Source organism: Actinoplanes sp. NPDC019969 (assembly GCF_055562375.1).
This window is the reverse complement of sequence record NZ_JBVHFK010000009.1, coordinates 341,159-398,829: the sequence shown is the minus strand read 5'-3', so window position 1 is coordinate 398,829 and position 57,671 is coordinate 341,159. Positions and strand designations below refer to the sequence as shown.

The 57,671-nt window shown below is 70.8% G+C and carries 46 protein-coding genes and 4 pseudogenes (2 of these 50 running past the window's edge); 33 read left to right on the top strand and 17 right to left on the bottom strand.

The genetic code is table 11. From position 1 onward, the window contains the following. A protein-coding gene (locus tag ACZ3II_RS27445; RefSeq protein WP_465520616.1) for an aminotransferase class I/II-fold pyridoxal phosphate-dependent enzyme crosses the window boundary here: on the bottom strand, positions 1 to 754 show its 5' portion. It extends 581 nt beyond the left edge of the window; the window shows 754 of its 1,335 coding nt (coding positions 1-754); its start codon is at positions 752 to 754; its stop codon lies off the left edge, out of view. 58 nt (positions 755 to 812) lie between these two features. Here ACZ3II_RS27445 and ACZ3II_RS27440 point away from each other — a divergent pair, with 58 nt between their 5' ends. From ACZ3II_RS27440 to ACZ3II_RS27410, 7 genes are all read left to right on the top strand, one after another. Then, positions 813 to 2,297, top strand: coding sequence for a CoA-acylating methylmalonate-semialdehyde dehydrogenase (locus ACZ3II_RS27440; RefSeq protein ID WP_465520615.1), 1,485 nt, complete (start codon positions 813 to 815; stop codon positions 2,295 to 2,297). Positions 2,298 to 2,299: 2 nt separating this feature from the next. Further along, positions 2,300 to 3,646 (top strand): aminotransferase class III-fold pyridoxal phosphate-dependent enzyme, encoded by a 1,347-nt coding sequence (locus ACZ3II_RS27435; protein ID WP_465520614.1) that lies wholly within the window; start codon positions 2,300 to 2,302, stop codon positions 3,644 to 3,646. 169 nt (positions 3,647 to 3,815) lie between these two features. Continuing rightward, on the top strand, positions 3,816 to 4,832 hold the full coding sequence (locus ACZ3II_RS27430; RefSeq protein ID WP_465520613.1) for an aldehyde dehydrogenase family protein: 1,017 nt from the start codon (positions 3,816 to 3,818) through the stop codon (positions 4,830 to 4,832). A 44-nt stretch (positions 4,833 to 4,876) separates the two neighbouring features. Next, positions 4,877 to 6,001 carry an ABC transporter ATP-binding protein gene (locus ACZ3II_RS27425; RefSeq protein ID WP_465520612.1) on the top strand — a complete coding sequence of 375 codons (1,125 nt, stop codon included), beginning with the start codon at positions 4,877 to 4,879 and terminating at the stop codon, positions 5,999 to 6,001. A 41-nt stretch (positions 6,002 to 6,042) separates the two neighbouring features. Beyond that, positions 6,043 to 7,251 carry a polyamine ABC transporter substrate-binding protein gene (locus tag ACZ3II_RS27420; protein WP_465520611.1) on the top strand — a complete coding sequence of 403 codons (1,209 nt, stop codon included), beginning with the start codon at positions 6,043 to 6,045 and terminating at the stop codon, positions 7,249 to 7,251. Between the two features lie 5 nt (positions 7,252 to 7,256). After that, a complete protein-coding gene (locus ACZ3II_RS27415) occupies positions 7,257 to 8,120 on the top strand; it encodes an ABC transporter permease (RefSeq protein WP_465520610.1) in 864 nt (287 codons plus the stop codon). Further along, complete coding sequence (locus tag ACZ3II_RS27410; protein ID WP_465520609.1) at positions 8,117 to 8,908, top strand: ABC transporter permease; 792 nt, start codon at positions 8,117 to 8,119, stop codon at positions 8,906 to 8,908. Before ACZ3II_RS27415 ends, ACZ3II_RS27410 begins: the two co-directional genes overlap by 4 nt. 50 nt (positions 8,909 to 8,958) lie before the next feature. Here ACZ3II_RS27410 and ACZ3II_RS27405 read toward each other — a convergent pair. Next, positions 8,959 to 10,836, bottom strand: a pseudogene (locus ACZ3II_RS27405) (glycoside hydrolase family 3 protein); the annotation flags it as partial. A 179-nt stretch (positions 10,837 to 11,015) separates the two neighbouring features. On the opposite strand from ACZ3II_RS27405, the gene ACZ3II_RS27400 reads away from it, so the two are divergent. Both ACZ3II_RS27400 and ACZ3II_RS27395 read left to right on the top strand, forming a co-directional pair. Next, positions 11,016 to 11,444: a response regulator gene (locus ACZ3II_RS27400; protein ID WP_465520608.1), complete on the top strand. Its 429-nt coding sequence runs from the start codon at positions 11,016 to 11,018 to the stop codon at positions 11,442 to 11,444. A gap of 71 nt (positions 11,445 to 11,515) precedes the next feature. Beyond that, positions 11,516 to 13,150 carry a sensor histidine kinase gene (locus ACZ3II_RS27395; protein ID WP_465520607.1) on the top strand — a complete coding sequence of 545 codons (1,635 nt, stop codon included), beginning with the start codon at positions 11,516 to 11,518 and terminating at the stop codon, positions 13,148 to 13,150. A 52-nt stretch (positions 13,151 to 13,202) separates the two neighbouring features. Here ACZ3II_RS27395 and ACZ3II_RS27390 read toward each other — a convergent pair whose 3' ends face one another. The 5 genes from ACZ3II_RS27390 to ACZ3II_RS27370 form a co-directional block, all read right to left on the bottom strand. Then, positions 13,203 to 13,658 carry an Lrp/AsnC family transcriptional regulator gene (locus ACZ3II_RS27390; protein WP_465520606.1) on the bottom strand — a complete coding sequence of 152 codons (456 nt, stop codon included), beginning with the start codon at positions 13,656 to 13,658 and terminating at the stop codon, positions 13,203 to 13,205. A gap of 48 nt (positions 13,659 to 13,706) precedes the next feature. Further along, positions 13,707 to 14,969 (bottom strand): 4-aminobutyrate--2-oxoglutarate transaminase, encoded by a 1,263-nt coding sequence (gabT, locus tag ACZ3II_RS27385; protein ID WP_465520655.1) that lies wholly within the window; start codon positions 14,967 to 14,969, stop codon positions 13,707 to 13,709. Continuing rightward, entirely contained in the window at positions 14,966 to 16,402 is a 1,437-nt protein-coding gene (locus tag ACZ3II_RS27380) for a gamma-aminobutyraldehyde dehydrogenase (protein WP_465520605.1), read from the bottom strand. The genes gabT and ACZ3II_RS27380 overlap by 4 nt, the downstream gene beginning before the upstream one ends. Before the next feature lie 102 nt (positions 16,403 to 16,504). After that, a complete protein-coding gene (locus ACZ3II_RS27375; protein WP_465520604.1) occupies positions 16,505 to 17,710 on the bottom strand; it encodes a PP2C family protein-serine/threonine phosphatase in 1,206 nt (401 codons plus the stop codon). Between the two features lie 27 nt (positions 17,711 to 17,737). Next, positions 17,738 to 20,092, bottom strand: a complete 2,355-nt coding sequence (locus ACZ3II_RS27370; RefSeq protein WP_465520603.1) for a glycoside hydrolase family 3 N-terminal domain-containing protein — start codon at positions 20,090 to 20,092, stop codon at positions 17,738 to 17,740. Between the two features lie 234 nt (positions 20,093 to 20,326). Here ACZ3II_RS27370 and ACZ3II_RS27365 point away from each other — a divergent pair, with 234 nt between their 5' ends. The 3 genes from ACZ3II_RS27365 (at position 20,327) to ACZ3II_RS27355 (ending at position 23,473) form a co-directional block, all read left to right on the top strand. Further along, complete coding sequence (locus ACZ3II_RS27365; protein WP_465520602.1) at positions 20,327 to 21,643, top strand: extracellular solute-binding protein; 1,317 nt, start codon at positions 20,327 to 20,329, stop codon at positions 21,641 to 21,643. Between the two features lie 74 nt (positions 21,644 to 21,717). Then, the gene (locus ACZ3II_RS27360; protein ID WP_465520601.1) at positions 21,718 to 22,566 is read left to right on the top strand and encodes a carbohydrate ABC transporter permease; all 849 of its coding nucleotides are present in this window, start codon (positions 21,718 to 21,720) and stop codon (positions 22,564 to 22,566) included. A 10-nt stretch (positions 22,567 to 22,576) separates the two neighbouring features. Continuing rightward, positions 22,577 to 23,473 carry a carbohydrate ABC transporter permease gene (locus ACZ3II_RS27355; protein ID WP_465520654.1) on the top strand — a complete coding sequence of 299 codons (897 nt, stop codon included), beginning with the start codon at positions 22,577 to 22,579 and terminating at the stop codon, positions 23,471 to 23,473. Between the two features lie 307 nt (positions 23,474 to 23,780). On the opposite strand, the gene ACZ3II_RS27350 is transcribed toward ACZ3II_RS27355, so the two are convergent. Further along, the gene (locus ACZ3II_RS27350) at positions 23,781 to 24,824 is read right to left on the bottom strand and encodes a LacI family DNA-binding transcriptional regulator (RefSeq protein ID WP_465520600.1); all 1,044 of its coding nucleotides are present in this window, start codon (positions 24,822 to 24,824) and stop codon (positions 23,781 to 23,783) included. A 294-nt stretch (positions 24,825 to 25,118) separates the two neighbouring features. Beyond that, positions 25,119 to 26,000, bottom strand: coding sequence for an LLM class F420-dependent oxidoreductase (locus tag ACZ3II_RS27345; protein WP_465520599.1), 882 nt, complete (start codon positions 25,998 to 26,000; stop codon positions 25,119 to 25,121). Between the two features lie 598 nt (positions 26,001 to 26,598). Here ACZ3II_RS27345 and ACZ3II_RS27340 point away from each other — a divergent pair. The 3 genes and pseudogenes from ACZ3II_RS27340 (at position 26,599) to ACZ3II_RS27330 (ending at position 28,815) form a co-directional block, all read left to right on the top strand. Next, a pseudogene (locus ACZ3II_RS27340) lies at positions 26,599 to 27,395 on the top strand (formylglycine-generating enzyme family protein). A 424-nt stretch (positions 27,396 to 27,819) separates the two neighbouring features. Beyond that, on the top strand, positions 27,820 to 28,305 hold the full coding sequence (locus ACZ3II_RS27335) for an Hsp20/alpha crystallin family protein (RefSeq protein WP_465520598.1): 486 nt from the start codon (positions 27,820 to 27,822) through the stop codon (positions 28,303 to 28,305). Between the two features lie 321 nt (positions 28,306 to 28,626). Beyond that, the gene (locus ACZ3II_RS27330) at positions 28,627 to 28,815 is read left to right on the top strand and encodes a hypothetical protein (protein ID WP_465520597.1); all 189 of its coding nucleotides are present in this window, start codon (positions 28,627 to 28,629) and stop codon (positions 28,813 to 28,815) included. A gap of 352 nt (positions 28,816 to 29,167) precedes the next feature. Here the strand turns inward: ACZ3II_RS27330 and ACZ3II_RS27325 are convergent, their stop codons facing one another. After that, positions 29,168 to 31,216, bottom strand: coding sequence for a catalase (locus ACZ3II_RS27325; RefSeq protein ID WP_465520596.1), 2,049 nt, complete (start codon positions 31,214 to 31,216; stop codon positions 29,168 to 29,170). A gap of 94 nt (positions 31,217 to 31,310) precedes the next feature. Between ACZ3II_RS27325 and ACZ3II_RS27320 the strand changes: the two genes are divergently transcribed. After that, positions 31,311 to 32,147, top strand: coding sequence for a P1 family peptidase (locus ACZ3II_RS27320; RefSeq protein ID WP_465520595.1), 837 nt, complete (start codon positions 31,311 to 31,313; stop codon positions 32,145 to 32,147). Here the strand turns inward: ACZ3II_RS27320 and ACZ3II_RS27315 are convergent. Both ACZ3II_RS27315 and ACZ3II_RS27310 read right to left on the bottom strand, forming a co-directional pair. Next, complete coding sequence (locus ACZ3II_RS27315) at positions 32,134 to 32,949, bottom strand: MerR family transcriptional regulator (protein WP_465520594.1); 816 nt, start codon at positions 32,947 to 32,949, stop codon at positions 32,134 to 32,136. The two genes, ACZ3II_RS27320 and ACZ3II_RS27315, sit on opposite strands and share 14 nt — an antisense overlap. An 87-nt stretch (positions 32,950 to 33,036) precedes the next feature. Next, positions 33,037 to 33,396, bottom strand: a complete 360-nt coding sequence (locus ACZ3II_RS27310; RefSeq protein ID WP_465520593.1) for a DUF427 domain-containing protein — start codon at positions 33,394 to 33,396, stop codon at positions 33,037 to 33,039. 15 nt (positions 33,397 to 33,411) lie between these two features. Here ACZ3II_RS27310 and ACZ3II_RS27305 point away from each other — a divergent pair, with 15 nt between their 5' ends. Next, positions 33,412 to 33,876: an aminoacyl-tRNA deacylase gene (locus tag ACZ3II_RS27305; RefSeq protein ID WP_465520592.1), complete on the top strand. Its 465-nt coding sequence runs from the start codon at positions 33,412 to 33,414 to the stop codon at positions 33,874 to 33,876. Here the strand turns inward: ACZ3II_RS27305 and ACZ3II_RS27300 are convergent. Continuing rightward, on the bottom strand, positions 33,866 to 34,720 hold the full coding sequence (locus ACZ3II_RS27300) for an SDR family oxidoreductase (RefSeq protein WP_465520591.1): 855 nt from the start codon (positions 34,718 to 34,720) through the stop codon (positions 33,866 to 33,868). The genes ACZ3II_RS27305 and ACZ3II_RS27300 overlap by 11 nt on opposite strands. Positions 34,721 to 34,812: 92 nt before the next feature. Here ACZ3II_RS27300 and ACZ3II_RS27295 point away from each other — a divergent pair, with 92 nt between their 5' ends. The 5 genes and pseudogenes from ACZ3II_RS27295 to ACZ3II_RS27275 all read left to right on the top strand — a co-directional run bounded on the left by ACZ3II_RS27295 (position 34,813) and on the right by ACZ3II_RS27275 (position 39,241). Then, positions 34,813 to 35,190 carry a winged helix-turn-helix transcriptional regulator gene (locus ACZ3II_RS27295; RefSeq protein WP_465520590.1) on the top strand — a complete coding sequence of 126 codons (378 nt, stop codon included), beginning with the start codon at positions 34,813 to 34,815 and terminating at the stop codon, positions 35,188 to 35,190. A gap of 13 nt (positions 35,191 to 35,203) precedes the next feature. Beyond that, positions 35,204 to 35,557, top strand: a complete 354-nt coding sequence (locus ACZ3II_RS27290; protein WP_465520589.1) for a UBP-type zinc finger domain-containing protein — start codon at positions 35,204 to 35,206, stop codon at positions 35,555 to 35,557. A gap of 86 nt (positions 35,558 to 35,643) precedes the next feature. Then, positions 35,644 to 37,203, top strand: coding sequence for a methyl-accepting chemotaxis protein (locus ACZ3II_RS27285; protein WP_465520588.1), 1,560 nt, complete (start codon positions 35,644 to 35,646; stop codon positions 37,201 to 37,203). Positions 37,204 to 37,347: 144 nt separating this feature from the next. Then, positions 37,348 to 37,776, top strand: a pseudogene (locus tag ACZ3II_RS27280) (GGDEF domain-containing protein); the annotation flags it as partial. Positions 37,777 to 37,897: 121 nt separating this feature from the next. Next, positions 37,898 to 39,241 (top strand): cellulase family glycosylhydrolase, encoded by a 1,344-nt coding sequence (locus ACZ3II_RS27275; protein ID WP_465520587.1) that lies wholly within the window; start codon positions 37,898 to 37,900, stop codon positions 39,239 to 39,241. A gap of 412 nt (positions 39,242 to 39,653) precedes the next feature. Here the strand turns inward: ACZ3II_RS27275 and ACZ3II_RS27270 are convergent, their stop codons facing one another. Then, positions 39,654 to 40,736, bottom strand: a complete 1,083-nt coding sequence (locus tag ACZ3II_RS27270; protein ID WP_465520586.1) for a CaiB/BaiF CoA transferase family protein — start codon at positions 40,734 to 40,736, stop codon at positions 39,654 to 39,656. Then, positions 40,726 to 41,898: an acyl-CoA dehydrogenase family protein gene (locus ACZ3II_RS27265; RefSeq protein WP_465520585.1), complete on the bottom strand. Its 1,173-nt coding sequence runs from the start codon at positions 41,896 to 41,898 to the stop codon at positions 40,726 to 40,728. The genes ACZ3II_RS27270 and ACZ3II_RS27265 overlap by 11 nt, the downstream gene beginning before the upstream one ends. A 140-nt stretch (positions 41,899 to 42,038) precedes the next feature. Here ACZ3II_RS27265 and ACZ3II_RS27260 point away from each other — a divergent pair, with 140 nt between their 5' ends. Together ACZ3II_RS27260 and ACZ3II_RS27255 are read left to right on the top strand one after the other, a co-directional pair. Continuing rightward, positions 42,039 to 42,641 (top strand): TetR/AcrR family transcriptional regulator, encoded by a 603-nt coding sequence (locus tag ACZ3II_RS27260; protein WP_465520584.1) that lies wholly within the window; start codon positions 42,039 to 42,041, stop codon positions 42,639 to 42,641. Positions 42,642 to 42,725: 84 nt separating this feature from the next. Next, entirely contained in the window at positions 42,726 to 44,609 is a 1,884-nt protein-coding gene (locus ACZ3II_RS27255; protein ID WP_465520583.1) for a propionyl-CoA synthetase, read from the top strand. A gap of 53 nt (positions 44,610 to 44,662) precedes the next feature. Here the strand turns inward: ACZ3II_RS27255 and ACZ3II_RS27250 are convergent. Beyond that, positions 44,663 to 45,304: pseudogene (locus tag ACZ3II_RS27250) on the bottom strand (RNA-guided endonuclease TnpB family protein); the annotation flags it as partial. On the opposite strand from ACZ3II_RS27250, the gene ACZ3II_RS27245 reads away from it, so the two are divergent. After that, a complete protein-coding gene (locus ACZ3II_RS27245; protein ID WP_465520582.1) occupies positions 45,195 to 47,483 on the top strand; it encodes a hypothetical protein in 2,289 nt (762 codons plus the stop codon). The pseudogene ACZ3II_RS27250 and the gene ACZ3II_RS27245 sit on opposite strands and share 110 nt — an antisense overlap. Before the next feature lie 40 nt (positions 47,484 to 47,523). On the opposite strand, the gene ACZ3II_RS27240 is transcribed toward ACZ3II_RS27245, so the two are convergent. Next, on the bottom strand, positions 47,524 to 49,269 hold the full coding sequence (locus tag ACZ3II_RS27240) for a sulfatase-like hydrolase/transferase (RefSeq protein ID WP_465520581.1): 1,746 nt from the start codon (positions 49,267 to 49,269) through the stop codon (positions 47,524 to 47,526). 127 nt (positions 49,270 to 49,396) lie between these two features. Between ACZ3II_RS27240 and ACZ3II_RS27235 the strand changes: the two genes are divergently transcribed. The 8 genes in view from ACZ3II_RS27235 to ACZ3II_RS27200 are tightly spaced (at most 52 nt apart) and all read left to right on the top strand, a layout consistent with a single transcriptional unit that may run on beyond the window. After that, positions 49,397 to 51,031: an ABC transporter substrate-binding protein gene (locus tag ACZ3II_RS27235; RefSeq protein ID WP_465520580.1), complete on the top strand. Its 1,635-nt coding sequence runs from the start codon at positions 49,397 to 49,399 to the stop codon at positions 51,029 to 51,031. Then, positions 51,028 to 51,942, top strand: coding sequence for an ABC transporter permease (locus tag ACZ3II_RS27230; RefSeq protein WP_465520579.1), 915 nt, complete (start codon positions 51,028 to 51,030; stop codon positions 51,940 to 51,942). The genes ACZ3II_RS27235 and ACZ3II_RS27230 overlap by 4 nt, the downstream gene beginning before the upstream one ends. Before the next feature lie 7 nt (positions 51,943 to 51,949). Continuing rightward, positions 51,950 to 52,798 carry an ABC transporter permease gene (locus ACZ3II_RS27225; RefSeq protein WP_465520578.1) on the top strand — a complete coding sequence of 283 codons (849 nt, stop codon included), beginning with the start codon at positions 51,950 to 51,952 and terminating at the stop codon, positions 52,796 to 52,798. 52 nt (positions 52,799 to 52,850) lie between these two features. Continuing rightward, entirely contained in the window at positions 52,851 to 54,383 is a 1,533-nt protein-coding gene (nikE, locus tag ACZ3II_RS27220) for a nickel ABC transporter ATP-binding protein NikE (protein WP_465520577.1), read from the top strand. Next, the gene (locus ACZ3II_RS27215) at positions 54,380 to 55,291 is read left to right on the top strand and encodes an LLM class flavin-dependent oxidoreductase (RefSeq protein ID WP_465520576.1); all 912 of its coding nucleotides are present in this window, start codon (positions 54,380 to 54,382) and stop codon (positions 55,289 to 55,291) included. The genes nikE and ACZ3II_RS27215 overlap by 4 nt, the downstream gene beginning before the upstream one ends. Beyond that, positions 55,284 to 56,558 (top strand): LLM class flavin-dependent oxidoreductase, encoded by a 1,275-nt coding sequence (locus ACZ3II_RS27210; RefSeq protein WP_465520575.1) that lies wholly within the window; start codon positions 55,284 to 55,286, stop codon positions 56,556 to 56,558. Before ACZ3II_RS27215 ends, ACZ3II_RS27210 begins: the two co-directional genes overlap by 8 nt. After that, positions 56,555 to 56,749 carry a hypothetical protein gene (locus ACZ3II_RS27205; RefSeq protein WP_465520574.1) on the top strand — a complete coding sequence of 65 codons (195 nt, stop codon included), beginning with the start codon at positions 56,555 to 56,557 and terminating at the stop codon, positions 56,747 to 56,749. The genes ACZ3II_RS27210 and ACZ3II_RS27205 overlap by 4 nt, the downstream gene beginning before the upstream one ends. A 2-nt stretch (positions 56,750 to 56,751) precedes the next feature. After that, a protein-coding gene (locus ACZ3II_RS27200) for an LLM class flavin-dependent oxidoreductase (RefSeq protein WP_465520573.1) crosses the window boundary here: on the top strand, positions 56,752 to 57,671 show its 5' portion. The gene runs 199 nt beyond the window's last position; the window shows 920 of its 1,119 coding nt (coding positions 1-920); its start codon is at positions 56,752 to 56,754; its stop codon lies beyond the right edge, outside the window.

Below are 57,671 nucleotides of genomic sequence, written 5' to 3'. Positions count from 1 at the left end.
GTTGCGCAAGCACCGCGGACAGCGCGGCGGCCCGCTGCGGTGACCACGACGCGCCGGTGGGGTTGAGCGCGCGCGGCTGGAGGAAGACCGCCGCGGGACGCCGGGACAGCGCGGCGGCGAGCTGGTCCGGGAGCATGCCCTCGGCGTCGGTGCCGACACCCGTGACCGGTACGCCGAGCGCGTCGAGCAGGTCCAGCAGCGGCGGGAAGCACGGGTTCTCCACCAGCGCGAGATCGCCGAGCCGCAGCAGCGCCGTCGCCACGTGGTCGATCGCGTCCATCGCCCCGTCGAAGACCGCGAGACGCTCGGCGGGGTACGGCCACCGCTCCCGCAGCAGCGCCCCGAGCGCCGGCAGCACCGGCTCGTCGAGGTAGCTGCCGGGCGCCGTCGACAGGCCGTGCAGCCCCGGCATCGGCGGGAGGAGCCGCGGGTCCGGCACCCCGGTCGACAGGTCCAGCCCGAACCCGGACGTCCGCCGCAGGGCCGCCCGGTAGCGCCCCGGCCCACCGGTCCCGGGGGTGGCGACGACGGTGCCGCGCCTGCCGTCCGTGCGGATGGCGCCCGCCCGGCGCAGCAGCTGCCACGCCGCGTTGACGGTGCTGGGGGAGAGGTGCAGCTCGGCCGCGACGGCCCGGACCGGCGGCAGTCTGGTCCCGCCGGGCAGGGCGCCGTCGCCGACCGCGCGGCTCACCGCCCCGGCCAGCCCGCGGGCGGTGGGTTCGGTGAGGCGGTCCATGACGGCCGGGTAGAACATTATGTGACAGTACAATTCAAGCATTGTTCGGTCCATAGGTGTCACATAATCTCGCCGCATGACTCACATCGCGCACTGGATCGGCGGGGTCGAGACCGCCGGCACGTCCGGCCGGGTCGCCCCGGTCTTCAACCCCGCCACCGGCGAGGAGATCGCCGAGGTCGACCTCGCCTCGGCCGCCGAGGTCGCCGCCGCGGTCGCCGCCGCCACGGAGGCCGCGCGATCGTGGCGCGAGGCGAGCCTGTCGAAGCGGTCCGCGGTCCTGTTCACGTTCCGGGAGCTGCTCGCCTCGCGCGCCGGCGAACTGGCCGCGATCGTCACCCGCGAGCACGGCAAGGTGCTCGCCGACGCGGCCGGGGAGGTCGCCCGCGGCCTGGAGAACGTGGAGTTCGCCACCGGCATCCCGCACCTGATGAAGGGCGGCTTCTCCGAGCAGGCCGCCACCGGCGTCGACGTCTACTCGATCCGCCAGCCGCTCGGTGTGGTCGCCGGCATCACCCCGTTCAACTTCCCGGCGATGGTGCCGCTGTGGATGTGCGCCACCGCGATCGCCGCAGGCAACGCGTTCGTGCTCAAGCCCAGCGAGAAGGACCCGTCGGCGGCGATCTGGCTGGCGCGGCTGTGGCGGGAGGCGGGCCTGCCGGACGGCGTGTTCACCGTGGTCAACGGCGACAAGGAGGCGGTCGACGCGCTGCTGGTGCACCCGGACGTCGCGGCGGTCAGCTTCGTCGGTTCGACCCCGATCGCGAAGTACATCTACGAGACCGGCACCGCGCACGGCAAGCGGGTGCAGGCCCTCGGCGGGGCGAAGAACCACATGATCGTGCTGCCGGACGCCGAGCTGGACGCGGCGGCCGACGCGGCGATCTCGGCCGGTTACGGCGCGGCGGGGGAGCGCTGCATGGCGATCTCCGTGGTGGTGGCGGTCGGTGAGATCGCGGATCCGCTGGTCGAGGCGATCGCCGCGCGCATTCCCCAGATCAAGATCGGCGACGGTACGGATCCCGAGTCCGAGATGGGCCCGCTGATCTCCGCCCAGCACCGGGACAGGGTGGCGGGCTACATCGCTGCCGGGGCTGACGCCGGCGCCACGGTGATCACGGATGGCCGTGACATTTCGGAGAAGTCAGGATTCTTCCTCGGGGCCACCCTGCTCGACAACGTCACGCCCGACATGACCGTCTACACCGACGAGATCTTCGGCCCGGTGCTCAGCGTCGTCCGCGTCGACACCTACGCCGAGGCCGTGCGGCTGGTCAACGACAGCGAGTACGGCAACGGCACCGCCATCTTCACCCGCGACGGCGGCGCGGCCCGGCAGTTCCAGTTCGACGTGAACGCCGGCATGGTCGGCGTGAACGTGCCGATCCCGGTCCCGGTCGCCTACTACTCGTTCGGCGGCTGGAAGGCGTCGCTGTTCGGCGACACCCACATGTACGGCCCGGACGGCATCCACTTCTTCACCCGCGGCAAGGTCGTCACGTCCCGCTGGCCCGACCCCGGCACGTCGTCGATCGACCTCGGCTTCCCGCAGACCCGGTAAGGATGATCGTCGTGAGCGATTCCGTTGTCCGCGCTGATGACCGCGCGCATGTCTTCCATTCCTGGTCGGCGCAGGGCCTGATCGACCCGTTGCCGATCGCCGGCGCCCAGGGCAGCCGTTTCTGGGACTACACCGGCCGGAAATACCTGGATTTCTCCTCGCAATTGGTCAACATCAACATCGGGCATCAGCACCCGCGGATGATCGAGGCGATCAAGGAACAGGCCGAGAGGCTCTGCACCATCCAGCCCGCCTTCGCCAACGACAAGCGCGGCGAGGCGGCCCGGATGATCGCCGAGATCGCCCCCGGCGATTTGAACAAGGTTTTCTTCACCAACGGCGGCGCCGAGGCCAACGAGAACGCGATCCGGATGGCCCGGCTGCACACCGGCCGGCACAAGGTCCTCTCCGCCTACCGCAGCTACCACGGCTCGACGGCCACGGCGATCACCGCCACCGGCGACCCGCGGCGCTGGCCGAACGAGCCGGTCGCCATCGGGGTCGTGCACTTCTGGGGCCCGTACCCCTATCGCTCGCCCTTCCACTCCGCGAGCCCGGAGCAGGAGGCCGAGCGGGCGCTGCGGCACCTGCGCGACACCATCGTCTTCGAGGGCCCGGCCACGATCGCCGCGATCCTGATCGAGACGGTGGTCGGCACGAACGGCATCCTGGTCCCGCCGCCCGGCTACCTGGCCGGCGTGCGGGAGATCTGCGACGAGTTCGGCATCGTGTTCATCGCCGACGAGGTGATGGCCGGGTTCGGCCGCTGCGGCGAGTGGTTCGCTGTCGACCACTGGGGTGTCGTCCCCGACCTGATCACCTTCGCCAAGGGCGTGAACTCCGGGTACCTGCCGCTGGGCGGGGTGGTGATCTCCGACGAGATCGCCGAGACGTTCCGGGAGCGGCCGTTCCCGGGCGGCCTGACCTACTCCGGGCATCCGCTGGCCTGCGCGTCGGCGGTGGCGAGCATGCAGATCTTCAAGGAGGAGGGCATCGTCGAGCACGCCCGCATGCTGGGCGAGCAGATCATCGGCCCGGAGCTGGAGGCGTTCCGGGAGAGGCATCCCAGTGTCGGCGAGGTCCGGGGGCTGGGTGTCTTCTGGGCCGTCGAGCTGGTGCGTGATGGAACGACCAAGGAGCCTTTGGTACCGTTCAACGCCGCCGGCGCCGCCGCCGCGCCGATGAACGCGGTGGCCGCGGCCTGCAAGGAGCGCGGTCTCTGGCCGTTCGTCCACTTCAACCGGCTGCACGTGGTGCCGCCGTGCACGATCACCGAGGCCGAGCTTCGCGAGGGCCTCGCGATCCTCGACGAGGCACTGACCGTCGCCGACGGCTTTTACGCCGCCTAAAACCCCGGAATGCGTCGCTGGAATGGGTCGGATCTTCTGATTCCGTTTCGGTTTTGGAAACTACTTCGGATTCCCTTGCTGATGCACTCGGTGGTGTGACAAGGTCCCTCCAGTCCGGGTGAGAAGCCCCTGACCGGAAGGCCGCATTCCCTTGAGCACAACCCTTCCCGTGCTGCGCAATTTCGGCGCCGGGTCCTACCGCGACACCGAGGACGGCCTCACGTCCCCGGTGATCGACCCCAGCACCGGGGAGGCGTACGCGCACGCGCCGGTCTCCTCGGCGCGGGACGTCGGCGTCGCGGTCGAGGCCGCCGCGCAGGGCTTCGAGATCTGGCGGGACAGCACCCCGGCCGAACGCCAGCGGGCGCTGCTGCGGATCGCCGACGCCATCGAGGCCCGGGCCGACGAGATCATCGCCGCCGAGGTCCGCGACACCGGCAAGCCGGTCGCGGCCACCCGCGCCGAGGAGATGGGCTCGATCCTGGACGAGCTGCGCTTCTTCGCCGGCGCGGCCCGGGTCCTGGAGGGCAAGTCGGCGGGGGAGTACCTGCGGGACCACACCTCTTTCGTACGCCGTGAGCCGACCGGCGTCTGCGCCCAGATCACCCCGTGGAACCATCCGATGGTGATGGGTGTGTGGAAGTTCGCCCCCGCGATTGCGGCCGGCAACGCGGCGAAGGCCACCCGGGTCGGCCCGCCGTCGGACACCGGGGCGTTCTCCGGCCCGGTCAACGACAGCGTTCAGCTCGAGCGGATCACCGGCTTCCTGGACCGTACCCCGGCGCACGCCGAGGTGGTGGCCGGCGGCAACCGCGTCGGTGATCGTGGTTACTTCTTCGAGCCGACCGTGGTCACCGGCCTGCGCCAGCCGGACGAGATGATTCAGGACGAGGTGTTCGGGCCGGTCGTGACGGTGCAGACCTTCGACGGCGAGGCGCAGGCCGTGCGCGGGGCCAACGACGTGCGGTACGGGCTGAGCGCCAGCGTCTGGACCGAGAACCACGGCCGGGCGATGCGGGTCTCCCGCCGTCTCGACTTCGGCGCGGTCTGGATCAACACGCACCTACCCTTCGTCTCCGAGATGCCGCACGGCGGTTACGGTCACTCCGGCTACGGCAAGGACCTTTCCCTGTACGGATTCGAGGAGTACACCCGGATCAAGCACGTGATGAGCTACACGGGCTGATCCGCGCCACCCCCGATGCCGCAACGCCCTGTTCGAGGTGATAGATGACCACTGCTCCCCCTACGCCGCCGACCCAGGCGGCGATCGAGTTCGTCGGCGTGCGCAAGGACTACGTGTCGCACGGCGAGGCGGTTCCCGCCGTCAGGAGTCTGGATCTGGCGATCGGACAGGGGGAGTTCTTCTCGCTGCTCGGGCCGTCCGGCTGTGGCAAGACCACCACGATGCGGATGATCGCCGGCTTCGAGGAGCCGACCGCCGGCAAGGTGTTCCTCGACGGCCGGGACGTCACCGGCGTCGCGCCGAACAAGCGCGACGTCAACATGGTCTTCCAGTCGTACGCCCTCTTCCCGCACCTGACCGTGGCGCAGAACGTGGCCTTCGGCCTGGAGCGCCGCAAGGTCGCCAAGGCGGAGATCCGCAAGCGGGTCGGCGAGATGCTCGAGATCGTCTCGCTGACCGGCATGGAGAAGCGGCAGCCCCGGGAGATGTCCGGCGGCCAGCAGCAGCGGGTCGCGCTGGCCCGGGCCCTGGTCAACCACCCGCGGGCGCTGCTGCTGGACGAGCCGCTCGGCGCCCTGGACCTGAAGCTGCGCCAGCAGATGCAGATCGAGCTCAAGCGGATCCAGCGTGAGGTCGGCATCACCTTCGTCTACGTCACCCACGACCAGGGCGAGGCGCTCACCATGAGCGACCGGATCGCGGTGATGAACAACGGCAGGATCGAGCAGCTCGGTACGCCGCGCGACATCTACGAGCGCCCGGCGACCCGGTTCGTGGCCGGCTTCATCGGCACCTCGAACCTGGTCGACGGCCACGTCAGCTGGTCCGACCAGGGGTACGCGGTCCTCGACAAGGGCCCCGGCGAGCGGGTCGTGGTGCCCGTGCCGGGCGGCGTCGAGGTGGGCCGGCAGATCGAGATCTCGGTCCGGCCGGAGAAGATCGACCTGCACCGGGCGATGCCGTCCGAGGTCACCGGGAGCCTGCTCGCCGGCGTCGTCACCGAGGTCGTCTACCACGGCACGTCGACGAACTACACAGTGGCGACCACCGCTGGAACGGATTTCGTGGTGTTCGATCAGAATGCTCACGACGCAGAGGACGTCGCGTCTCGTGGCGAGCGCGTCTTCCTCACTTGGGCCCCTCAGCATTCGTACCCGATCGGAGTCTGATGTTCCAGACCAGCAAGCCGAACCCCTCCCTCCTGCGGGGCATGACGCAGTCGCGGCTCGGCCGCCGTGACGCGCTGCGCCTCGGCGGGTTGTCGGCGATGGGCGCGTTCCTCGCCGCGTGCGGCGTGGAGGGCAAGGGCAAGCCGCAGGCCAGCGTGGCGCCCGACGCCGTGGCGAAGTACTGGGCCGGCAAGGCGCAGAACGGCACGCTGAACTTCGCCAACTGGCCGGTGTACATGGACCCGAAGAAGCCGGAGATCGCGGCCTTCACCAAGAAGACCGGCATCAAGGTGACCTACGACGAGGTCATCGCGGAGATGGGTCCCTGGTTCGCCAAGGTGCAGCCGCAGCTGTCGGCCGGGCAGTCGATCGGTTACGACCTGATGGTCATCACCAACTCGGTCCAGTTCGGCCAGTTCCGTGACTCCGGCTTCCTGGCGCCGCTGGACCACTCGAAGCTGCCGAACTACGCGGCCAACGCGGCCAAGTCGTACGCCACTTCCGCGTACGACCCGGGCAACGTCTTCAGCATCCCGTACACCTCCGGCATCACCGGTATCGCGTACGACCCCACGAAGATCAAAGAGCCGATCACCAAGATCTCCGACCTGTGGAACCCGAAGTACAAGGGCAAGGTCGGCATGATGCGTGACCCGCAGGAACTCGCCAACTTCGGCATGCTGGCGCTCGGCCTGGACCCCGCCAAGTCGGACGAGACGGCGTGGAAGCAGGCGGCGGCCAAGCTCAAGGAGCAGAAGGACGCCGGCATCGTCCGCAACTACTACGAGCAGAACTATCTCGACGCGCTCGGCAAGGGCGAGATCTGGATCACCATGGCGTGGTCCGGTGACATCTTCCAGAAGAACGTCTCCGACGGCACGAACTTCAAGTTCGTGATCCCTGAGGACGGCGGCACGATCTGGACCGACAACATGGCGATCCCGGTCACCGCGGAGAACCCGGTCGACGCGATCATGATGATGGACTTCCTGTACGAGCTGGAGAACGCCACCACGCTCGCCGAGTACATCAACTACGTGTGCCCGGTGCCCGCCGCGCAGGCCTTGATGAAGAAGCACGCGGCCGCGGCCACCGGCGAGGACCGGGACTTCCTGAACGCGGTGGCCACCAGCCCGCTGGTCTTCCCGGGCGAGGCCGAGTACAAGCGGCTGCACTACTACGTCAACTTCAACACCGCCGAGGAGAAGAACGACTTCGAGCGGGTGTTCCAACCGATCGTGCTGGGGTAAAACGGATGGACCGGGTGAAACGTGCACTCGCGCCCTACCTGCTGGTGCTCCCCGGCGGGCTGTGGCTGCTGCTGTTCTTCGCGGTGCCGATGGCCACCATGTTGTCGCTGTCGCTGCAGGAGGGCGACATCGTCAACGGCTTCGTCTTCACCGGGCACTGGCAGAACTACACGGAGTCGCTCGCCGACTACCAGACCCAGTTGGTCCGTTCGCTGGTGTACGGCGCCGTCACGTCGATCGTCCTGATCGTGCTGGCGTTCCCGGTCGCGTACTGGATCGCCTTCTACGGGGGCAGGCGGAAGGCGACCTACCTGTTCCTGATCATGCTGCCGTTCTTCGTGTCGTTCGTCCTGCGCACCATCTCGTGGCGGATGCTGCTCACCGACGACGGCGTGCTGCTGCACCCGCTGAAGGAGGCCGGCCTGCTCCCGGACGGCTTCCAGGTGCTCGGCACCTCCACCGCGGTCGTCGCCGGGCTGGTGTACAGCTTCCTGCCGTTCATGGTGCTGCCGATCTACGTGGCCCTGGAGCGCATCGACCCGCGGGTCGTCGAAGCGGCCCGGGACCTGTACGCCTCCCCGATGACCGCGTTCCGCAGGATCGTCTTCCCGCTGGCGCTGCCCGGCGTCTTCGCGGGCGTGCTGATGACCTTCGTGCCGGCCAGCTCCGACTACGTCAACTCGGAGCTGCTCGGCAGCTCCGAGACGACCATGATCGGCCAGGTCATCCAGGCGAAGTTCCTGCAGAGCTCCGACTACCCGTCCGCGTCGGCGCTGTCCTTCACGCTGATGGCGGTGCTGCTGATCGGCGTCTTCGCGTACGCCCGCGCGCTGGGCACCGAGGACGTCATGAAGGTGGCCGCCCGGTGAGCGCGCTGCGGATCAACGGGGCCCGGGTCCTGCACGCCTACACCTGGCTGCTGATCGCCTGGCTCATCCTCCCGATCGGGGTGATGATCCTGTTCGGGTTCAACGACCCGAGCGGGCGGTACAACCAGACCTGGCAGGGCTTCACGCTCCAGTGGTACAGGGACGTGTTCGCCCTGGACGCGCTCACCGACGCCCTGGTGGTGTCGCTGATCGTCGCGGTGCTCACCGCGCTGATCGCCGGGGCGCTGGGCACCGGCATCGGGTACGCCCTGGGCCGTTTCCGGTTCCGCGGGGCCGGCGGCCTCAACCTGCTGATGTTCGCCGCGATCTCCTCGCCCGAGCTGGTGATGGGCTCGTCGCTGCTGAGCATGTTCGTGTCGCTCGGGGTCAGCCCCGGCATCACCACCATCACGATCGCCCACGTGATGTTCTCGGTGTCGTTCGTGGCGATCGTGGTCCGGGCCCGGGTGATGACCCTGGACCGGTCCCTGGAGGAGGCGGCGGCCGACCTCGGCGCGACCGGCTGGACCACCTTCTGGAAGGTGATCTTCCCGATCATCCTGCCGGCGGTCCTGTCCGGGGTGATGCTCGCGTTCGCGCTCTCCATCGACGACTTCGTGATCACCAACTTCACGGCGGGCACGACGCAGACGTTCCCGCTGTGGATCTGGGGCGCCACCCGGGTCGGCCTGCCGCCGCAGGTCAACGTGATGGGCACGATGATCTTCGCGGTCGGCGTGCTGTTCGCGGTGATCGCCAACGTGCGGTCCCGGTCCCGGAAGCGGTAAGGAGTCCCTGGGGAAGGCCCGGCATCGGTTGCCGGGCCGGTCCTCGGCGATCAGGGGGCGGTGCGCAGGCCCCACCCGTACGGATAGAGCGGGTCGTAGTTCTCGTCGCCCACGTTGACCGGAACCTGTGCGACGGTGCGCGGCCACGAGAACGACAGCCTGCCGGTGAAGGGCCGCTTGCCGAACAGCACGTCGGCGACCCCGGCGCCCTCGCTGCCGGGCAGCCACGAGGCGACCAGCGCGTCGATCTTGCCGAGCTGGCCGGTGATCACCTGTGGGCGCCCGGAGACGATCAGCACCACGCACTTGTCCACCGCGTCGCAGACCTTGTCGACGACCGCCCGGTCGCCGGGCTGCAGGGTGAGCGACTTGGGCTCCTTCTGCTGCTCGGTGCCCCGTGACCAGACCGGGCCGCCGACGTCGCCGAAACCTTCGGTGTACGGGGTCTCGCCGACCACGACCACGCCGACGTCCGTCCGGGCGATCGGCGCGGAGGCGTCCGCGCTGTACGTGACGTCGGGCGCCGCTGCCCGGATGCCGTCGAGGATCGTGGCGCCGGCGGTGATGTCACCGTCGCGGCCCTGCCAGTCCATGGTCCAGCCGCCGGACTGGTTGCCGATGTCGCCGGCGTTGCGCCCGGCCACGTAGAGCCTGGCGCCGGCGCGCAGCGGCAGCAGCCGGTCACTGTTCTTCAGCAGCACCTGCGACTTCGCGACGGCCTCCCGGGCGAGCGCGCGGTGGGCGGGAGTGCCGACCTCGCCGGGCGTGGCGTACGGGTTCTCGAAGAGCCCCTGCTCGAACTTGACCCGCAGGATCCGCCGGACCGCGTCGTCGATCCGGGCGACCGGCACCCGCCCCGCGGTGACCTCGGCCTTGAGGTGCTCCTGGAAGCGCCGCGACGTGGCCGGCTCCATGAACATGTCGATGCCGGCGTTGACCCCGGTCCGCACCTGCGAGGCGGTCGGCTCGGGGGTGCCGGCCGGCTCCTCGGAGGGGATCTGGTGGATGCCTCCCCAGTCGCTGATCACGAAGCCGTCGAAGCCCAGGGTCCCCTTCAGCGTGCCGGTGAGCAGCTCCTGGTGGGCGTGCATCTTGACCGGGCCGCCGGCGCCGTCGTCGGTCCAGTCGACGCTGGAGAACGACGGCATCACGCTGCGGACGCCGTGCCGGTCGACGGCGGCGACGTACGGCGTGAGGTCGAGCCGGTCGAAGTCGCGGCGGCTGGTGACGGTCACGCCCTGGTCGATGCGGTAACCGTTGTCGCCGGTGCCGTACTCGGTGTCGCCGTCACCGGCGAAGTGCTTGACCGTGGCGACCACCCCGTTGCGCTGGAGCCCCTCGACGGCGGCGCCGCCGAGCACGGTGACCAGCGCGGGATCCTCGCTGAAGCTCTCGTAGGCCCGGCCCCACCGTTCGTCGCGGGACACGCACACGCACGGCGCGAAGTCCCAGGTGATGCCGGTGGCGCGCATCTCCTCGGCGGTGGCCCGGTAGACCTGCTCGACCAGGGCCGGGTCGCGGGTGGCGCCGAGGCCGACGTTGTGCGGGAAGACCGTCGCGCCGGACACGTTGCCGTGGCCGTGCACCGCGTCGATGCCGTAGATCAGCGGGATCCCCAGCGGGGTGGCGAGAGCCGCCCGCTGCAGCGAGTTGACCAGGTCGACCCACGCCTGCGGGGTGTTCGGGGTGGGCGCCGAGCCGCCGCCGGACAGCACCGAGCCGAGCCGCCACCGGGTGATCAGGGTGGGGTCGGCGGCGACGTCGGCCCGCTCGGCCTGGGTCATCTGCCCGATCTTGTCGTCCAGGGTCATCCGGGCGAGCAGGTCGGTGACCCGGTGTTCGACCGGCTGGCGGGCGTCGCGGTAGAGCGGCGCCGTCCTCGTCCCGGCCGCGGTCCCGGGCAGCAGGGACGCGACGAGCACGGCGGCGGCGCCGGCCGCGACGCGGCGAACGGGTGATCGCATACGGTTCCCCTCCGTGGCGGCGGAAGTCGCACGATACCGGCTGCGGCGAGCGGCATATCGGCGGCGTTGGTTGTTCCGGTATTCGCCCCGCCTCGTGCCGGGCTGGCGCATGCTGGGAAGACGGACCTTCCGACGGAGCTGATATGGCCGTTTTGCTGATCGCTGAGGACGACGAGGACATCGCGCTGGTGCTGGCCCGGGTGTTCAAACGGGCCGGGATGACGGTGCTGCGGGCCCCGGACGGCAAGGCGGCGTTCCAGGCGGTCGTCGAGCACCGGCCGGACGTCGTGCTCACCGATCTCGGGATGCCGATCATGGACGGCTGGGAGCTGATCGAGGCGATCCGCAGTCATCCCGACGACGGCATCCGGCGGCTGCCGGTGGCCATCCTCAGCGGTCATCTGCGCCCGGGTGATCCGCGCGCCGGAACCAGCCGGGTCTGCGCCATCCTGCTCAAGCCGTGTCCCAACGATCAGCTGCTCGCGACCATGGGCGAGCTGGTGACGATCGGCCCGCACGACCACGACGCGGCCGACAACCGATGCCCCGCCGACATGCCGGTTTCAGTATGAATAATACTTAATTGGGTATGTGCCCAGGAAGCCCGTGACCACGGGCCTCAGCCGGGAGAAGCGGGCGGTTCATGGTGGTGCTGGGAGAGGCGGCGACCGCTCTGGACAACGGCGCCTTTCTCGGCGCGCTGCTGGAGAGCATGGACGCGGGCGTCCTCGCGTGCGACGCGGGCGGCCGGGTGGTGTTCGCCAACCGGGCGATGCGCGAGTTCTCCGGCGCCGGGCTGGACGGGCCGCTCCCGCCGGACTTCGAGCACCAGACGTTCCAGCACCTCGCCACCCCCGACATGCGGCCGATGACCCGGGCCGAGAGCCCGCTGCTGCGCGCCCTGCACGGCGAGCACGTGGACTCCGAGGACGTGCTGCTGCGCCGGCCCGGCCACCGGCTGCGGGTCTTCGACACCAGCGCGCAGCCGATCCTCGGGCCGGACGGGACGGTCCTCGGCGCGGTCGCCGTCGCCCACGAGGTCACCGCGCTGCGCCGGGTCGAGCGGTTCCGCAACTGCCACATCGGCGTCGAGCACGTGCTGAAGCGTTCCACCACCATCGCCGAGGCCACCCCGGAGGTGCTGCGCGCGGTCACCGCCACGCTCGGCTGGCCGTCCGCGGAGCTGTACCTGATCGACGACGCCTCCGGGCTGCTGCTGCCGGCCGGGCACTGGGACTCGTCAGGGCTCGAGCCGGACGAGTTCTTCGGGCACCTCCCGGTGCGCGGGCAGGGCATCACCGGGCGGGTGTGGGAGAGCGGCCGGCCGATCTGGGTGCCCGACCTGGGCCGCAGCGCCGACCTGCGGACCGCCCACGAGCGGGAGCGGGTGGAGATCTGCCTGCGGCGCGGGGTACGCACCGCCCTCGCCGTCCCGGTTCGCGACGGCGGCACCCTGCTCGGGGTGATGACCTGTTACGCCGGCACCCAGGAGTACGAGCCCGACCTGCTCACCGTCCTGCTCAACGGGGTCGCCGCGCAGGTCGGGATCTTCGTGGCCCAGCGCCGCGCCGAGGAGCTGTCCCGGCAGCTCGCCCGGGCCCAGGGGGACTTCGTGGACCTGGTCGGGCACGAGTTGCGTACCCCGCTGACCGCCATCACCGCGAACGCCACCCTGCTCGCCGAGGAGTGCGCCGGCCACGACGCGGACTGCGCGCAGATGGCACAGGTGATCGCCCGCAACGCGGCGGCCCTGCAACGCATCGCCGACACCCTGCTCGACCTGGCCGGCCTGGACTCCGGGCACCTGGCCCTGAACGTCGCCGACGTCGACCTCGCCGCGCTCGTCAGCGACGCGGTGACCTGCCTGCGGCACGGCGGCGGCCGGCTCACCCTGGTCACCGAGCTGCCGGCCCGGCTGCACCTGCCCGGCGACGACTCCCGGCTGCGCCAGGTCGTCGACGATCTGCTGTCCAATGCGGTCCGGTACAGCCCGCCGGGCGCGCCCGTGCACGTCACGCTGCGTGCCGACGACACCATGGCGGACCTGTGCATCGCCGACTGCGGCATCGGCACCCCCGACGGCGAGCAGGACCGTGTCTTCGACCGGTTCTTCCGCGGCAGCAACGTACGCCACCAGGGCACTCCCGGCAGCGGGCTGGGCCTGAGCCTGGCCCGGGCGATCGTGCTGCTGCACGGCGGCACGATCACCCTCGCCGACAACCGGCCGTCCGGCACGATCGTCCGCGTCCGCCTGCCCCTGGCCGGCCCGCCCTCCTGACTCGCGTGTCGACTTCAGGCGCGTATGACGGCCGAACTCAACACGCGGGGTTTCACCGGGTTCCCCAGGCGTAGGTCTGTTTGGCCAGCTTGAGGTACATGAAGGTGTCGGTCTCGCTGACGCCCTCGATGGCCCGCAGCTTCTCGTTCAGGATGTCGAGCAGGTGCTCGTCGTCGGTGCAGACCAGCTCGACCAGCAGGTCGTACCGGCCCGCGCAGATCACCACGTAATCCACCTCGGGGATCTCGGCGATCCTGTCGGCGATCGCCCGCAGGTCCCCGTTGACCCGCAGCCCGACCATCGCCTGCCGGGCGAAGCCCAGGGTGAGCGGGTCGGTGACCGCGACGATCTGCATCAAGCCGTTGTCCAGCAGCCGTTGCACGCGCTGCCGGACGGCGGCCTCGGACAGGCCGATGGTCTTGGCGAGCGTGGCGTACGACATCCGCCCGTCACGCTGCAGGTGCTCGATGATCAACTTGTTGGTGTCGTCCAGGGTCACGTCCGTCACGGCGCGATTCTTCCCTGTCACGATTGTCGTAGGCAAAGGGGTCGCCCGTCAGGTGCGCAGGGCGCGCAGAAGGATGTCCAGCCCGCGATCCAGGTCCTCGTCGGAGATCACCAAGGGCGGCAGGAACCGCAGCACGTTGCCGTAGGTGCCGCAGGTCAGCGTGAGCAGGTCGGCCTCGTGGCAGGCCTGGGACACCGCGGCGGTCCGGGTCGGGTCCGGCTCGCCGTTCGGCAGCACCAGTTCGACGGCGATCATCGCGCCGCGGCCACGTACCTCGGCGACACCGGGCAGGTCATCGCCCAGAGCTTTCCTGATCTTCTCCTCGATCCGCCGGGCGGCGGAACAGAGATCCAGTTCGCGCATCGTCGCGATGGCGGCCAGGGCGGCCGCGCACGCGATCGGATTGCCGCCGTACGTGCCACCCAGCCCGCCGGCGTGCACCGCGTCCATCAGTTCGGCCCGCCCGGTGACCGCGGCGATCGGCAGGCCCCCGCCCATCCCCTTGGCCGTGGTGATCAGATCCGGTTCCAGGCCCTCGTCCTCGGACGCGAACCACCGGCCGGTCCGGGCGAAACCGGTCTGGATCTCGTCGGCGACGAACACCGCCCCGTTGGCCTTCGCCCACGCCGCGAGCGCCGGGAGAAAACCTTGCGCGGGTACGACGAAACCGCCCTCGCCCTGGATCGGCTCGATCAGAACAGCGGCCACGTTGGACCCGCCGACCTGCTTCTCGATCACGTCGATGGCCCGGCGGGCCGCCTCCGCGCCGGACAGGCCGCCGTCGCGCAGCGGGTACGACATCGGCGCCCTATACACCTCCGGGGCGAACGGGCCGAACCGGTGCTTGTACGGCATGTTCTTCGCCGTCAGCGCCATCGTCAGGTTGGTCCGGCCGTGGTAGGCGTGGTCGAACACCACGACGGCCGGGCGCCCGGTCGCGTGCCGGGCGATCTTGACGGCGTTCTCCACCGCCTCGGCGCCGGAGTTGAACAGCGCGGCCCGCTTCTCGAACGTGCCGGGCGTCAGATCGATCAACTGCTCACAGACCGCGACGTACGACTCGTAGGGCGCGACCATGAAGCAGGTGTGGGTGAACCGCTCCACCTGCGCCCGGACCGCCTCGACCACCTTCGGCGCGCTGTTGCCGACGTTGGTGACGGCTATACCGGACGCGAAGTCGATCCACTCCCGGCCGTCGACGTCGGTGAGGGTGCCACCGGCGGCGTGGTCGACATAGGAGTCGATCACCGAGCCGACCCCCTTGGCGACGGCCGCGAGACGCCGCTTGTGCAGTTCACCCGAGCTCATCAGGCCCCCACGTGGTGCATGACGTGCTTGATCCGGGTGTAGTCCTCGAACCCGTACACCGAAAGGTCCTTGCCGTGCCCGGAATGTTTGAAGCCGCCGTGCGGCATCTCCGCGACCAGCGGGATGTGGCAGTTGACCCACACGCAGCCGAAGTCGAGGCGCTGCGTCATCCGCATCGCCCGGCCGTGATCCTTCGTCCACACGCTGGAGGCGAGGGCGTACTCGACGCCGTTGGCGTACCGCACCGCCTCCTCCTCGTCGCCGAACCGCTGCACGGTGATCACCGGGCCGAACACCTCGTTCTGGATGATCTCGTCGTCCTGCCGCAGCCCGGAGACGACGGTGGGGGCGTAGAAGAAGCCCCTGTCACCGACCCGGGCGCCGCCGGCCCGCACGGTCGCGTGATCGGGCAGCCGGTCGACGAACCCGGCGACCCGGGCCAGCTGGTCCGCGTTGTTGACCGGGCCGTAGAGCACGTCCTCCTGGTCGGGCGCGCCCGTCTTGATGCCACGGGCCTGCTCGGCGAGCGCGGCCACGAAGTCGTCGTAGGCGCCGGCGGCCACCAGCACCCGGGTCGCGGCGGTGCAGTCCTGGCCGGCGTTGAAGTAGCCGGCCTCGGCGATCGCCGCGGCGGCCGCCGGGATGTCGGCGTCGTCGAAGACCACCACCGGGGCCTTGCCGCCCAGCTCCAGGTGCGTGCGCTTGAGATCGGCGGCGGCGCTGCCGGCCACCTCCATGCCGGCCCGCACCGAACCGGTGATCGACACCATCCGCGGGGTCCGGTGCGTGACCAGGGCCCGGCCGGTGTCCCGGTCGCCGAGGACCACGTTGAACAGGCCGTCAGGCAGGAACTCGGCGGCGATCTCGGCCAGCAGCACGCTGGTGACCGGGGTGGTGTCGGACGGCTTGAGAACCACGGCGTTGCCGGCGGCCAGCGCCGGCGCGATCTTCCACATCGCCATCAGCAGCGGGTAGTTCCACGGGGTGACCTGGGCGCAGACGCCGATCGGCTCGCGCCGCACGTAGCTCTCGAACCCGTTCATGTACTGCCCGGCGGAGCGGCCCTCCAGGACCCGGGCGGCGCCGGCGAAGAACCGCAGGTGATCGATGGCCGGCGGCAGCTCCTCGCTGGCGGTCAGGCCGAGCGGCTTGCCGGTGTTGCGGCTCTCGGCGGCGACCAGCTCCTCCGCGCGGGCCTCGATCGCGTCGGCGAACCTCAGCAGCGCCCGCTGCCGCTCGCCGGGGGTGGTGTCGCGCCACTGCCCGAACGCGGTGGAGGCGGCCCGCATGGCCCGGTCGACGTCCTCGGGGCCGGACACCGGGGCGGACGCGAACACCTCGCCGGTGGACGGGTCGATGAGGTCCTCGTACCGCCCCTCGACGGGAGCGGCGGCCTCGCCCCCGATGAGGTTGTGCAGTACCGTCTTCGCGCTCATCCGGCCTCCAGCAGTGGTATCAGCGAATCCGGCCCCATCTTTTCCGCTGAATCCGTGGTGAACAAGGGGTTTGAGGAATATTTCCGCACGGCCGAGGGCCTCTCATCCGCGTCGCCGGACGGCGAGAACCGCGACGTCGTCGGTGGGGGACTCGTCGGCCGCGCCGGTGATGACCGTGGCGCAGACCGCCTCCGCCGGCTCGGCCCGGACCAGGCCGACCAGGCGCTCCAGACCGGTGTCGATCACCTCGCCGCGCCGCTCCACCAGGCCGTCGGTGTAGCAGAACAGCACCGCGCCGGGCGCCAGGGCGACGGTGGCGGTACGCCGGCCGCGACCCGGGTGGACCACCCCGAGCGGCGGATCCACCGGCACCTCGGCGAGCGCCGCCGGGCGGCCCGGCTCGGCCAGCACCGGGCACAGGTGCCCGGCCGACGACACCACCGCCCGGTCCCGCTCCGGGCTGATCATCGCGTACAGGGCGGTGGTCAGGCTGCCCGCCTCGAAATGCTGCACCTTGCGGTCCAGCAGGCTGAGCGCGTCGGCCGGATCGTCGCAGATCAGTGCGTACGCCCGGAGCGCGCTGCGGATCCGGCCCATCACCACGGCCGAGGCCAGCCCGTGCCCGGAGACGTCGCCGATCACCACGCCGATCCAGCCGGACGGCAGCTGGAAGACGTCGTACCAGTCGCCGCCGACGCCGGAGGAGTGACCGGGCACGTAGCGGGCGGCCAGGTCCAGCCCGGCGACCCCGGGCAGCCGGGCCGGCAGCAGGCTGCGCTGCAGGGCCAGCGCGGCCGCCTGGTCCAGCTTCGCCGACCGGATCCGCCCGGCCACCGCGGCCCGGTCGGCGACCAGCTGCAGCAGCCGGATGTCGTCGTCGCCGAACTCGCGGCGGGTCAGCGAGCCCACGTGCAGCACGCCGACCACGTCCCGGCCGGCCACGATCGGCACCCCGAGCAGCGACCGCAGGTTCTTCTCCAGCAGCAGCGGGTTCACCACGTCGGCCGGTGTCACGTCGGTGATCCGCACCGGCCGGCGGGTGGCCGCGATCCGCCCGGCGAAACCGCGGCCCACCGTCACCCGGAACCCGTCGCGTACCTCCTCCTCGAGCCCCTTCGCCGCGGTCGCCACCAGTTGCCGCGCGTGCACGTCGAGCAGCAGGATCGCCGCGGTGTCCACCTCGAGGAGGTCACGCACCCGGTCCAGCAGCTCGTCCAGCAGGTCGGACGCGCCGAGCCGGGACAACGTCTCGTCGGAGATCGCTTCAAGACGGCGGAGCCGCTCGTCGTCGTTGATGCGTGGGGGCACGTCGTCAGCCTAGTGCCCGGCGGGTGATCACGACCCGGCGTGACGCACCTCCACGGGCGTCGACAGGACCCGGTCGGCTCCGGCGTGCCGGACCGGCCCGGTCAGCTCGACGACCCCCGCGCAGGGCAGGTCGGCGGCCGACGTGCCGACGAGAATCCGCAGCTCACCAGGCTCGACGATGCGCCGCAGGTCGCGCCCGGTGAACGCCGTCCGGTCGGTGTGCACCCGGAACGTGACGTCCGCGGCGGCGCCGGCGGCCAGCGCGACCCGCTGGAACCCGGCGAGCTGGATCACCGGACGGGTGACCGTGGCGACCGGGTCGGACAGATACAGCTGGACCACCTCGGACCCGTCCCGGCCGCCGGTGTTGCGGACCCGCACCGAGACGGTGAACTCGCCGTCGGTCGGCACCCGGGTCTCCGGGATCCGCAGATCGTCCACGGCGAACGTGGTGTACGCCAGGCCGTGACCGAAGGCGAACAGCGGCGTCGGGTCGAGGCTGCTGGTGCCCAGGTGCTCGGCGCCGAGCCGCGGCTGCAGGTAGGTGCCGGGCTGCCCGCCCGGGTGCCGGGGGATCTGCACCGGCAGCCTGCCGCTCGGCTGGACCCGGCCGGACAGCACGCCGGCGATCGCCGGTCCGCCCTCCTCGCCGGGCATGAAAGCCTGGACCATGGCGGCGGCCCGGCCGGCGAACTCGCCCAGGGCGTACGGCCGGCCGGAGACGACCACCACGACCACCGGCTTCCCCGTCGATAGAAGCGCTTCGACAAGATCAGCCTGGACGCCGGGCAGGCGCAGGCCGGCGGCGTCGCAGCCCTCGCCGGAGGTGCCCCTGCCGAACAGGCCGGCCAGGTCGCCGACGAAGGCCAGCGTCACGTCGGCGGACGCGGCGGCGGCCACCGCGGCGGCGATGCCGGAGCGGTCGTCGCCGTCGACGGCGCAGCCGGGCTCGTACACGATCTCGGCGCCCTCGAACTCGGCCCGCAGCGCCTCGACCGCCGTCGGCAGCTCGATCTCCGGCTTCATCCCGGGGTAGCGGGGCAGCACGTGGTTGGGGAAGGCGTAGCAGCCCAGGAACGTGCTCGCGTCGTCGGCGCACGGCCCGGTCACCGCGATCCGGCCGGTCCCGGCCAGCGGCAGGGCGGTGCCCGGGTCGAGCAGCACGATCGAGCGTTCGGCCAGCTCGCGGGCCAGATCCCGGTTGGCGGGGGAGTCCAGCACGACGGCGTCGGCGCCGGCCACCGAGGCCTCCGGGGTCCAGTCCGCGTCGAGCAGGCCCAGCTCGGCCTTCTGGGTGAGCAGGCGGCGGGCCGCGCGGTCCACCAGGTCCTCGGCGACCGCGCCGCGCCGGACCCGGTCGACCAGCTCGTCGCCGTAGCCGACGGTGTCCGGCAGCTCCACGTCGATGCCGGTGGCCAGGGCGAGGGCCCCGGCGTCGCCGTTGTCCGCCGCGATCCGGTGGTTGCCGGCCAGGAACGGGATCGCCCAGTAGTCGGAGACGACGGTGCCGGTGAAGCCCCACTCGTCGCGCAGCAGCTCGGTGAACAGCCACTCGTCGGCGCCGGCCGGCACCCCGTCGATCTCCGAGTACGAGTTCATCACCGACCGGGCGCCGCCCTCGCGCAGCGCGGCCTCGAACGGCGGCAGGATCACGTCGAGCAGCTCCCGGCGGCCCATCGAGACCGGGCCGTGGTTGCGGGCGGCGCGGGACGCGGAGTATCCCGCGAAGTGCTTGAGGGTGGCGATCACCCCGGCGCTCTGCAATCCCCGGACGTACGCCGCGCCGACCGCGCCGACCAGGTACGGGTCCTCGCCGATGGACTCCTCGACCCGGCCCCACCGGTAATCGCGGACCACGTCGAGCACCGGCGACAGTCCCTGGTGCACGCCCAGGGCGGCCATGTCGCGGCCGATCGCGGCGGCCATCCGCTCGATCAGCTCCGGGTCGAAGGTGGCGCCCCAGTTGATCGCGGCCGGGTAGACGGTGGCGCCGTGCGCGGTGAAACCGGTCAGGCACTCCTCGTGCACGATCGCCGGGAGGCCGAGCCGGGACGACGCCATCACGATCCGCTGCTGGCGGACCACCTCGGCGGCGCCCTCGGCGACGGAGAGGGGGTAGCTCCCGTAGACCCGGGTGAGGTGGCCGAGACCGTGCCGGCTGGCGTCCTCCAGGGCCGGCCCGGCGGCGAAGTCGCTCTCCATCGGGGCGACCTGGTGGCCGTCCTCCGGTTCCGGTCCGGCCGGGCCGGTGGCACCCTTGTCCTTGCCGAGCCAGCGGCTGCCGAGCTGGCCCACCTTCTCCTCGAGGGTCATCGCGGCGAGCAGAGCCTCGACCCGCTCGGCGAGGGGCAGGGTGGTGTCCTGCCAGGGTTGTCCAGTCAACGAAAACCTCCGGAAGTTTCGGTGCCCCCTGATCGGGGGCCGGTGGACCGCGCCGGACGGTGACGCGGCCACCGGCGGTACCAACTCTTGCGCTACTGGAACGGTTCAGGCAAGAGTCTTGACACTCGTCACGGCGAAACCATACGTTAACGAAACCTCGCGTTAATTTGCAGCTGTAACTCGAAACTTTCGGTTCGCTCTCGACGGCTTTCTGCTTCGAAAACGGAGATCAGTGTGAAGCGCAGGAACTTTCTGACCCTTACCGCGGGCACCGCTGCCGGTGCCGCGCTCGCCGCGTGCGGCAGTTCCGGCCCGTCCGACCCCGGCAAGACCGCCGCGGGCGAGGCCTCCTACTGGTTCCTCAGCGGCCCGCCCGGTGAGAAGCCCCGGACCGGCGCGGTCGAGCGGTTCAACGCCGCCAACGCCAACGGCAAGATCAAGATCACCACCTTCCAGAACGACGCCTACAAGGACAAGCTCAAGACGGCGATGGGCGCCGGCCAGGGCCCGTCGATCATCTGGGGCTGGGGCGGCGGCGGCCTGAAGCAGTACGTGGACGCCGGCCAGGTCGAGGACCTGACCGACTTCTTCACGCAGAACGCCGCGGTCAAGGACCGGCTGTTCCCGGCCTCCTTCGGCCCGGCCACCATCAACGGCAAGATCTACGCGATGCCCTCCGAGACGGTGCAGCCGATCATCCTGCTGTACAACAAGGAGGTCTTCGAGAAGACCGGCCTGAAGCCGCCGACCTCGTGGAACGAGATCATGGCGCTGGTGCCGCAGCTCAACGCCAAGGGCGTCGCGCCGTTCTCGCTCGGCGGCCAGTCCCGCTGGACGAACATGATGTGGCTCGAGCTGCTCTTCGACCGCATCGGCGGCACCGAGGTCTTCAACACCATCTACGAGGGCAAGGACCCGAAGGCCTGGAACAACCCGGCCGCCATCGACGCGCTCACCAAGACCCAGGAGCTGGTCAAGGCGAACGGTTTCGTCAAGGGCTTCTCCTCGATCACCGCGGACTCCAACGCCGACCAGGCGCTGCTCTACCGCGGCAAGGCCGCCATGATGCTGCACGGCAGCTGGTCCTACGGCATCATCCAGGCCGAGGGCGGCAACTTCATCAAGGACGGCAAGCTCGGATACATGAACTTCCCCCCGGTGGAAGGTGGGAAGGGCAACCCCGAGGACACGTACGGCAACGCCGGCCAGTTCCTGTCGATCTCCTCCAAGGCCTCGGCCGAGCAGAAGGACATCGCGAAGAACTTCTTCAAGAGCCTCTTCGACGAGACCGAGCAGAAGGACTGGATCGGCACCGGTGGCGTGCCGATCGTCAAGGACGCCGAGTCCAAGCTCAGCGCCTCGCCGGACGCCGACTTCCTGAAGTTCATCTACGACGTGTCGAGCAAGGCCAAGAACTTCGGCCAGTCCTGGGACCAGGCGCTCAGCCCGACCGCCGCCGAGGCCCTGCTGAGCAACATCGCCAAGCTGTTCACGCTGGACGTCACGCCGCAGCAGTTCGCCGACAACATGAACGCGGTCATCGGGAAATGACCATCGCTCCGCCCGTAGTGCGGACCGCTCCCCCCAGCGCCTCGAGCGCCGGGGGGAGCGGGTCCGTCTCCTGGATGGCCTGGCCGGCGCTGATCTCCTTCACGCTGTTCGGCGTGGTGCCGCTGGTCGGCGTCCTGGTGCTCAGCTTCACCTCGTGGAGCGGCCAGACCGAGGACATCCCGTTCACCGGCCTGGACAGCTGGCGCTCGGTGCTCTCCGATCCGGGCCTGCCGCACGCGCTCTGGGTCACGTTCCTGATCATGGCGGTCTCCTGGCTGGTGCAGACGCCGATCTCGATCCTGCTCGGCGTGTTCCTCGCCGCCCAGCACCGCTACCGCGCCGTCCTCGCGGTGCTGTACTTCATCCCGCTGCTGCTCAGCCAGGCCGCCATCTCGATCACCTACAAGGCGCTGCTGGACCCCAACTTCGGTCTCGGCGCCGGCCTCGGTCTCGAGTTCCTGCAGCAGGACTGGCTCGGCAACGGCACCCTCGCGCTCGGCGTGGTGGTGTTCGTGGTGTCCTGGCAGTTCATCCCGTTCCACTCGCTGATCTACCAGGGCGGGGTGCGGCAGATCCCGGCCAGCATGTACGAGGCCGCCCAGATCGACGGCGCCGGCAAGATCCGCCAGTTCTTCAGCATCACGCTGCCGCAGCTCAAATACACCATCATCACGTCGTCGACGCTGATGGTGGTCGGGTCGCTGACCTTCTTCGACCTGATCTGGGTGCTCACCGCCGGCGGACCGGGCGACGCCACCCGCGCGCTCGCCGTCGACATGTACTCGCGCGGTTTCCGGTCCAACCTGATGGGTCCGGCCAGCGCCATCGCGGTGATCCTGGTGCTGTGCGGTCTGGCCCTCGCCCTGGGGCTGCGCCGGCTCGGCGGCCGCGACCAGGCCGACAGCCAGATGGAAGGAGCCTGAGGTGACGACGATGCTGGACAACAGCCGGACCTCACCGCCGACCCGGAAACACGCCGCGCCCCCGAAGGCGAAGCGCCGGCTCAACCTGCGGGAGTGGAACATCCTCGGCGGGCTCGCCGGCTGGCTCTGGCTGGGTGTGGTGGTGGTCCCGCTCTACTGGATCATCATCACCAGCCTGAAGATGCAGGCCGACTACTACGCCACCAACCCGCTGGCCCCGCCGACCGATCCCACGCTGGAGAACTACCGGTTCGTACTGGAGAGCGACTTCGTCCAGTACTTCATCAACAGCGTGATCGTCACCGTCGGCTCGGTCGGCCCGGCGGTGCTGTTCTCGTTCATGGCGGCGTACGCGTTCGTCCGCGGTGGCGCCAACAGCCGGTTCCTGCGCGGCGTGAACGGCCTGTTCCTGATGGGCCTGGCGATCCCCCTCCAGGCCGTGATCATCCCGATCTACCTGATCATCATCAAGATCCAGATGTACGACACCCTCGGCGCGATCATCATGCCCTCGCTGGCGTTCGCCATCCCGCTGTCGGTGCTGGTGCTCGGCAACTTCATCCGGGACGTGCCGAAGGAACTCTTCGAGTCGATGCGGATGGACGGCGCGACCGAGTGGGGCACGCTGTGGCGGCTCGCCTTCCCGCTCACCCGGCCCGCGCTGGTGACGGTCACCATCTACCAGGGCCTGACCGTGTGGAACGGTTTCGTCCTGCCGCTGATCCTCACCCAGAGCCCGGAGCAGAGGACCCTGCCGCTCGCCCTGTGGGAGTTCCAGGGGCAGTACAGCGTCAACATCCCCGCCGTGCTGGCCTCGGTCGTGCTGACCGCGCTGCCGATCCTCACCCTGTACGTGATCGGCCGCCGCCAGCTCCTCAGCGGCCTGACGGCCGGCTTCAGCAAGTGAGGTGACCGGTTCCGGGCGGCGCCCGGCCTTCGGGCCGGACGCCGCCCGAACCGTCTGCGCGGGTTGCGGCTACCCCCGGCTGGTTCTCATGGCTGTCTCAACGCAGTTGAGACAGCCATGAGAACCAGCCCGTTCTGACCAGGGCTTGTGGGGGCCGGCCCGTTGTGGCTTCGGCTTGTGGGGACCAGAACGTTCTGGTCTGGGCTTGTGGGATCAGCGCGTTCTGACCTGGGTTTGTGGGGACCGGCTCGTTCTGGCTGGTGCAGTGGGGCCAGCCGGGGTCGGGTGGGGCCGTGAGAACCGGCGGTCAGGCGTCGGCCGGAGGGCTGTCGGGGTCCGCCGGGCGGGGGCGGGTGCTCTCCCGCACCATCAGCTTGGTGACCAGCTCGACCCGCGGGTTCTCGATGGTCTCGCCGCGGGACAACCGCAGGATGGTACGGGCGGCGAGCGCCCCCATCTCGGCGAGCGGCTGGCGGACCGTGGTCAGCGGCGGCGATGCCCACCGCGACTCCGGCAGGTCGTCGAACCCGACGACGCTGAGCTGGTCGGGGACCCGCAGACCGCGCCGCCGGGCCGCCTCGCACACGCCGAGCGCCATCAGGTCGCTGGAGGCGAAGATCGCGGTCGGCGGGTCGGGCAGGTCGAGGAGGCGGGAACCGGTCTCGAAGCCGGACTCGTATTTGAAGTCGCCGACGGTCACCAGGTCCTCGTCGACCCGGACCCCGGCGGCCTCCATCGCCGACCGGTAACCGTCCAGCCGGGCCCGGCTGCACAGCAGATTGCGCGGGCCGCCGACGAACCCGATCCGCCGGTGGCCCAGCTCGAGGAGGTGATCGGTGGCGGTGCGGCCACCCGACCAGTTCGTCGCGCCGATCGTCGGCACGTCCGCCGCCACCCCGCCGGCCGGATCGATGATCACCACCGGAACCTTGAGCCGGTGCAACTCGCTGTGCACCGGCTCGGCCACGTCGGAGGTCACGAAGACGACGCCGTCGGAAGCGCGGGCCCGCAGGTTCTGCAGCCACTGGCGGGTCGCGCTGCTGCGACGGTGCACCTGCGAGACCACGGTGCCGACACCGGCGGCATGGGTCACGTCCTCGACGCCGCGGACCAGCTCCAGGGCCCACGGGCTGTCCAGGTCGTCGAAGACCAGGTCGACCAGCCGGGCCCGTCCGGTATGCCGAGAGTTGCGGGGCCGGTAGTCGTGCTCCCGCAGCAGCCGCTCGATCAGCTCACGGGTGGCGGGGGAGACATCGGTCCGTCCGTTGAGCACTCGGGACACGGTCGGAACGGACACGCCAGCGGCTTCCGCGATGGCCGCGATGGTCACTCTGCCCCTGCCAACGGCCACGGGGGTGCTCCTTACCGCCGACCTGACTCGGCTGCAACTTTCGGAAACCGGCACCGAAATTCTGCCACGCCGTACTCTGTGGAGAAACGCCTGGTGAACGTGGGATCGCTCCCACTTCAGTTTCTTGCAGCGAAACAGACATTTCCAACACCTTTTCCGGGGGTACGGGGCCGGCGCGCGGGAAACCGGCGGCCCGGGTGTGGGAAACGGGTGAGCCCTCGTCGACCCCGGGGGATCGGCGAGGGCTCATGTGTGCCGGGTGGCGGCTTACGCCGTACCCCGCGAAGGGGTTGATCAGGAGAACTGGGGGATGATCTCCTCGGCGAAGCGCAGCAGCGGCTCGTGGTCGTAGGCGACGCGCGGGATGTACACGATCACGTAGTCGGCGCCGGCCTCGACGAGCTGCTCCAGCTTGGCGATGTTGTCCGCGGTGGACGTCTCGAGGTCCAGGTGGAAGCTCGTCGACTTCTTGATGCGGTCGTAGTCGCGGCCCAGGTTGTCGCAGTGTTCGCGCAGGATCGCGGCCTTCTGGCGGAAGATCTCCGGGTCGCCGTTGCCGAAGTTGGAGCCGTCGGCGTACTGCGCGACCAGCTTGAGGGTCACCTTCTCGCCGCCGCCGCCGAGCCAGAACGACGGGTGCGGCTTGCGGACGCCCTTCGGCTCGTTGATCGGCTGGTCGATGTGGTAGTGCTTGCCCTCGAAGACCGGGCGTTCCTCGGTCCACATCTTGTGCACGATCTGGACGGCCTCCTTGAAGGCGCGCATCCGCTCCGGCACCTCGGCCCACTCGTAGCCGTACGCCTTCCACTCGTGCTCGTACCATCCGGCGCCCAGGCCCGCGTAGAGCCGGCCGTGGCTGGCCACGTCCACCGTCGACGCGATCTTGGCGTAGAGCGCCGGGTGCCGGTACCCGTTGCAGCCGACCATCTGGCCGATGTTCACCCGGCTGGTGTCACGGGCCAGGGTGGAGCTGACCGTCCAGGCCTCGAAGGTCGTGTTGATGGTGGGCTCCGGAACGGTGTGGAAGTGGTCGTACACCCACACCGAGTCCCACGGGCCCGCGTCGGCGAGCTTCGCGACCGCCGTCATCGCCTCGTACTGCTCGACCGGGTCGGCGATCTCGACCAGGTCCATGCGCCATCCCTGCGGCACGAAAACCCCGAAACCAATGCTCATCGAAATCCTTCCGTCGAAGTCCCCAGGCTTCAGCCGGGGGAGATGGAACCCCGTTTGTTGTCAGATTGCTGCAGCGGTGTACGACGTTGTTGTCCTCGAACCCGAACGAGAGTGGCAAGCGGTTGAAGGGCTCGCTGCCGAGCCTCGAGTGCACCACCCGGGGTTTCTCGATCAAGGGTGACCGCCTGTGTCACGCGGGCGGGCCGGAAGGTGGTGCTGTGCGCGGCCTGCGGTTACACCGCCGACCGTGGCCTCAACGCCGCGAGGACGATCCTCGCCACGGCTGAACGCGATCGTGTCAGTGCTGACGACGTGAGACATCAGATCGCCTCCTTCCGGGAGCGTGGATCGGGTGCGGTCGGAGCTGGGAATCCCCCGAGGTCATCCAGGGGGAGTCGTTAAGAGATCAACTTACCCATTGTTGAGAGTTGTGATCCGCCCCAGGGTGAGAACCTTGATCAAATCCTACCTATCCTATCGATGATGAGTTGCTGCACGCCGTCGTCCGACCGGCCGCCCGCCCCGTCCGTACCGGTCTCCGGCACGGGTGCGCACACCGTCGAACAGGTGGCGGTGCCCGCCCAGGCCTACGTACGCGATGGGCGACGCCCACGGCGACGGCGCGGCGGGCGACGGGGAGCGGCCCGTTCATGAGGTACGCGTCCCGGCGTTCACCATCGACGCCACCGCGGTGACCGTCGCCGACTTCCGGGCGTTCGCCGATGCCACCGGCTTCCGCACCGACGCCGAACGGTACGGCTGGTCCGCCGTCTTCCACCTGGCCCTCACCGACCCGGACCGGGCCGCCGGCCGGATGCACGGCACCCCGTGGTGGCTCGGCGTCGAGGGCGCCGACTGGGCGCACCCCGGCGGCCCGTCCGACACCGCGGCCGACGACCACCCGGTCGTTCACGTGAGCTGGAACGACGCGGAGGCGTACTGCGCGTGGGCGGGCCGCCGCCTGCCGTCGGAGGCCGAATGGGAGGCCGCCGCCCGCGGGGGCCTGCCGTCGCGGCGATACCCCTGGGCGACGAACTGCCGGCCGAGGGGCACGCGCTGAACATCTGGCAGGGCGAGTTCCCGCTGGCCGACACCGGCGGCGACGGCTGGATGACCACGGCGCCGGTCCGCTCGTTCCAGCCCAACGCGTACGGCCTGTGGCAGCCGGTCGGCAACGTGTGGGAGTGGGTCGCCGACTGGTTCTCGCCCACGTACTACGCCGAGTCGCCGGCCGAGGATCCGCGCGGCCCGGCCGTGGGGGCGGCCCGGGTGATCCGCGGTGGCTCGTACCTCTGCCACGACTCGTACTGCAACCGCTACCGCAATGCCGCCCGCTCATCGAACACGCCGGATTCCTCGACCGGGAACATGGGGTTCCGTACAGTGGCCGCATGAGCGATTGGGTGTCGGTGTACTCCTCGAACGGCGGCGGCCGGTTCTCCCTGTCCGATTGACTGGCCCACCGCGGGATCGACTGGGATCCCTTCCGCGACGGTGAGGTCCGCGGCGGCGTCGCGTGTGGCCGCAACGACGAGACCGGCCGCTGGTGGTGCCACTACTACATCGACATCGACGCGGGCGCGCTACGGCGTCTCGGGCTGCATCCCGACCAGCCGCTGTCCCGGATCGTCAGCCCTCCGTTGCAGCCGTCACACGTCAAGAAAATCTTGGCGGAACGGTTGGCACTCGAGGCGTGGCAGTGCTAAAAAATGTCTTGTCGGACCTGGTCAGAGAGATCCAGGGATGACCTCGGCGAGTGTTGTCAGCCGAGCGCCACGCGCCGCCGGAGAGCCCGGCGGCCGCTTCGAGGAGGTTGATCGTGGTGCTGACTTTCGATCCTTTCCGCGAGTTCGACCGCCTGGCCGGCCAGATGCTGGGCACCCCCGGCGTCAGCGGCGCCGCCGCCGTGGCGATGCCGATGGACCTGTACCGGTCCGGTGACCACTTCGTGCTGCACTGCGACCTCGCCGGCATCGACCCGGGCTCGGTCTCCGTGGACGTCGACGGACGGGTCCTCACCATCAAGGCCGAGCGCACCGCCCGTACCGACGCGGACGTCCAGTGGGTCCGCCGCGAGCGGCTGACCGGCACCTTCGAACGCCGGATCACCCTCGGCGACGGCCTGGACCTGGCGAAGATCGACGCTACCTGGCAGGACGGGGTGCTGACCGTGACCATTCCGGTCGCCGAGGCCGCCAAGCCGCGCCGCATCGAGATCGCCACGAACCGCGCCCCGGCGCTGGCGAAGCCCGAGCCGGCCACCATCGAGGGCGACACCACGTCGTCGAAGTCTCTCGCCAGCTGAGTAACCCCAGGTCCGGGCCGGCGGTGCGCCGGCCCGGACCCCGTCCGCTTGCGGAATCCCGCCTGTTCCAGGCGCTGCCCGTTACCCGGACTCTGTCCGTTGCCGGGACGCGTTCGACGGGTGGATGCCGTTCGCCGGCGACGGGTGGATGCCGTTCGACGGCCGGACGGTGGAGATCATCGGCCGATGCGGCGTTGCCGGGGATCGCGATGCTGCGGCATTGTTGCGGCTCCCGCCGACTACCTCCGGCTGGTTCTCATGGCTGTCTCAACGGCGTTGAGACAGCCATGAGAACCAGCCACTCTCCCCCCGGAGCCTGCCTTGTCCAGCCGCACCTTCCGCCAGGTCGCCGCCGTCGCCGCGCTCGTCTTCATCGGCGCGGCCCTGCTCGCTCTTAACGTTTCGGCGGCCGGAATTATCGGCATCGCCCTCTTCGCCGTGCTGCCGCTGGCCTGGCTCACCGTGTTCTGCAGCCTGGCCGGACTGGCCCTGGCTCGCATCCGGTACTGACAGCCCTCGGACGGAACCGCCAGGGCCGCCGCTCGGAACGGCGGCGGATCACTGGAAACGATCGCGGATCGCTCGGGAACGGCGGCGGATCGCTCGGAAAAACAGCGGACCGCTCGGAAAAACAGCGGATCGCTCGGAAACGGCGGCGGATCGCTCGGAAACGGCGGCGGATCGCTCGGGAACACAGCGGATCGCTCGGGAACACCGCGGACCAGTCGGAACGGCGGCGGATCGCGAGGGAAGGCGGCAGCCCGCTTCCAGGGCGTGGCCCGCTCGTGGAAAGACCGCGGCGGAGTTCAGCCGGACGACCGGCCGAACTCCGCCGCGGTCAGCGGATCCTGTCAGGGACGGTTCAGGAGCCGGCCGACGAGGCAGCCGGCTTGAGCAGCGGTACCCGCTCCCACACCCGGTGCTTGCCGAGCGCGGCGGCCAAGGTCTCCGCGTCCGGGTCGAGCAGGATGCCCGGGGCCTTCGCGTCGATGCCGGCGTTGGCCAGCAGCTGCTCGCCCTTGCCCCACACGCCGATCGGCTTGAGGTGCCGGAACGCCTCCTGCAGCAGCACCGTCATCTGCAGGTCGGTGGTGGCCGTCGCGGCGATCACCGCGTCGAACTCCACGGACCGCGCGGTCTGGAACGTTCGTTCCACTCCGGGGCCGCCGACCGGGGCGATCACCCGTACCACCACGCCCTGGGCCTTCAGCGCCTTCTGCAGCGCCTCCGCCTGCTTGTCCGGCGTGCCGATGATCCCGACGACCCGGCCGGCGATCGGCCAGACGCGATCGGTGATCTGAGCCAGCGCCGGCGACGGGGTCACCTGGACCGGCGGCTTCCCCTCGGGGGCCGGGAGACCCAGGCCCGCCGCGACCTTGGCGGTCAGCTCGGTGTTCACGTTCGCGAGAACGGTCAGCATGCGTACCCGGATCGCCTGCTCGTAGCACTTGCTCAACTCGAACGTGAACGCCTCCACGATGTGGTCCTGCTCGATCGGGCTGAGGCTGGCGTAGAAGAGCGCCGCCTGCGTGTAGTGGTCCGCGAACGAGACCGGGTTGGCCCGTACCTTCTCACCCACGACGGGCGTGGGCAGGTTGACGTACCCGCCCTTCTCCGGGCCGGCCGGGACCGGGCCCTCCTCGCCGGCGAGGCTGTTCGGCAGGTACGCCACGATGCCCCGGTGCACGACGCTCTGGTGCAGGCCGTCCCGGTGGTTGTCGTTCACCGGAGCGTGCGCCCGGTTGATCGGCAGCTGCGTGAAGTTCGGCCCGCCCAGGCGGCTGAGCTGGGTGTCCAGGTAGGAGAAGAGCCGGCCCTGCAGCAGCGGGTCGTTGGTGACCTCGATGCCCGGCACCAGGTGTCCCAGGTGGAACGCGATCTGCTCGGTCTCGGCGTGGAAGTTGTCCGGGTTCCGGTTCAGCACCAGCTTGCCGATCGGCTGCACCGGCGCCAGCTCCTCCGGCACGATCTTCGTCGGGTCGAGCAGGTCGATGCCCTCGAACGTCTCGTCGGCGTTGTCCGGCATCACCTGGATGCCGAGCTCGTACTCGTAGAACAGCCCGGCGTCGATCGAGTCGGCCAGGTCCCGGCGGTGGAAGTCCGGGTCGACACCACCGGTGATCTGGGTCTCCTCCCAGGCCTGGGAGTGCACCCCGGCGACCGGCTTCCAGTGGAACTTCACCAGGACCGACTCGTTGGCCTCGTTGACCAGCCGGAACGTGTGGACGCCGAAGCCCTCCATGGTCCGGTACGACCGGGGGATGGCCCGGTCGGACATCGCCCACATCACGTGGTGGGTGGCCTCGGTGTGCAGCGACACGAAGTCCCAGAACGTGTCGTGTGCGGTCTGCGCCTGCGGGATCTCCCGGTCCGGGTGCCACTTCGCGGCATGGATGATGTCCGGGAACTTGATCGCGTCCTGGATGAAGAACACCGGCATGTTGTTGCCGACCAGGTCGAACGTGCCCTCCGGGGTGTAGAACTTGGTCGCGAAACCACGCGTGTCACGCACCGTGTCGGCGGATCCGCGGGAGCCCAGCACGGTGGAGAACCGGACGAAGACCTCGGTCTCCCGGTCCTTCTCGGCCAGGAACGGCGCCTTGGTCACGGACGCGGCGGTCCCGTACGAGGTGAACGTCCCGTACGCGCCGGACCCGCGGGCGTGGACCACCCGTTCCGGGATCCGCTCGTGGTCGAAGTGGGTGATCTTCTCGCGCAGGTGGAAGTCCTCGAGCAGCGCCGGCCCGCGCGGCCCCGCCTTCAGGGAGTGATCGGTGTCCGGCAGGCGCAGGCCCTGGGCCGTGGTCAGATGGTCGCCGGTCTGCAGTCCCCGCACCGGCGCCAGCGACTCCTTCACCGGGCTGGTCGCGGCGTCCTGCTTCACCTTCGGGCTGGGAACGGTCGGCTCCATATCGGTTTTCCGTTCTGTGTGACATCTGGGATCGAGCCGACTGCTTACCCAGACAATTCCCGGCAGAACGTCGGACACGGGTACGGTTTTCCGGATGAGCGCCCCGCAACTGCTGTCGGCCTGGGCCGGCCACTGGACCGGCGACGGCACGGGCGTCACCGTGATCCTCCCGCCGCCCGGCACCGTCGGGTCCGGTGAGGTCCGCGGCGGCGCCCCGGCCACCCGCGAGTTCGCCCTGCTGGAGCCGGGGCGCCTGGTCGACCGGGTGGACGCGGTGGTGCTGTCCGGCGGGTCGGCGTTCGGGCTGGCCGCCGGTGACGGGGTGATGCGGCTGCTGCGTGAGCGCGGCCAGGGTTTTCCGACCGATCGGGGGCCGGTGCCGATCGTCGTCGGCATGTCGATCTTCGACGGGTCGGTGGCCGGCGAGCCGCCGGGCGCGGCGGAGGGCCGTGCCGCCGCGATCACGGCCCTGAGCGGGGAGCCGCTGCACACCGGCACGGTCGGCGCGGGCACCGGCGCCACCGTCGGCAAGTGGCGCGGCGCGGTGTCCCCGGGCGGGGTGGGCCGGGCCGCCGGGCGGGCCGGCGCCGCGACCGTCGAGGCGATCGCCGTGGTCAACGCGTGGGGCGACGTGCTGACCGGCGACAGCGTCCCGGTGGAGACGGTGCACACGCCGTTCCCGGTGCAGAACACCACGATCGCCGTGGTGCTCACCGACGCGCGGCTCAGCAAGCTCGACTGTCACCTGCTCGCCCAGAGCGGCCACACCGGGTTCGCCCGGGCGCTGCACCCGGCACATTCCCGCTACGACGGCGACGCCGTGGTGGCCCTCGCGACCGGCGAGGTGGACGGCGCCGACCTGGACCTGCTCCGTGCGGTCACGGCCGAGGTCATGGCCGGCGCCATCCGGGCCGCGGTCAAGCCTTCGTGACCGGCAGTTGCAGCTCGGTCACCCAGTCCGCGCGGTCGGGCGGGCATTCCAGGTTGACCTCGCGGGCGTACCCGAGGGCGGCGTACCCGTTCGCCTCGATCCAGCGGGCCAGACCCTGTTCCACCGGCACGATCGCCTCCATCGGGCCGTGGTGCACGATCGTCGCGGCCTCCTCGATCGGCGGCAGATCCCGTACCTCGAGATCGCCCGCACCCGGGCCCACGGCGACCTGGACCGCGGCATGGATGGTGATGCCGCCCTCCGCCGCGTCCTCGTAGAGGGCGATCCCCGGGCCGCTCGGCGTGACCCCGGCCGCCGCCAGCCGCCGGAACAGCTCGTCGTAGAGCGGCCCGATCACCGGGCCGACGTCCTCCGGCTCGTAGCTGGCGGCCGGTCCGGACACCTGCGCGACCCGTACCGCCGGAATCCGTTTGATGACGACCTCGTTCTTCGGCATGTGACCCTCACTCTCGATGGCCCGGAGCCGCGCCTCGACCTGCGTCAGCCGGGCCTCCGACGCGGTCACCGCCGCCGCCAGCTCGGCCCGGCGCAACCGCAGCATGCCGCGCAGCTCCTCGGTGCTCAGCGTGCCGGCGACGATGTCGTGCACCTGCTGCAGCGTGAACCCGAGGTTCTTCAGCGCGATGATCCGGTTGAGCGGGGCCAGCTGAGCGGCCGTGTAGTGGCGGTAGCCGGTGGCCGGGTCGACATGGGCGGGCCGCAGCAGCCCGATGGCGTCGTAGTGACGCAGCATGCGGACCGACACGCGACCGTGACGGGCGAAGTCTCCGATGGCGAACATGATGGCTCCGACTTCACCGTCTGACACGGTGTGAGGGTCAAGGTCCGATGTCGCGGCGCGATTGATCGGGGCGCGATATGACCGGCCTCAGGCCGCGATCGTCAGTTCCACCTTGTTCGGGTAGAAGGCGACATGTCCGCGGATCTCCGAGACGGCGTCGTACGGGTCCGCGTACTCCCACATCGCGTCTTCGATCTCCGGCAGCGAGTAATAACCGGCCTCGCCCTTGTAAGGGCAGTAGGTGTGACTGTCGCTGCGGGTGAGCAGGGTCTGGTCGACGTCGGCGAGCGGGATGTACTGCACTCCCGGGTAGCTCGCCTCCTGGAGGGTGAGCGCGTTCGCCGTGTCGGCCACCACCTTCCCGCCGGCGGTGACCGTCACCCTTCCGCCGGTCGGGGTGATCGTGATCGGATGGTCCGGGCCGGGCTGCAATCGAGGCTTGGGCATATCAGGGAGCCTACTGTGACCACCGCCGTCGCCGCCGTCGAAGCCAGCGGGATCGACCACGACGTGATCCGGCACGGCCCGGTGAGCAGCGTGGCCGAGGCCGCCGCCGCCCGCCGGGTCGAGATTCGCGATCTGGTGAAGACCTTGGTGGTACGCCGTGCCGACGACGACTACCTGTTCGTGCTGGTTCCCGGTGACCGGGCGATCTCCTGGCCCAAGCTGCGGGCCCTGCTCGGGGTGAACCGGCTGTCGATGCCGGACGCGGCGACCGCCCGGGACGCCACCGGTTACGAGCGCGGGACCATCACGCCGTTCGGGTCGCGCCGGCCGTGGCCGGTGATCGCCGACGCGACGCTGCGCGGCCGGACGGTCAGCCTCGGCGCCGGCGAGCACGGGGTGGCCCTGCGGGTCGGCGCCGACGCCGCGGTCGCCGCCCTGGACGGGTCCTTCGCCGATGTGACCGAGCCGGTCAGTTCTTGAGCGCTGCGGCCACCGCGTCCTTGAGGGGGGTGGTCGGGCGGCCGATCAGGCGGGTCAGGGTGCCGGTCTCGTCGTCCAGGTGGCCGTCGCGGATCTTGACGTCGGTGTCGGCCAGGAGCGCCGCGAAGCCCTCCGGGACCCCGGCGCCGGCCAGCGCCGCCTGGTAGTCGGCGGCCGGCAGGTCCTGGTAGACGACCGGGCTGCCGGACTGCCGGGCCACCTCGGCGGCCAGCTCGGCCAGGGTGAACCGCTCGTCGCCGGCCAGCTCGTACACCCCGGTCTCGCCGCTGATCAGCACGGCGGCTGCCGCCTCGGCGAAGTCGGCGCGGGTCGCCGCGGCGATCCGGCCCTCGCCGGCGGCGCCGTAGAGCGTGCCGCCGCTGATCGCCGGGCCGAACGAGCCGGCGTAGTTCTCGACGTACCACCCGTTGCGGAGCAGCGCGAACGGGATGCCGGACTTCTGAATCAGCTCCTCGGTGGCGAGGTGCTCGGGCGCGAGCCCGATCGGTGAGGTGTCGGCGCGCAGGATGCTGGTGTAGGCCAGGAAGCCCACGCCCGCCGCCGTGGCCGCCTCGATCACGGCGGTGTGCTGCGGGATGCGCTGGCCGACGGCGTTGCCGGAGATCAGCAGCAGCCGGTCCACCCCGGCGAACGCGGCGGCCAGGGTCTCCGGGCGGTCGTAGTCGGCCTCGCGCACCTGTACGCCTTGGGCGATCAGGCCGGCGGCCTTGGCGGTGTCCCGGACGGTGGCGATGATCTCGCCGGGCGCGGTGCCGCGGGCGATCAGCGCGTCCACGACGAGACGGCCCAGGTGTCCGGTGGCTCCGGTGACGGCGATGGTCATGGTGACTCCTTGGTGGTCGAGCCCGGTGAGGCGGTGTCGAAAGGATGGCACTAACTTTTCGAAAGTGCAAACCGTCCCGCAGCGCTGATAGGATGCGCAGCGTGGACGACGACCTCATCGCCAGCGTCTTCGCGCGGGACTGCGCCTCCCGCGGCGTGCTCGCCGACATCACCGGCCGCTGGGGCACCCTGGCGCTGGCCGCCCTCCACGAGGGATCGTTCCGGTTCAACGCGCTGCGCCGCCGGGTCGACGGGGTGAGCGAGAAGATGCTGGCCCAGACGCTGCAGGCGCTCGAGCGCGACGGCCTGGTCCGCCGGGAGGTGCAGGCCACCATCCCGCCCCGGGTGGAATACAGCCTGACCGACCTCGGCGCCCGCGTCGCCGCCAAGCTGGTCGAGCTGATCGAGCTGGTCGAGGGCGAGATCGGCGTCGCCCGCAAGGCGCAGGACGCCTACGATCGCGCCCATTGATAGGTTCTCCGGCGTGACGACCAGCGAAGACCCGATTCAGACCGACGTCCCGCCGTCCGGCCCCGGCTGCCAGGAGTGCACCGGCAACGGCGGCTGGTGGTTCCACCTGCGCCGGTGCGCCCAGTGCGGCCACGTCGGCTGCTGCGACAGCTCACCCGCCCAGCACGCCACCGCGCACTGGAAGGCGACCGGCCACCCGGTGATCCAGTCGTTCGAGCCCGGTGAGGACTGGTTCTGGGATTACCGTAGTGAGCAGGCCGGATCCGGCCCGGTGCTGACCCCGCCGTCCAGTCACCCCGCCGACCAGCCCGCGCCCGGCCCGGCCGGCGCCGTCCCGGCCGATTGGACCCGACGTTTGAACCGCTAAAAGTCGGACATGAGGGCTTCTTCCCGGGTCCTCAGGTGAGCCGCGCCACGCCCGATGGTCCGTACGTCGGATGCTAAGGAGGGCAGATGCGCGGGTTACAGAACATAGGCACCGCCAAACGGCTGGGCGCCATCGTCGCGGCCGGAGCGGTCGCACTCGGTGGCATGGCAACGATCACCCTGATCGGCCAGTCGAGCATCACCACCCAGGCCGAGGAGATGCGGGCCCTGGAGGCGTGCCGCGCCGCCATCAACCACCTGAACAACCGGCAGAGCGAACTCAAGGTGGACGCGTACCGGTCGGCGCTTGGCCACGACGTCAGCGGCGACGCCGACGAGGACGTGGCGTCGTCGGTCGAGGCCGCCGGCGCGGTCACCGCCTGCGGGCTGCCGACCGAACTGCTGAGCGAGTTCCAGGCCTCCGCACCCGACTTCGACGCCTTCAACGACTTCATCAAATCGTTCGTCGCGGCCGGGGTAGCCAACCCCGAGTCGGTGATCAACCGGACCGACGAGATCGCCGAGCGCAACAACAAGACCGACGACGCCCTCGACGCCCTCACCGAGAAGGTCGACGCCGCGGTCGCCGAGCAGAAGGAGCACCTGGCGAGCACGGTCAGCTCGACCCGCAACACGGCGATCGCCGTCGGTGTCCTCGGGCTGGTGCTGCTGATCGGCATGGCGGTGCCGATGGTCCGCTCGATCCTCGGCCCGATCCGCAAGCTCGGCGCCGTCATCGACGCGCTCGCCAAGGGGGACCTGACCGTGCGCAGCGGCATCACCAGCAAGGACGAGCTCGGCGTCATGGCCGCCGGCCTGGACGGCTCGCTGGACAAGCTCCGCGAGTCGATGCAGACCATCGCCCACGACGCCGACAGCCTGGCCGCCGCCTCCACCGAGCTCGCCGCCGTCTCCGGCGAGATCGCCTCGGCCGTCGACAACACCGACCGGCAGAGCAGCTCCGCCTCGATCGAGGCCGACGAGATCTCCCGCAACGTGCAGACCGTCGCCGCCGGCAGCGAGGAGATGGGCCTGTCCATCCGGGAGATCTCCCGCAACACCAGTGAGGCCGCCCACATCGCCTCGATCGCCGTCTCCGAGGCCGCCCGCGCCACCGACACCATCCGCCAGCTCGGCGAGTCGTCCGCCGAGATCGGCAACGTCATCAAGCTGATCACGTCCATCGCCGAGCAGACCAACCTGCTCGCCCTCAACGCCACCATCGAGGCCGCGCGCGCCGGGGACGCCGGCAAGGGCTTCGCCGTCGTCGCCAGCGAGGTCAAGGACCTCGCCCAGGAGACCGCCCGCGCCACTGAGGACATCCACAGCCGGGTCAACGCCATCCAGCAGGACACCGGCGGCGCGGTCGAGGTCATCAACCGCATCTCCGAGGTCATCGCCCAGATCAACGACTTCCAGACCACCATCGCCAGCGCGGTGGAGGAGCAGACCGCGACCACCGGCGAGATGAGCCGCAGCATCGCCGAGGTCGCCGCCGGTTCGCAGCGGATCGCCGCCAACATCAGCGACGTCTCGTCGGCCAGCGCCGCCACCGTCGGCGGGGTCAACCAGACCCGCGAGGCCAGCACCGAGGTGTCGCGTACCGCCGAGGAGCTGCGCAGCCTGGTCGGCGCGTTCAAGTTCTGAGTCAGCGAGCGTACGGGGCCGGTCGAGTTTCTCGACCGGCCCCGTCGCCGTGTTCGCTCATGCTCCGCGCCGGGCTGCCGATGGACCGTTCATGCGTACGCTGCTGACCCGCCGCGTGGCCGTAGCGGTCGACGACGACGCGCTGTTCAAGCGGCCCGGCTCGCCGCCTACGCCGGCCAGCGGGCCGGCCGCCCGCTCGGGGTGCTACTGCTCGACCTCAACGGATTCAAGCAGGTCAACGACACGTACGGGCACGCCGCCGGTGACCTGCTGCTGCACGAGGTCGGCAGCCGGATCACCGCCGTCCTCGGCGACGGCGGGCTGGCCGGGCGGATCGGCGGCGACGAGTTCCTGGTGCTGCTGCCGGAGGCCGCGGCGGACGGGCTCGTACCCGTCGCCGACCGGATCCGCGCCGCCGTCCGCCGGCCGATCGACATCGGCGGCCGCGAGGTGACCGTCGGCGTCAGCATCGGCACGGCGCACCGTGCCGCCGGGGGAGAGGCCACCCTCGACACGCTCAGCGCGGAGGCCGACGCGGGCATGTACCGCGACAAGCGCCGCATCGCCGCCTGACGTCGACGGATCGACACATTGCAATGAACTTCGAGGGCGGGTAGGTTCTCCGCCAAGGGCTGCCCGGGCGGGGTGGAACGCGTCGACGCACGCTGTCCGACTCCCCCTCACGAGGCAGGTCATGAAGAGAAGACTGGCCACGATCGCCGCCGTCCTCATCACCCTCACCGCATCCGCGCTGATGTTCGTCCGTCCCGCGTACGCCGCCGCCGGCCTGCACATCGAAGGCCGCAACATCGTCGAGGCCAACGGCAACACGCTGGTCATGCGCGGCGTCAACCACATGCACACCTGGTACGCCGGGCAGACCGGCTCGTTCGCCGACATCAAGGCGACCGGCGCCAACACCGTCCGGGTGGTGCTCAGCGGCGGCCGCTGGACCGCCAACACCGCCGCCGACGTCACCAACGTGATCGCGCTCTGCAAGCAGAACCGGCTCATCTGCGTCCTGGAGAACCACGACACCACCGGGTACGGGGAGGACGCCGCCGCCTACAGCCTGGACCGGGCCGCCGACTACTGGATCGGCCTCAAGAGCGTGCTCACCGGCCAGGAGAACCACGTCGTCATCAACATCGGCAACGAGCCGATCGGCAACACCGACCCGGGCCAGTGGACCGCCGCGACCGTCGCCGCCATCCAGAAGATGCGCGCCAACGGCTTCGAGCACCTGCTGATGATCGACGCGCCGAACTGGGGCCAGGACTGGCAGTACGTGATGCGCGACAACGCCCAGACCGTGCTCGACGCCGACACGCGGGACAACACCGTCCTGTCGATCCACATGTACTCGGTGTTCAACACGGCCGCGTCGATCCGGTCGTACCTCGACACCTTCCAGGCGAAAGGCTGGCCGCTGGTGATCGGCGAGTTCGGCTGGCAGTTCGACGCCGGCCAGGTCGACGACCAGACCATCCTGGCCGAGGCGCAGGCCCGCGGCATCGGCTGGCTCGGCTGGTCCTGGGCCGGTAACACCGACCCGATCCTGGACATGACCGACAACTTCAACGCCGCGTCGCTGACCACCTGGGGCGAGCGGATCATCAACGGCCCGAACGGCATCCGCGCCACCAGCCGCGAGGCCACCATCTTCGGCGGCACCCAGCCCAGCGGGTCGCCCAGCACGTCCACCTCGCCCTCGACCAGCCCGTCCACCCCGGCCGGTGGCGGCTGCACGGCCACCTACGCGGTCACCGGCCAGTGGCCCGGCGGCTTCCAGGGCGACGTCAAGGTCACCGCGGGTTCGGCCGCGATCAAGAACTGGACCGTGACCTGGACGTACGCCAACGGCCAGACCGTCGCCAACGCCTGGGGCGCCATCGTCACCAGCAGCGCAACCACGGTGACCGCCCGCAACGCCGCCTGGAACGGGGCCCTGGCCGCCGGCGCCTCCACCAACTTCGGCTTCCTCGGCTCCTCGACCGGCGCCAACCCCACCCCTACCCTGACCTGCACCGCTTCCTGACCCTGGCGTGTCGAGTTGCGGTGGACCGTTCCACCGCAACTCAACACATTGTATTGGGAGCGCTCCCATGGCAACATGGGTGACGACGCGCCCCCGCCCATCCCCGCGTTGTTCACAGCCCTCGGCCGGTGAAGCCAGAACTCCGGACTTCACCGGCCCGCACGTCGACCCGCTGTCGGCGCACGGTTTCCCCGGCTCGCCGTTCGTGCTTTCCGGTACGCCGTGAGCGTCCCGGCGGCTGGTTCCGGTAGCCGTCTCCGGTCGCTCGAGACAGCCACCAGAACCAGCCGGGGGGTGACCGGGACGGGCATGCATGACCCGCACCCGGAGACGGTCGTGAGGGCACGCCTGCCGTGGCCGCCGCGAGTCACGGGACGCTTCGTGGCCCGTACCGAAGCATGGGTGTGAAGTGTCAGGACCAGGTGGAGAGGACCTCGGTGACCGTCGCGGGCCTGACCGCGGCCGGAGTGGCGGCGGGAGTGCGGAGCAGCCGGGGCGCCGGGGCGGGCTGAACCACGCCGTCGATCTCCACGAACGCGTTGCGGGCCTGGTTGTGCGGGTGGGAAGGCGCTTCCGCGGGCGACAGGACCGGGCTCACGCAGGCGTCCAGGCCGTCGAAGATCGAGGACCATTCGTCGCGGGTACGGAGGGCGAAGCGCTCGCTGAAACGGCGGCGCAGCTCCGGCCACTGGGCGACGTCGAACTGGCCGGGCAGGCCCGGGTCGTCGTCCAGGCCGAGGCCCTTGAGCAGCGCCGCGTAGAACTGCGGTTCGAGGGAGCCGACGGCCAGGTAGCCACCGTCGGAGGCCTGGTACGTGTCGTAGAACGGCGCGCCGCCGTCGAGCAGGTTCCGGCCGCGGCCGGCCGGCCACTTCCCGCCGGCGAGGAAACCGTGCAGGAAGGTCATCAGCAGGGACGAGCCGTCGACCATGGCGGCGTCGACGACCTGGCCGCGGCCCGACGTCGCGCGTTCGAGGAGGGCGGCCAGGACGCCGACGGCGAGGAGCATGCCGCCGCCGGCGAAGTCGCCGAGCAGGTTGATCGGGGCGTGCGGGCGTTCGCCGGGACGGCCCAGGGGTTCGAGGGCGCCGGCGATGGCGATGTAGTCGATGTCGTGACCGGCGGCGGTGGCGAGCGGGCCGTCCTGGCCCCAGCCGGTCATCCGGGCGTACACCAGGCGGGGGTTGATCTTCTCGCAGTCGGCGGGGCCGAAGCCGAGACGTTCGGCGACGCCGGGACGGTATCCCTCGACCAGGACGTCGGCCTTCGCGATCAGGCTGAGCAGCTCGGCCTTGCCGGACTCCGACTTGAGGTCGAGGGTGACCCGGCGCCGGCCGCGCTGGAGCGGACCGATCGGTCCGGTGCCGCCGGGGCGGTCCACCAGCACGACGTCGGCGCCCAGGTCGGCGAGGATCATGCAGCCGAACGGGGCCGGCGCGAGGCCGGCCAGCTCGACGATCCGGATGCCGGCGAGGGGCCCCTGATCAGAGGACACGGGAGATCAGCTCCTTCATGATCTCGTTGGTGCCGCCGTAGATCTTCTGGACCCGGGCGTCCGCGTACATCTTCGAGATCGGGTATTCGGTGGTGTAGCCGTAGCCGCCGAAGATCTGCAGGCAGCGGTCCACCACCTCGCACTGGCCCTCGGTCAGGTACAGCTTGGCCATCGCGGCTCCTGCCACGTCCAGCTCACCACGGGCGTGCCGCTGGATGCAGTCGTCCAGGAAGATCCGGGACGCGCGGGTCCGCGTCGCGACCTCGGCCAGGACCATCCGGGTGTTCTGGTGGCCGACCAGGGGCTTGCCGAAGGCGGTGCGTTCCTTGGCGTACGCCACCGCCAGTTCGACCGCCCGCTGCATGGCGGCGACCGCCCCCACTCCGATGACCAGGCGCTCCTGGGGCAGCTGCTGCATCATCTGGACGAATCCGGCGCCTTCGCCACTCTCGCCGCCGAGCAGGTTGGCGGCCGGCACCCGGAAGTCGTCGAAGAAGAGTTCGGCGGTGTCGTTGGAGTGCAGGCCGATCTTCTCGATCTTGCGGCCGCGGCGGAAACCGTCGGGGTCCCCGGTGAGTTCGCAGACGACCAGTGACATGCCGTGCGCGCGTGCGGACGCGTCGGTCTTCACGGCGAGGACCAACAGGTCCGCAAGGATTCCGTTGGTGATGAACGTCTTCGAACCGTTGATCACGTAGTCGTCGCCGTCGCGGACGGCTTTCGTGCGGATCGACTGGAGGTCGGAGCCGCCGTCCGGCTCGGTCATCCCGATCGCGCCGATCAGCTCGCCGCTGACCAGGCCGGGCAGCCAGCGCTGCTTCTGCTCCTCGGTGCCGTACTCGTTGAGGTAGCCGGTGACGATGCCGCTGTGCACGGCGATCCCGAGGCTACCCTCGCCGGCCAGGGTCTGTTCGTGCAACAGGACGGCTTCGTGGGTGAAGTCGCCGCCGCCCCCGCCGTACTGCTCGGGGATGGAGAGACCGAGCAGGCCGAGTTCGCCGGCCCGGCGGTAGTGCTCGCGGTCGGGGTGGCCCTGCCGTTCGAGGCGCTCGGCGTGCGGCAGCACCTCCTTGGTGAAGAAGGCGCGGGCGAGCTCGGCCAGGTCGTCGTGTTCCGGCTTGCGCCACGGTTCGACGTAACCGTCCAGTCCAGGGGTCGGCATCGACACACCATCGAACACTATTGGCGATGTGTCAATAAGCGCGATATGAATCGCCGCCATTCATCTGTTGCGCCGATCGGCGGATCGACAAATCCCCCATCTCGGCCGCCGATGGATCGACGTGCCGTAAGGTTCCGCTGGTGAGTGTCGAGTCGGTGCGCCGGCGCCGGCTGGAACCGGACGCCCGCCGCGAGCAGATCCTGTCGGTCGCGATCCGCCTGTTCGGGGCGAAACCGTACGCCGAGGTGTCCACCACGGACGTGGCCCGGGACGCGGGGGTCGCACGCGGCCTGGTGAACCACTATTTCGGCACGAAAAAGGATTTATACCTCGAAGTCGTCCGGGTCATGCTCACTGTTCCCGAGGGCGCCTTCGACCAGCTGAACCAGGGCGAACCGGCCGAACGGGCCGATTCCATCGTCGGCTACTTCCTCGACGTCCTGTCCCGGCACAGCACCTCCTGGCTGGCTGCGATCAACGCCGGCGGGATGGCCGGTGATGCGGATGTGGACCAGGTGATCACCGAGGCGATAGACAACGCGGCGGACGGGATCCTACGGGCGGTGGGGATGGGGGAGCAGGCGACTCCGGCGCTGCAGGGCATGGCGAGGTCATATGTGGGGCTGGCGATCCACACGGCGCAGGAGTGGCTGCAACGGGACGTCCTGACCCGCGACCAGGTGCACGCGCTCCTGGCGACCACCCTGGTCACGATGGTGGAACGAGTGTTCCCGCAAGCGTGAAGCGGACCGGACCGTCCGCGAGGGGGACGGTCCGGTCCTCCTAGGATGCTGGACAAGGTGTGCTCGCCGGGGCAGCGTCTGGCCATGGGTGCATACCGGGAGGCGTACGAGCGCAGCATCAACGACCCGGCCGGCTTCTGGCGGGACGCGGCCGGGGCCGTCGACTGGATCGAGCCGCCGGACCGGATCCTCGACGACACCGAGGCGCCGATCTTCCGCTGGTTCCCCGGCGCCACCCTCAACACCTGCCACAACGCCCTGGACCGGCACGTCCACAGTGGCCACGGCGACCGGCCCGCGCTGATCCACGACAGCCCGGTCACCGGCAGGGTCCGCACGTACACCTACCGGGAGCTGCGCGACACGGTCGCCGTGTTCGCCGGGGCGCTGCGCCGTCTCGGGGTGGAACGCGGCGACCGGGTGGTGATCTACATGGCGATGGTGCCGGAGGCGGTCGTCGCGATGCTGGCCTGCGCGCGGCTCGGCGCGGTCCACTCGGTGGTGTTCGGCGGGTTCGGCGCGGGGGAGCTGGCGGCGCGGATCGACGACGCCCGGCCCCGGGTGATCGTCGCCAGCTCGTGCGGCATCGAGGCGGCCCGGGTGGTGCCGTACCAGCCGATGCTGGCGGCCGCGCTCGCCGAGTCAGCCCACCAGCCGTCGCGCTGTGTGATCCTGCAGCGCCCGGAAGCGCCCGCGGAGCTGACGCCCGGCCGGGACCTGAGCTGGGCGGACGCTATCGACGGGGTGGATCCGGCGGACTGCGTGCCGGTCGCGGCGACCGACCCGCTGTACATTCTGTACACGTCGGGGACGACCGGCCGGCCCAAGGGCGTGGTCCGTGACAACGGTGGGCACGCGGTCGCGTTGCGGTGGTCGATGGAGAACATCTTCGAGGTACGGGCGGGCGAGGTCTTCTGGGCCGCCTCGGACGTCGGGTGGGTGGTCGGGCATTCGTACATCGTGTACGGTCCGCTGCTCACCGGCGCCACCACGATCCTGTACGAGGGCAAACCGGTCGGCACCCCGGACGCCGGCGCGTTCTGGCGGGTCGCCGCCGAGCACCGGGTGGCGGCGATGTTCACCGCGCCGACCGCGATCCGGGCGATCCGCAAGGAGGACCCGGACGGGCAACTGCTTGCGGCGTACGACCTGAGCAGTCTGCGGACCCTGTTCCTGGCCGGGGAACGCCTGGACACCCCGACGTACCTGTGGGCGCAGAACCTGCTCGGCGTCCCGGTGGTCGACAACTGGTGGCAGACCGAGACCGGCTGGCCGATCGCGGCGAGCCCGCGCGGCCTGGAGCCGCTGCCCACCCGGCCCGGGTCGCCGTCGGTGCCGATGCCCGGCTACCGGGTCCGGGTCGTCGGCCCGGACGGCGCCGACGTGGCCCCCGGCGAGGAGGGCGCGATCGTGCTGGGCCTGCCGTTGCCGCCGGGCTGCCTGCCGACGCTGTGGGGCGACGACGAGCGGTACGTGCGCTCCTACCTGACGGCGTTCCAGGGCAACTATCTGACCGGCGACGGCGGGGCGTTCGACCCGGACGGCTACCTGTACGTGCTGGGCCGCACCGACGACGTGATCAACGTGGCCGGGCACCGCCTGTCGACGGGCGCCATGGAGGAGGCGCTGGCCGCCCACCCGGCCGTCGCCGAGTGCGCCGTGATCGGGGTGGGCGACCTGCTCAAGGGCCAGGTGCCGCGCGGTCTCGTGGTGCTGCGCAAGGACGTAGCGGACGATCCGGTCCGGTTGTCGGCCGAGCTGGTCACCTGGGTTCGGGACCGGATCGGCCCGGTCGCCTCGCTGCGCCGCGTGGATGTGGTCGAGGCCCTCCCGAAGACCCGTTCCGGCAAGATCCTGCGCGGCACCATGCGGGGCATCGCCGACGGCCGCGAGGAGCCGGTCCCGGCGACCATCGAGAACCCGGCCGTCCTGGAGGCCCTGCGCCCGGTGCTGCGCTCACCCCGTTGAGGTCTGACACCGGCTCCACAGGCAGCAACCGCCGGCCCGGCGGCCAAGATGTTACGGGCCGCGTTGACGTCGCGGTCGTGGGTCGCCCCGCAGGGGCAGGTCCACGTCCGGATGTTCCGTGGCATCTTCTCAGCGATGTGCCCACACTGCGAGCAGAGCTTGGACGACGGGTACCAGCGGTCGATCACGACCAGGTCCCGGCCGTACCAGTCGGCCGTGTATGTCAGCAGCTCACGGAAGGTGGTCCAGGCCGCGTCGGAGACGGCGCGGGCCAGGGTGTGGTTCTTGACCATGTTGCGCACGGTCAGGTCCTCGATCACGATTGTTTGGTTCTCACGAACGAGTCGAGTAGTGAGTTGGTGCAGGGTGTCGCGGCGCCGGTCGGCGATCCGGGCATGGACGCGGGCGACCTTGAGCCGGGCCTTGGCCCGGTTCGCCGAACCCTTGTCCTTTGGAACGAATCCTCCGGGCGGTCTATGGGTGAACGCCGAGTTCGCCTTGACGGCGAATCGGCTAACCCTGACCTGCTCCGCAGGAGTCCGTTCCTCTCCGGCCGTCAGGCCGGAGTATCCACGGAGGAACCTGATGAATCCACGGTCGCGGTTCCTCGGGACGGCGGTGGTCCTCGGCGGTGTCCTGCTGGCGGTCGTGGGGTTCCTGGCCCGCCCGGCGGAGTCCCAGGATCTGCTGGACAAGGGCGCGAGCCTGGTCGGCGCGCTCGTCGCGGTGGCCGCGCTGCTGTTCGCGATCTGGTCGCGCGGCGACGCGGAGCCGGCCGGCGGGACGGCGGACGACGACGTGGAGCGGCTGGCCCGTCTGCTCCGCACCCGGTGGACCCGGGAGGCGGCCCGGCGCGGCCTGCTCACCCAGGATCCGCTGGAGGTGACGTGGCGGGAGGCGGAACGGTCGGTCCAGGTGCTGCTGACCGCGGTGGCCGCGCCGGGCGAGGAGCCGCCGGGGGAGTCGGGCCGGGCCGGTGACCTGGTCGCGGAGTGGCGGCGGCTGCCGCGCCGCCGGCTGGTCGTGCTCGGGCTGCCGGGCGCCGGCAAGACGTCGGCGGCGGTGCTGTTCACCTGTGCGCTGCTGACCGGCCGGCAGCCGGCCGATCCGGTGCCGGTCCTGCTGGACCTGGCCGGCTGGCGGCCCTCGCGGGAGGAGTTCGAGGAGTGGCTGCGCCGGTCGCTCGCGGTGCGGTACGGCCTGCCGGACATCGCCCGGACGGCCGGGCGGATGATCGCCGACGGCAGCGTCGTCGCGGTGCTGGACGGTCTCGACGAGATGCCGGAGAGCGAGCGGGCGGAGGCGATCACCGCCCTCAACGAGCTGGCCGATCTCCCGGTGGTGCTGCTGAGCCGGGCCGGGGAGTACGAGGCGACCGTCGTGGCCACCGGGAAGCCGCTCACGCACGCGTTCGCGGTGACGCTGGAGCCGCTCGCGCCGCGGGACGTGGCCGCCTACCTGCCCGGGGGGCAGACAGGGGCGGGCGCGGCGCGATGGGCGCCGGTGGAGTTGCATCTGCACGCGGCGGCACAGGACCGGCCCGGGGATCCCCTCGTGAAGGCGTTGTCGGTGCCGCTGATGGCCTATCTGGCGCGCACCGTGTACCGCCGGGCCGGCTCGGACCCGGCCGAGATGATCGCGCTGGCCGAACGCGGTGAGCTGGAAGGACATCTGCTGAGCCGGTACCTGCCCGAGCTCTATCCGGACCGGCGGCGCGACCGGGCGCCGTACCGGGCCGATCGTGTCCGCGAATGGCTGGGTCACCTGGCCCGGACGCTGGAACGGCAGGCGGAGACGGACCTCGCGTGGTGGCGGCTGGGCTGGTCGGGGACCCGGCGGACGCCGGTGGCCCGGTTCGCCACGGCGTTGCACGTGTGGCTGCCGGGCCTGCCCCTGTTCGGCCCGCTCGTCGTGGCCGGCGCGTGGAGGAACCCGCAGATCGCGCTGATGGTGCTGCTCTGGACGGCGGCCGGGCTGGCGAACATCGTCGCCCAGGCCACGGTGCCGCCGGCCGAGCCGCACCGGGTCCGGTTCCGGGCAGCGGCGTTCTGGGCGACGTCAGGGGCCGGGGTGTTGTGTTTCGTCCCACCGGTTCTCGCCGGCGCCGGCCCGGTGCTCGGCCCGGTCCTGCCGGTGATCCTGCTGCTCGCGCCGGGCGTGGCCGCGGCCTGGACGCTCCGATCGCAGCTACGGGCCGTGACGCGGGCGCTGGGCGTCGTGGTGCGGTCGTGGGTGAAGGGCCGGGGCGGGCCGGACGAGGGGGAGGTTCCGGAGATCCCGCCGGGCAACAAGGCCGCCGCGGCCTACCTGCTCGGTCTCGCTGCCGTCGCCTGGGAGGGCGGGATGACGTCGACGTCGGCGCCGGACCTGGCTCTCGACGCTCTCTTCGCCGCGGCCTTCGGTCTGCTCTGCGGTGTGCTGTTCGCGCTGGCGACGGTGCTGGCCAGGCCCGCGCCGGACAGCGAGCGGTGGGATCCGGAGCGGTCGTTGCGCGACGACCGGGTCGCGTCGCTGTTGCCGCCGGCCGCGGCCGGTCTGGTGGTGCTGGCGCTGACCCTGGCCGCCGGCGCCGCGGGCCTGATCCCGGGTGGGATGCGCGTCGCGCTGGGGCTCGGGGTCGGGTTCGGGTGGCTCGCGGTGATGATCGTCTGGGTGATGGTGGGCGGCGCCCGCGAGCTGCCGTCGTGGTTCACGTTCGCGGTGGTGCGGCGGTGGCTGGCGGCGCGGGGACGGCTGCCGTGGCGGCTGATGCCGTTCCTGGCGGACGCGGCCGAGCGCGGGGTGTTGCGGCGCAGCGGGGCGGTCTACCAGTTCCGGCATCAGCGGTTGCAGGCGTACCTGGCGGAGAAGGGCGGTGTGCGGCGCCAGAAATGACCGGGACCGCGCCGCACACCGCGTTCAGGGGTGGCGCCCGTCAGTGGGCGCCCGGGGCGGTGCCGAAGGCCTGGAAGAACCGGTCGCGGAAGGAGTCCATCGGCCAGACCGGGGTGGTGGCGGTGGGTTTGAGGCCGTCGGCCCAGTTCCACGAGGTGATCCGGTCGAGGACGGCCGGGTCCTTGGCGACGATCGTGATCGGGACGTCGTGGCTGGCGTTGTCGCCGGTGACGACGCTGGCCGGCTGGTGGTCGCCGAGGAAGACCAGGACCAGGTCGTCGTCGCCGTACTCGCGGACCCAGTCGATCAGGGTGGTGAGGGTGTACTCGATGGACTTGCCGTACGCGGTGCGGACCTTGTCGGCGCTGGTCCAGATGTCGGCCTTCTTCGCGCCGGCGGCGGCGATGCTGCGGTAGACCGAGCCGTCGCCGACCTTGTCCCAGTCCATGAAGTCGGGGATCGGCGTCCACGGGGTGTGGCTGGAGATCAGCGGCATCTCGACCATCAGCGGCTGCCGGTCCTTCTTGCCGTATTCGAGCTCGGTGAACTTCTGGAGCGTGTACTGGTCGGGCATCTGCGCCCAGCTGAACTTGGGGCCCTGGTAGCCGAGGTTGCGGGAGTCCCAGACCCGGTTGTAGCCGTAGAAGTTGCCCTCCGGCCAGGCCCGGGTGGCGCCCGGCATGACGCTGACGGTGTCCCACTGGGCGTCACGGAAGGCGCTGGTCAGGGTGAGCCGGTCGCTGGCGGTGAGGCTGCGGTACCGGTACTGGTTGTTGATCCACAGTCCGGACAGGAGGGTGGAGTGGGCCAGCCAGCTGTTGCCGCCGAACGTCGGGGAGGTGAGCCAGCCGGAGCGGGCGCTGAACCCGGCCTCCTTCAGCTTGGTCTCGCCCTCGGCGAGGACGGCGTTCGTGCCGGGGGCCAGCTCGGGGGCCTCCAGGGCGTTGCGGCCGTAACTCTCCACGAACGTGAGCACGACGTCCTTGCCCTTCAAGCCGCTGACCAGCTGAGCACGGGGGGTGTTCTGGTACGCGTCGACCTTCACCTCGTCGGCGAAGCGGGCCTTGTTGACGACGCCGATGGCGGCCTGCCGGGCCCGGTCGTAGGCGTAGGTGGCCGAGGTGCGGGCGGCGACCGGGACGGTCGGGACGACCTGGACGCCGAGGGCGAAGGTGAGTACCCAGGCCGCTGCCACGCCGGCGGAGGCGAGCATCGAGCGGCGGCGGTGCCGGGCCAGCATGTCCGACATCCGCAGCACGGCCCAGGCCATCAGGGCCATCACGGCGAGCCCGCCGAGGACCAGCCCGGCGGCGGCGCCGTACGCGCCGGCCTGGCCGTAGGAGTCGCGGATGTAGCTGTACGTGTCGTCGAACAGTTCCCAGTCGAGGACCATGTCGAACGGGCGGGCCAGGGTCTTGAACCAGCCCATGTCGAGGCTCTTCTGGATCAGCAGCCAGCCCAGGCCGGCGCCGAGGACAGTGCCGAGCACGAGGCGGGGGCGGCGCGGCAGCAGGGCCATCACCAGGATGCCGGCGGCGAACTCGATCGGGATGCGGGCGAAGTTGCCGAGGGTGAGGCGGCGCAGCACGTTCGGCCAGAGCAGGGCGACGTAGACCAGCACGCAGGCCAGGGCGGTGAGACTGTACGAGGTCCACCGGGAGCGCAGGAAACGGCGTACCCGGCCCGGGGTCTTCTCTTCGCCGGAGACCTCGGCCTCGGGCGGTGTTTCGTCCGCCGGCTGCGAAGACGGGTCCTGCGGCTGGTCGGCGAGGTCTGTCGGCTGCACGTCATGAGGAACGTCGCGCGGGCCGGGATGGTTCATCGGGCCGGCCGCGAATGTGGGTGGCGGAAGTCATAGCCTCTTGCCAATTTCCTATCGGAACTATAGGAAAGGTGGAGAGGAGGAACCACTCATGCGCCGTACCCGACCCGCCGCCGCCGCCGTCCTGGCTCTCGCTCTCGCCCTCACCGCCGCCTGTTCGTCCGGGACAACGGGAGCCGCCGATGCCGGTCAGCCGGTCCGCGGCGGGTCGCTGACCTGGGCCGTCGAGACCGAGCCGATCACCTTCAACCCGCATCAGTACGCCCAGGCGAAGGCCCGCCTGCTGGTGTGGAACGCGTTCGAGGCCCTGCTCACCCACGACACCCAGGGCGGTTACGTGCCCTGGCTGGCCACCGGCTACGAGGTCTCACCCGATGGGAAGACCTACACCTTCACCTTGCGTACGGACGTCACGTTCAGTGACGGCACGAAGTTCGACGCGGCGGCCGTGAAGGCGAACGTCGAGCAGTTCCGGGTCGAGGGCTACAACCCGCAGGTCCTGGCCGTGCAGTTGCGCAACCTGGAGTCCGTCGAGGCCACCGGCGCGTCGACCGTCGTCTTCAAGCTCAAGCAGCCGGACGTGCTGCTGCTGGACTTCCTGTCGTCGCCGCAGGGCGCGCAGGTGTCGCCGAAGTCGATGAAGGAGGCCAAGAACCTCAAGGCGGGCGGTCCGGACCTGGCCGGGACCGGCCCGTTCATCCTCGACCGATACACCGCCGGCCAGGAGGTCCACTTCAAGCGGAACCCGGCGTACAACTGGGCGCCCGCCACCGCGGGGCACTCCGGGCCGGCCTATCTGGACGAGGTCACCTACCGGTTCCTGAAGGAGTCGTCGGTGCGCGTGGGCGCGCTGACCTCCGGCCAGGTCCAGGTGATCGAGGGCGTGCCGGCCACCGACGAAGCGCTGATCACCGCGAACAAGCAGCTCACCCTCAACCGCGGGCTGAACTCCGGCTCGGCGTTCTCCTACTACTTCAACACCGCGCGGGCGCCGTTCGACGACCTCAAGGTGCGGCAGGCGTTCCGGGAGGCCGTCGACGTGGACGCGGTGCTCACCGGCGTCTACCGGGGCAGCGCCACCCGGGCGTGGAGCGTGATCGGGCCGACCAGCCCGTTCTACGACAAGAGCCTGGAGAAGACGTACGGCGGCGACGCCGCCAAGGCGAACAAGCTGCTGGACGAGGCGGGCTGGACGGCGCGGGACGCCGACGGCTTCCGGGCCAAGGACGGCAAACGCCTGACGGTACGCCTGGTGCAGTCCGCCCCGTTCGTGCGGGACCGCCGGGACGTGCTCGCCCAGGCCGTGCAGGCGCAGGTCAAGCAGAGCGCCGGCATCGACCTGAACGTGACCCTCGCCGACCAGGGCACCGCCGCCAAGGCCCTCACCGACGGCGAGTACGAGGTGTTCGAGAACTCCCGCGCCGACACCGACGCCGGCGCCGCCCTCAACCTGCTGCTCAGCTCCAACGGGTCGATCAACCGGACCGGGTTCAAGGACGCCGGCCTGGACAAGCTCCTCGACCAGGGACAGGCGAGCACCGATCAGGCGAAACGGCTGGCCGCGTACCAGCAGGCGCAGAAGCTCGTCATCACCGACCAGGCGCTGATCCTGCCGCTGTACGCCCCGGCCGACCAGATCGCGTTCGGCAACACCGTCGGCGGGGTCGGTTTCGAGCCGACCGCCGGGGTGCCGGGCAGCGCGTACAACGTCTGGGTCGGCAAGTGATCAGGGCGGTCACGCGGCGCGTCGTCACCGGCGTGGTCGTGCTGTGGGCGGCGGCCACGGCGGCGTACCTCGCGCTGCTGGCCGCCCCCGGCGACATCGTCGACGCGATCATCGGTGACGGCGCCGACACCCCGCAGATCCGCGCCGAGATCATCGCCGAGTGGAACCTGGACCGGCCCGAGATCGTGCAGTACCTCGACTACCTGTGGCGGGCCGCCCAGGGTGACCTGGGCCGCTCCTACCTGCTGCAGCGCCCGGTCAGTGAGGTGATCGGCGACCAGATCCTCCCGTCGCTGAAACTCGCCGTCGCGGCCGCCGTGTTCGGCATGGTGCTGGCGGTCGTCCTGGCCGTCACCACCCGGCACCGCTGGGCGCGGCGGGTCAGCTCCACCGCCGAGCTGGTCCTCGTCTCCACCCCGCCGTTCCTGATCGGGATCGTGCTGCTCAGCGTGTTCTCGTTCCGGTTCGGGATGTTCCCGGTCTCCGGCGACCGGGGCTGGGCGGCGCTGGTGCTGCCGGCGATCACTCTCGGACTCCCGATCGCCGGGGTGCTCGCCCAGGTCCTGCGCGACGGACTGGACCGGGCCCTGGACGAGCCGTTCGCGGTCACCGCCCGGGCCCGGGGCCTGCGGGAACGAGCGGTCCTGATCCGGCACGCGCTGCGGCACGCCCTGATGCCGGTGGTCACCATGCTCGGCTGGTTCATCGGCGTCCTGTTCGGCAGCGTGGTGATCATCGAGCAGGTGTTCGGCCGGCCCGGGCTGGGTCAGGTCACCCTGCAGGCCGTCGGCAACGGCGACATGCCGGTGGTGCTCGCCGTGGTCGTGCTCGCCGCCGTCGCCTTCGTCGTCATCAGCACCCTGGCCGACCTCGCCTACCTGCTCATCGACCCGCGTCTGCGAAGGAGCTGAGCGACACGTGACCCTCGCCCTGCCCCGCCCGGTGGCCCACCGGCTGACCCTGCGACGGCCCCGGCCCGGCGTCGCCGCCGCGACAGTCGTCCTGGCCCTGACCCTGACCGCCGTGCTGTGGCCGTCACTGTTCGCCGGTGACCCGCTCGCCGCCGACCCGCTGCACGTCCTGGAAGGACCGTCGGCGCAGCACTGGTTCGGCACCGACCAGCTCGGCCGGGACGTGTTCGACCGGGTCGTGCACGGCGCCCGGCACTCGCTGAGCATCGGAGTGGCCGCCACCGTCATCGCGGTCGGCGCCGGCATCCTGCTCGGGCTGCTCGCCGGGCTCACCCACAAGTACGCCGACGAGGTGATCAGCCGTGGCTTCGACGCTCTCGCCGCGTTCCCGCTGGTGCTGCTCGCGCTGCTGTTCATCGCGGTCGCCGGGACCGGCACCACCAGCCTGATCGTGGCGATCGGCATCGCCACCCTGCCGCACTACGCCCGGGTGGTGCGCGGACAGACCCTGGTGGTGCGGCAGGCGCCGTACGTCACCCAGGCCGTCGCGTTCGGCGCGTCCCGGGGCCGGCTGGTGCTGCGGCACGTCCTGCCGAACGTGCTCGGCCCGATCCCGGTCCTGGCGGTCATCGGGCTCGGCGAGGCGATCCTCGTCGCGGCCGGTCTCAGCTTCCTCGGGCTCGGACCGCAGCCGCCGTCGCCGGAGTGGGGCGCGATGCTCTCCGAAGGCCGCGGCTACCTGCACATCGCGTGGTGGGCGGCGGTGCTGCCCGGCGCCGCCGTGACCGCCACCGTCATCTCTCTCACCGTGATCGGGCGGCATCTGCAAGCCCGGTTCGAAGGGCGGCACCAGTGATCGAGTGCACCGCAGCGGAGCAAGGGCCGCGAGAGCACTGGAGGTTGGCACAGTGATCGAAGTCGAGAACCTGCGGGTGACCTTCCAGCTGGGGAAGAAGCGGGTGGAGGCCGTCCGCGGGGTCAGCTTCGAGATCGACGAGGGCGAATGCGTCGCCCTCGTCGGGGAGAGCGGCTCCGGCAAGAGCGTCACCGCCCGCAGCCTGGCCGGACTGGCCGGTCCGAAAGCGCACGTCGAAGCGGACACGTTCACCGTCGACGGCCACGACGTGCGCGCGTTCGCGGCCCGGGACTGGCGGCGGCTGCGCGGAAGATTCGCCGGGCTCATCCTGCAGGACGCGCTGGTCTCGCTCGACCCGCTGCGCACCGTCGGCGCCGAGATCGGCGAGGTGCTGCGGGTCCACGACATCGGTGACCGGCGGGACCGGCCGCAACGGATCCGGCAGTTGCTCACCGGCGTGCACGTGCCGGAACCGGAACGGCGCGCCCGGCAGTACCCGCATCAGCTGTCCGGCGGGCTGCGGCAGCGGGCACTGATCGCCTCCGCCATCGCCGGCGGGCCCCGGCTGCTCATCGCCGACGAACCGACCACCGCCCTCGACGCGACAGTGCAGGCGCAGATCCTGCGGCTGCTCGCCGAACGCAACGAGGCCGGGGAGACCCTGCTGCTGATCAGCCACGACCTGGCGGTCGTGTCGAAACTCGCCGACCGGGTGCTGGTGATGAAGGACGGGCGGATCGCCGAGTCCGGCAGCACCCGCACGATCCTGACCGGGACGGGTCACCCGTACACCAGGGAACTGGTCGCGGCCGCGAGCGGGAAACGGCGCGCCACCACCGTCGCGCCCGGCGACGTCGTCGCCGAGGCCACCGCCTTGCGCAAGGTGTACGGCGACCGCACCGTCGTCAAGGACTTCGCTCTCACCATCCGCCGGGGCGAGATCGTCGGGCTGGTCGGCGAGTCCGGGTCCGGCAAGACCACCGTCGCGCAGCTGATGTTCGGGCTGGCCGAGGCCACGTCGGGGCACGTCCGGTTCGAGGGCCGCGACTTCAGCGGCGTGCCGGAACGTGCCCGCCGCCCGATCCGCCGCCGTCTCCAGCTGATCGCCCAGGACCCGCTGTCGGCGTTCGACCCGCGCTGGACCGTGCGCCGCATCCTCGGCGAGGCCCTGAACGCCGGCGAGTCACCGGAACCGATCCTGGAACGCGTCGGTCTCGGCGCCGACGTGCTGGACCGGTACCCGCGGCAGCTGTCCGGCGGGCAGCGGCAGCGGGTCGCCGTGGCCCGCGCCATCGCGCCGCGACCGAGTCTGATCATCTGCGACGAGCCGGTGTCCGCCCTCGACGTGTCGGTGCAGGCACAGGTCCTGGACCTGCTCGCGCGGATCCGCGAGGACGACGGCACCGCCCTGCTGTTCATCTCCCACGACCTCGGCGTGATCCGTGACCTCGCGGACCGGGTCCTGGTCATGCACGACGGCCGGGTGGTGGAGCAGGGACCGGTCGAGGCCGTGTTCGACCACGCCGGGCACGAGTACACCCGGGCGCTGCTCGCCGCCGTGCCCACTCTGGAGGTTGCCTCATGACATTGCACCTGGCGGTCGCGTTCTCCGGCGACTCCTTCGACGCCGGCCACTGGATCCCGCAGGTCCGGCAGGCGGACGAGGCGGGGCTGGACTTCGTCACGTTCGACGACACGTTCGGGCGGCGCGGGCCGGACGCGGTGCTGCTCGCGGCCCGGCTCGCCCCGCTCACCCGGCACATCGGCCTCGTCCCGGTCGCGACCACGACCCACACCGAGCCGTTCCATCTGTCCACCGCCCTGGCCACCCTCGACCACGTCAGCAGGGGGCGGGCCGGCTGGCAGGCGCGGGTGTCGCACGACCCGGCCGAGGCGGCGCTGCTCGGCCGTCGCGGACCCCTCGACACCGGCGACGCGCTGGCCGAGGCGTCCGACGCGATCGAGGTGGTGCGGCGGCTCTGGGACAGCTGGGAGGACGGCGCGATCATCAAGGACGTCGCCACCGGCCGGTTCATCGACCGGGAGAAGCTGCACTACATCGACTTCGCCGGGCCGTACTTCTCGGTCAAGGGCCCGTCGATCGTGCCCCGGCCGCCGCAGGGCCAGCCGGTCGTCACCGCCCTCGCGCACGGCCCCGAGGTGTGGGAACGCCTCGACGCCGACGTCTTCTTCGTCCGCCCGGACGACGCCGGCGCGATCATCCGGAGCATCGCCCCGGAGCGGAGGGTCTTCGTGGACGTCCCCGTGGCAGGCCCGGCAGCCCAGCTCGCGGACCACCTTCAGGAGACGTGGGCCGCCACCGGCATCGACGGGGTCCGGTTGCTGGCCGACGACGTCGCCCGGGTCACCGCCGAGGTGGTGCCCGAGTTGCGGCGCCGCGGCCTGTTCCAGCCGTCGGCGAGGACGACGCTGCGAGAGCGGCTGGGCCTGCCGGTCGCCGTCAACCGTTACCAGGAGGCCGGCCGTGCCTAAGCAGATCATCCTCGCCGCGCACTTCCCCGGCGTGAACAACACCACCGTCTGGAGCGACCCGCGCGCCGGCAGCCAGATCGACTTCGACTCCTTCGAATATCTGGCGAAGACCGCCGAACGCGGGAAGTTCGACTTCTTCTTCCTCGCCGAAGGGCTGCGGCTGCGCGAGCAGCGCGGGCTCATCCACGACCTGGACGTGGTCGGCCGCCCCGACACGCTGACCGTGCTCAGCGCCCTCGCCGCCGTCACCACACATCTCGGGCTGGCCGGCACCCTCAACGCGACCTATCACGAGCCGTACGAGCTGGCCCGGCAGCTGGCCACCCTCGACCACCTGTCCGGCGGCCGGGCCGCGTGGAACGTGGTCACCTCGCCGGGCGCGTTCTTCGGCGAGAACTTCCGCCGCGGCGGGTTCCTCGACCATGCGGACCGCTACGTCCGCGCCGGGGAGTTCATCGAGACCGCCCGGGCGCTGTGGGACACCGACGGCGGCGAGTTCGCGATCAGGAACAGCCAGTTCGACATCAAGGGCCGGTTCGGGGTGCCGCGCAGCCCGCAGGGCCACCCGGTGATCCTGCAGGCCGGCGACTCCGACGGCGGCCGTGAGCTGGCCGCCCGGCACTCCGACGCGATCTTCTCCCGGCACCACCAGCTCGACGACGCCCGGATCTTCTACCGCGACGTCAAGGACCGGCTCGCGAAGTACGGCCGCGCCGCGGACGACCTGAAGATCATCCCGGGGGTGTCCTCTGTGCTCGGCGACAGCGACGCCGACGCCCAGGAGAAGGCGCACCACATCCGCCGCCAGCAGGTCAGCCCGCAGACCGCGATCCTGCTGCTGGAACAGCTGTGGAACACCGACCTGTCCGGCTACGACGCGGAAGGGCCGCTGCCGGACATCGACCCGGTCCTCGACGAGGACGACACGATCATCAAGGGCCGGGCCGGGATGTACCCGGACCGGCTGGCGACCGCCCGCGAATGGCGGGCCCGGGCCGAGGCGAAGAACCTGTCGATCCGCGACCTGATCATCGAGGTGACCGGGCGGCAGAACTTCATCGGCACCCCGGCGCGGGTCGCCGAGCAACTGAACGATTACGTCCAGACCGATGCCTGCGACGGCTTCATCCTCGTCTCGCACCTGACCCCGGCCGGGCTCGACGACTTCGTGGACCAGGTGGTCCCGCTGCTGCAGGAACGCGGGGTGTTCCGGACCGGGTATTCCGAAACCACCCTGCGCGGGAACCTGGGACTCGGGCCGGCATGAGGTTCCTGCTGCTGGTCGGCAGTCCGCAGCAGCTCATCGACAAGGTGCACCGCTACCACGAGCGGTTCAGGCACGAGATCACCCACCTCAGCGCCGACACCGAAGGACTCACCGAGAAACAGAACCGGGCCGGCCTGGAACTGTTCGCCAGCCACATCGCCCCCGCGTCACGCCGATTGAAAGGGCGGTAGCCATGTCCGTACCCCTCTCCGTCCTGGACCTCTCCCCGCTGGTCTCCGGCGGTGACGTCCGCGACGCGCTGCGCCGCACCCTCGATCTGGCGCGGCGGGCCGAGCAGTTCGGCTACCACCGCTACTGGGTGGCCGAACACCACTTCACCCCCGGCGTCGCCAGCTCGCAGCCGGCGCTGCTGCTCGGCCAGATCGCCGCCGTCACCGACCACATCCGGCTCGGCTCCGGGGCGGTGCAGACCGGCTTCCAGACCGCGCTGTCCGTCGTGGAACAGTTCGGGCTGCTCGACGCGCTGTATCCGGGCCGGTTCGACCTCGGGCTGGGCCGCTCCGGGCAGGCCAGGAAGGAGGCGATCCGGGAGGCCGCCAAGCACGCGGAACCGCAGGAGGAACGGGTCGTCGACGGCCTGCTGATCCCGAAGCCGTTCTCCTGGGCGCCGATCTTCGCCTCCAGACGGGCCCAGCTGGCCGGCAGCTTCCTCACCCAGCCCGGCGCCGAACCGCTCGGCCTCACCGACGTCCTCGACCAGATCTTCGCGCTGCTCGCCGGGCCGGTCACCGACGACGAGGGCAACGAGGTCGTGGCCACCCCCGGCGCCGGCGCCGACCTGGACGTGTGGCTGCTCGGCAGCTCCGGCGGGGAGAGCGCCCGGACCGCGGGCGCGCGGGGCCTGCCGTTCGCGGCGAACTACCACGTCGCCCCGGCGAAGATCCTGGAAGCCGTCGCGGCGTACCGGGAGTCGTTCGTGCCGTCCGCGGCCAACCCCGAGCCGCGCCTGATGGTCTCCGCCGACGTGCTCGTCGCCGAGGACGACGAGACCGCCCGGCGGCTGGCGCAACCGTTCGCCGTCTGGGTCCACAGCATCCGTACCGGCCTCGGCGCCGTCCCGTTCCCGAGCTTCGAGGAAGCCGCGTCGTTCGC

Coding starts and splice junctions, on each gene's coding strand:
- ACZ3II_RS27440 (WP_465520615.1), top strand. CDS start 813: ATGACTCACATCGCGCACTGGATCGGCGGGGTCGAGACCGCCGGCACG.
- ACZ3II_RS27435 (WP_465520614.1), top strand. CDS start 2,300: ATGATCGTCGTGAGCGATTCCGTTGTCCGCGCTGATGACCGCGCGCAT.
- ACZ3II_RS27425 (WP_465520612.1), top strand. CDS start 4,877: ATGACCACTGCTCCCCCTACGCCGCCGACCCAGGCGGCGATCGAGTTC.
- ACZ3II_RS27420 (WP_465520611.1), top strand. CDS start 6,043: ATGACGCAGTCGCGGCTCGGCCGCCGTGACGCGCTGCGCCTCGGCGGG.
- ACZ3II_RS27415 (WP_465520610.1), top strand. CDS start 7,257: ATGGACCGGGTGAAACGTGCACTCGCGCCCTACCTGCTGGTGCTCCCC.
- ACZ3II_RS27400 (WP_465520608.1), top strand. CDS start 11,016: ATGGCCGTTTTGCTGATCGCTGAGGACGACGAGGACATCGCGCTGGTG.
- ACZ3II_RS27395 (WP_465520607.1), top strand. CDS start 11,516: ATGGTGGTGCTGGGAGAGGCGGCGACCGCTCTGGACAACGGCGCCTTT.
- ACZ3II_RS27380 (WP_465520605.1), bottom strand. CDS start 16,402: ATGAGCGCGAAGACGGTACTGCACAACCTCATCGGGGGCGAGGCCGCC.
- ACZ3II_RS27360 (WP_465520601.1), top strand. CDS start 21,718: ATGGCCTGGCCGGCGCTGATCTCCTTCACGCTGTTCGGCGTGGTGCCG.
- ACZ3II_RS27355 (WP_465520654.1), top strand. CDS start 22,577: ATGCTGGACAACAGCCGGACCTCACCGCCGACCCGGAAACACGCCGCG.
- ACZ3II_RS27345 (WP_465520599.1), bottom strand. CDS start 26,000: ATGAGCATTGGTTTCGGGGTTTTCGTGCCGCAGGGATGGCGCATGGAC.
- ACZ3II_RS27325 (WP_465520596.1), bottom strand. CDS start 31,216: ATGGAGCCGACCGTTCCCAGCCCGAAGGTGAAGCAGGACGCCGCGACC.
- ACZ3II_RS27320 (WP_465520595.1), top strand. CDS start 31,311: ATGAGCGCCCCGCAACTGCTGTCGGCCTGGGCCGGCCACTGGACCGGC.
- ACZ3II_RS27315 (WP_465520594.1), bottom strand. CDS start 32,949: ATGTTCGCCATCGGAGACTTCGCCCGTCACGGTCGCGTGTCGGTCCGC.
- ACZ3II_RS27310 (WP_465520593.1), bottom strand. CDS start 33,396: ATGCCCAAGCCTCGATTGCAGCCCGGCCCGGACCATCCGATCACGATC.
- ACZ3II_RS27300 (WP_465520591.1), bottom strand. CDS start 34,720: ATGACCATCGCCGTCACCGGAGCCACCGGACACCTGGGCCGTCTCGTC.
- ACZ3II_RS27295 (WP_465520590.1), top strand. CDS start 34,813: ATGCGCAGCGTGGACGACGACCTCATCGCCAGCGTCTTCGCGCGGGAC.
- ACZ3II_RS27285 (WP_465520588.1), top strand. CDS start 35,644: ATGCGCGGGTTACAGAACATAGGCACCGCCAAACGGCTGGGCGCCATC.
- ACZ3II_RS27275 (WP_465520587.1), top strand. CDS start 37,898: ATGAAGAGAAGACTGGCCACGATCGCCGCCGTCCTCATCACCCTCACC.
- ACZ3II_RS27265 (WP_465520585.1), bottom strand. CDS start 41,898: ATGCCGACCCCTGGACTGGACGGTTACGTCGAACCGTGGCGCAAGCCG.
- ACZ3II_RS27255 (WP_465520583.1), top strand. CDS start 42,726: ATGGGTGCATACCGGGAGGCGTACGAGCGCAGCATCAACGACCCGGCC.
- ACZ3II_RS27245 (WP_465520582.1), top strand. CDS start 45,195: ATGAATCCACGGTCGCGGTTCCTCGGGACGGCGGTGGTCCTCGGCGGT.
- ACZ3II_RS27235 (WP_465520580.1), top strand. CDS start 49,397: ATGCGCCGTACCCGACCCGCCGCCGCCGCCGTCCTGGCTCTCGCTCTC.
- ACZ3II_RS27215 (WP_465520576.1), top strand. CDS start 54,380: ATGACATTGCACCTGGCGGTCGCGTTCTCCGGCGACTCCTTCGACGCC.
- ACZ3II_RS27205 (WP_465520574.1), top strand. CDS start 56,555: ATGAGGTTCCTGCTGCTGGTCGGCAGTCCGCAGCAGCTCATCGACAAG.